General features: G+C 61.7%; 57 protein-coding genes and 2 pseudogenes (1 of these 59 cut by a window edge). 18 read left to right on the top strand and 41 right to left on the bottom strand.

The features are described from left to right. Positions 1-216: the end of an RNA polymerase sigma factor RpoH gene (gene rpoH, locus NCR38_RS01285; protein WP_061116953.1), read on the top strand. Its footprint begins 720 nt before the window's first position; only the last 216 of its 936 coding nucleotides appear in the window; its start codon lies beyond the left edge, outside the window; it ends in the stop codon at positions 214-216. Between the two features lie 130 nt (positions 217-346). Here rpoH and nagE read toward each other — a convergent pair whose 3' ends face one another. The 5 genes from nagE to NCR38_RS01260 all read right to left on the bottom strand — a co-directional run bounded on the left by nagE (position 347) and on the right by NCR38_RS01260 (position 7,879). Beyond that, on the bottom strand, positions 347-2,137 hold the full coding sequence (gene nagE, locus NCR38_RS01280) for an N-acetylglucosamine-specific PTS transporter subunit IIBC (protein ID WP_061116877.1): 1,791 nt from the start codon (positions 2,135-2,137) through the stop codon (positions 347-349). Positions 2,138-2,275: 138 nt separating this feature from the next. Further along, a complete protein-coding gene (gene ptsP, locus NCR38_RS01275) occupies positions 2,276-4,864 on the bottom strand; it encodes a phosphoenolpyruvate--protein phosphotransferase (RefSeq protein ID WP_250476237.1) in 2,589 nt (862 codons plus the stop codon). A gap of 12 nt (positions 4,865-4,876) precedes the next feature. After that, positions 4,877-5,884 (bottom strand): SIS domain-containing protein, encoded by a 1,008-nt coding sequence (locus NCR38_RS01270; RefSeq protein ID WP_250476346.1) that lies wholly within the window; start codon positions 5,882-5,884, stop codon positions 4,877-4,879. Beyond that, the gene (gene nagA / locus NCR38_RS01265; RefSeq protein WP_250476236.1) at positions 5,877-6,980 is read right to left on the bottom strand and encodes an N-acetylglucosamine-6-phosphate deacetylase; all 1,104 of its coding nucleotides are present in this window, start codon (positions 6,978-6,980) and stop codon (positions 5,877-5,879) included. The genes NCR38_RS01270 and nagA overlap by 8 nt, the downstream gene beginning before the upstream one ends. Before the next feature lie 164 nt (positions 6,981-7,144). Further along, the gene (locus NCR38_RS01260) at positions 7,145-7,879 is read right to left on the bottom strand and encodes a GntR family transcriptional regulator (protein ID WP_250476235.1); all 735 of its coding nucleotides are present in this window, start codon (positions 7,877-7,879) and stop codon (positions 7,145-7,147) included. A 317-nt stretch (positions 7,880-8,196) separates the two neighbouring features. Between NCR38_RS01260 and NCR38_RS01255 the strand changes: the two genes are divergently transcribed. Then, positions 8,197-9,123, top strand: coding sequence for a bifunctional helix-turn-helix transcriptional regulator/GNAT family N-acetyltransferase (locus NCR38_RS01255; protein WP_250476234.1), 927 nt, complete (start codon positions 8,197-8,199; stop codon positions 9,121-9,123). A 64-nt stretch (positions 9,124-9,187) separates the two neighbouring features. Here NCR38_RS01255 and NCR38_RS01250 read toward each other — a convergent pair whose 3' ends face one another. Continuing rightward, on the bottom strand, positions 9,188-10,000 hold the full coding sequence (locus NCR38_RS01250) for a MetQ/NlpA family ABC transporter substrate-binding protein (protein WP_250476233.1): 813 nt from the start codon (positions 9,998-10,000) through the stop codon (positions 9,188-9,190). Between the two features lie 197 nt (positions 10,001-10,197). On the opposite strand from NCR38_RS01250, the gene NCR38_RS01245 reads away from it, so the two are divergent. Then, the gene (locus NCR38_RS01245) at positions 10,198-10,497 is read left to right on the top strand and encodes a YciI family protein (RefSeq protein ID WP_061116951.1); all 300 of its coding nucleotides are present in this window, start codon (positions 10,198-10,200) and stop codon (positions 10,495-10,497) included. Between the two features lie 34 nt (positions 10,498-10,531). On the opposite strand, the gene NCR38_RS01240 is transcribed toward NCR38_RS01245, so the two are convergent. From NCR38_RS01240 to NCR38_RS01220, 5 genes are read right to left on the bottom strand one after another with little or no spacing between them, the layout of a single operon-like run. Then, on the bottom strand, positions 10,532-11,131 hold the full coding sequence (locus tag NCR38_RS01240; protein ID WP_061116872.1) for an SCO family protein: 600 nt from the start codon (positions 11,129-11,131) through the stop codon (positions 10,532-10,534). Next, positions 11,128-12,033 carry a heme o synthase gene (gene cyoE / locus NCR38_RS01235; RefSeq protein WP_061116871.1) on the bottom strand — a complete coding sequence of 302 codons (906 nt, stop codon included), beginning with the start codon at positions 12,031-12,033 and terminating at the stop codon, positions 11,128-11,130. Before cyoE ends, NCR38_RS01240 begins: the two co-directional genes overlap by 4 nt. Positions 12,034-12,042: 9 nt before the next feature. Continuing rightward, positions 12,043-13,152, bottom strand: coding sequence for a heme A synthase (locus NCR38_RS01230; protein ID WP_061116870.1), 1,110 nt, complete (start codon positions 13,150-13,152; stop codon positions 12,043-12,045). A gap of 24 nt (positions 13,153-13,176) precedes the next feature. Next, a complete protein-coding gene (locus NCR38_RS01225) occupies positions 13,177-13,830 on the bottom strand; it encodes a cytochrome C oxidase subunit I (RefSeq protein ID WP_250476232.1) in 654 nt (217 codons plus the stop codon). A 31-nt stretch (positions 13,831-13,861) separates the two neighbouring features. Beyond that, positions 13,862-14,605 carry an SURF1 family protein gene (locus NCR38_RS01220; RefSeq protein WP_250476231.1) on the bottom strand — a complete coding sequence of 248 codons (744 nt, stop codon included), beginning with the start codon at positions 14,603-14,605 and terminating at the stop codon, positions 13,862-13,864. Between the two features lie 125 nt (positions 14,606-14,730). Between NCR38_RS01220 and NCR38_RS01215 the strand changes: the two genes are divergently transcribed. After that, positions 14,731-14,940, top strand: coding sequence for a twin transmembrane helix small protein (locus tag NCR38_RS01215; protein ID WP_061116867.1), 210 nt, complete (start codon positions 14,731-14,733; stop codon positions 14,938-14,940). Positions 14,941-15,132: 192 nt separating this feature from the next. Here the strand turns inward: NCR38_RS01215 and NCR38_RS01210 are convergent, their stop codons facing one another. The 8 genes from NCR38_RS01210 to NCR38_RS01175 all read right to left on the bottom strand — a co-directional run bounded on the left by NCR38_RS01210 (position 15,133) and on the right by NCR38_RS01175 (position 22,128). Continuing rightward, positions 15,133-15,990: a cytochrome c oxidase subunit 3 gene (locus NCR38_RS01210; RefSeq protein WP_250476230.1), complete on the bottom strand. Its 858-nt coding sequence runs from the start codon at positions 15,988-15,990 to the stop codon at positions 15,133-15,135. A 93-nt stretch (positions 15,991-16,083) separates the two neighbouring features. Next, positions 16,084-16,287 carry a DUF2970 domain-containing protein gene (locus NCR38_RS01205; protein ID WP_061116865.1) on the bottom strand — a complete coding sequence of 68 codons (204 nt, stop codon included), beginning with the start codon at positions 16,285-16,287 and terminating at the stop codon, positions 16,084-16,086. A gap of 4 nt (positions 16,288-16,291) precedes the next feature. Beyond that, on the bottom strand, positions 16,292-16,864 hold the full coding sequence (locus NCR38_RS01200) for a cytochrome c oxidase assembly protein (RefSeq protein ID WP_061116864.1): 573 nt from the start codon (positions 16,862-16,864) through the stop codon (positions 16,292-16,294). A 9-nt stretch (positions 16,865-16,873) separates the two neighbouring features. Beyond that, a complete protein-coding gene (locus NCR38_RS01195) occupies positions 16,874-17,014 on the bottom strand; it encodes a cytochrome oxidase small assembly protein (RefSeq protein ID WP_008351762.1) in 141 nt (46 codons plus the stop codon). A gap of 63 nt (positions 17,015-17,077) precedes the next feature. Then, positions 17,078-18,688, bottom strand: a complete 1,611-nt coding sequence (gene ctaD, locus NCR38_RS01190; protein ID WP_061116950.1) for a cytochrome c oxidase subunit I — start codon at positions 18,686-18,688, stop codon at positions 17,078-17,080. Between the two features lie 95 nt (positions 18,689-18,783). After that, positions 18,784-20,397: a cytochrome c oxidase subunit II gene (coxB, locus tag NCR38_RS01185; protein ID WP_061116863.1), complete on the bottom strand. Its 1,614-nt coding sequence runs from the start codon at positions 20,395-20,397 to the stop codon at positions 18,784-18,786. Between the two features lie 44 nt (positions 20,398-20,441). Next, positions 20,442-20,915: a DUF2244 domain-containing protein gene (locus NCR38_RS01180; RefSeq protein WP_061116949.1), complete on the bottom strand. Its 474-nt coding sequence runs from the start codon at positions 20,913-20,915 to the stop codon at positions 20,442-20,444. A gap of 232 nt (positions 20,916-21,147) precedes the next feature. After that, a complete protein-coding gene (locus NCR38_RS01175) occupies positions 21,148-22,128 on the bottom strand; it encodes a methyltransferase domain-containing protein (RefSeq protein WP_250476229.1) in 981 nt (326 codons plus the stop codon). A gap of 175 nt (positions 22,129-22,303) precedes the next feature. Between NCR38_RS01175 and NCR38_RS01170 the strand changes: the two genes are divergently transcribed. Both NCR38_RS01170 and trmL read left to right on the top strand, forming a co-directional pair. After that, positions 22,304-23,062: a phosphoribosyltransferase family protein gene (locus NCR38_RS01170; RefSeq protein WP_409241417.1), complete on the top strand. Its 759-nt coding sequence runs from the start codon at positions 22,304-22,306 to the stop codon at positions 23,060-23,062. A gap of 22 nt (positions 23,063-23,084) precedes the next feature. Continuing rightward, on the top strand, positions 23,085-23,555 hold the full coding sequence (gene trmL, locus NCR38_RS01165; protein ID WP_061116861.1) for a tRNA (uridine(34)/cytosine(34)/5-carboxymethylaminomethyluridine(34)-2'-O)-methyltransferase TrmL: 471 nt from the start codon (positions 23,085-23,087) through the stop codon (positions 23,553-23,555). Here the strand turns inward: trmL and NCR38_RS01160 are convergent. From NCR38_RS01160 to NCR38_RS01140, 5 genes are all read right to left on the bottom strand, one after another. Then, the gene (locus tag NCR38_RS01160) at positions 23,528-24,058 is read right to left on the bottom strand and encodes an O-acetyl-ADP-ribose deacetylase (RefSeq protein WP_250476227.1); all 531 of its coding nucleotides are present in this window, start codon (positions 24,056-24,058) and stop codon (positions 23,528-23,530) included. The two genes, trmL and NCR38_RS01160, sit on opposite strands and share 28 nt — an antisense overlap. A gap of 29 nt (positions 24,059-24,087) precedes the next feature. Continuing rightward, complete coding sequence (locus NCR38_RS01155) at positions 24,088-25,086, bottom strand: NAD(P)H-dependent glycerol-3-phosphate dehydrogenase (RefSeq protein ID WP_061116859.1); 999 nt, start codon at positions 25,084-25,086, stop codon at positions 24,088-24,090. Between the two features lie 28 nt (positions 25,087-25,114). Then, on the bottom strand, positions 25,115-25,585 hold the full coding sequence (secB, locus tag NCR38_RS01150) for a protein-export chaperone SecB (protein WP_061116858.1): 471 nt from the start codon (positions 25,583-25,585) through the stop codon (positions 25,115-25,117). 64 nt (positions 25,586-25,649) lie between these two features. After that, a complete protein-coding gene (gene grxC, locus NCR38_RS01145) occupies positions 25,650-25,910 on the bottom strand; it encodes a glutaredoxin 3 (RefSeq protein ID WP_061116857.1) in 261 nt (86 codons plus the stop codon). After that, a complete protein-coding gene (locus NCR38_RS01140) occupies positions 25,907-26,332 on the bottom strand; it encodes a rhodanese-like domain-containing protein (RefSeq protein ID WP_061116856.1) in 426 nt (141 codons plus the stop codon). Before NCR38_RS01140 ends, grxC begins: the two co-directional genes overlap by 4 nt. A gap of 182 nt (positions 26,333-26,514) precedes the next feature. On the opposite strand from NCR38_RS01140, the gene gpmA reads away from it, so the two are divergent. The 4 genes and pseudogenes from gpmA (at position 26,515) to NCR38_RS34430 (ending at position 31,305) form a co-directional block, all read left to right on the top strand. Continuing rightward, positions 26,515-27,261 (top strand): 2,3-diphosphoglycerate-dependent phosphoglycerate mutase, encoded by a 747-nt coding sequence (gene gpmA, locus NCR38_RS01135; RefSeq protein WP_250476226.1) that lies wholly within the window; start codon positions 26,515-26,517, stop codon positions 27,259-27,261. Between the two features lie 266 nt (positions 27,262-27,527). After that, positions 27,528-29,111 (top strand): S41 family peptidase, encoded by a 1,584-nt coding sequence (locus NCR38_RS01130; RefSeq protein WP_061116854.1) that lies wholly within the window; start codon positions 27,528-27,530, stop codon positions 29,109-29,111. A gap of 103 nt (positions 29,112-29,214) precedes the next feature. Beyond that, positions 29,215-29,985 carry a molybdopterin-synthase adenylyltransferase MoeB gene (locus tag NCR38_RS01125; protein ID WP_061116947.1) on the top strand — a complete coding sequence of 257 codons (771 nt, stop codon included), beginning with the start codon at positions 29,215-29,217 and terminating at the stop codon, positions 29,983-29,985. A gap of 76 nt (positions 29,986-30,061) precedes the next feature. After that, positions 30,062-31,305, top strand: a pseudogene (locus tag NCR38_RS34430) (autotransporter strand-loop-strand O-heptosyltransferase). Here the strand turns inward: NCR38_RS34430 and ptsP (NCR38_RS01110) are convergent. The 7 genes from ptsP (NCR38_RS01110) to NCR38_RS01080 form a co-directional block, all read right to left on the bottom strand. After that, on the bottom strand, positions 31,302-33,062 hold the full coding sequence (gene ptsP / locus NCR38_RS01110) for a phosphoenolpyruvate--protein phosphotransferase (RefSeq protein ID WP_250476223.1): 1,761 nt from the start codon (positions 33,060-33,062) through the stop codon (positions 31,302-31,304). The pseudogene NCR38_RS34430 and the gene ptsP (NCR38_RS01110) overlap by 4 nt on opposite strands. A gap of 221 nt (positions 33,063-33,283) precedes the next feature. After that, the gene (locus NCR38_RS01105) at positions 33,284-33,553 is read right to left on the bottom strand and encodes an HPr family phosphocarrier protein (protein ID WP_061116851.1); all 270 of its coding nucleotides are present in this window, start codon (positions 33,551-33,553) and stop codon (positions 33,284-33,286) included. Positions 33,554-33,589: 36 nt separating this feature from the next. After that, positions 33,590-34,078: a PTS sugar transporter subunit IIA gene (locus NCR38_RS01100; RefSeq protein ID WP_061116850.1), complete on the bottom strand. Its 489-nt coding sequence runs from the start codon at positions 34,076-34,078 to the stop codon at positions 33,590-33,592. Between the two features lie 285 nt (positions 34,079-34,363). Further along, complete coding sequence (gshB, locus tag NCR38_RS01095) at positions 34,364-35,320, bottom strand: glutathione synthase (protein WP_061116849.1); 957 nt, start codon at positions 35,318-35,320, stop codon at positions 34,364-34,366. 52 nt (positions 35,321-35,372) lie between these two features. Then, positions 35,373-36,662, bottom strand: a complete 1,290-nt coding sequence (gene gshA, locus NCR38_RS01090) for a glutamate--cysteine ligase (RefSeq protein WP_250476222.1) — start codon at positions 36,660-36,662, stop codon at positions 35,373-35,375. Between the two features lie 276 nt (positions 36,663-36,938). Beyond that, on the bottom strand, positions 36,939-38,414 hold the full coding sequence (locus NCR38_RS01085; protein WP_061116847.1) for an ammonium transporter: 1,476 nt from the start codon (positions 38,412-38,414) through the stop codon (positions 36,939-36,941). A gap of 31 nt (positions 38,415-38,445) precedes the next feature. Then, positions 38,446-38,784: a P-II family nitrogen regulator gene (locus NCR38_RS01080; RefSeq protein WP_014190273.1), complete on the bottom strand. Its 339-nt coding sequence runs from the start codon at positions 38,782-38,784 to the stop codon at positions 38,446-38,448. Positions 38,785-39,229: 445 nt separating this feature from the next. Between NCR38_RS01080 and NCR38_RS01075 the strand changes: the two genes are divergently transcribed. From NCR38_RS01075 to NCR38_RS01045, 7 genes and pseudogenes are all read left to right on the top strand, one after another. Further along, positions 39,230-39,496: an accessory factor UbiK family protein gene (locus NCR38_RS01075; RefSeq protein WP_061116946.1), complete on the top strand. Its 267-nt coding sequence runs from the start codon at positions 39,230-39,232 to the stop codon at positions 39,494-39,496. 86 nt (positions 39,497-39,582) lie between these two features. Next, positions 39,583-39,690, top strand: a pseudogene (locus tag NCR38_RS01070) (ATP-binding protein); the annotation flags it as partial. Positions 39,691-39,793: 103 nt separating this feature from the next. After that, positions 39,794-40,282 carry a hypothetical protein gene (locus tag NCR38_RS01065; RefSeq protein WP_250476221.1) on the top strand — a complete coding sequence of 163 codons (489 nt, stop codon included), beginning with the start codon at positions 39,794-39,796 and terminating at the stop codon, positions 40,280-40,282. Between the two features lie 2 nt (positions 40,283-40,284). Further along, complete coding sequence (locus NCR38_RS01060) at positions 40,285-41,025, top strand: DUF1828 domain-containing protein (protein ID WP_250476220.1); 741 nt, start codon at positions 40,285-40,287, stop codon at positions 41,023-41,025. Positions 41,026-41,509: 484 nt separating this feature from the next. Next, positions 41,510-42,055 (top strand): hypothetical protein, encoded by a 546-nt coding sequence (locus tag NCR38_RS01055; RefSeq protein WP_250476219.1) that lies wholly within the window; start codon positions 41,510-41,512, stop codon positions 42,053-42,055. A 34-nt stretch (positions 42,056-42,089) separates the two neighbouring features. Beyond that, entirely contained in the window at positions 42,090-42,542 is a 453-nt protein-coding gene (locus tag NCR38_RS01050; RefSeq protein WP_250476218.1) for a hypothetical protein, read from the top strand. Positions 42,543-42,549: 7 nt separating this feature from the next. Then, positions 42,550-42,801, top strand: coding sequence for a hypothetical protein (locus NCR38_RS01045; protein WP_250476217.1), 252 nt, complete (start codon positions 42,550-42,552; stop codon positions 42,799-42,801). A 96-nt stretch (positions 42,802-42,897) separates the two neighbouring features. On the opposite strand, the gene NCR38_RS01040 is transcribed toward NCR38_RS01045, so the two are convergent. The 6 genes from NCR38_RS01040 to NCR38_RS01015 form a co-directional block, all read right to left on the bottom strand. Further along, positions 42,898-43,716 (bottom strand): hypothetical protein, encoded by an 819-nt coding sequence (locus NCR38_RS01040; RefSeq protein ID WP_250476216.1) that lies wholly within the window; start codon positions 43,714-43,716, stop codon positions 42,898-42,900. Positions 43,717-43,827: 111 nt separating this feature from the next. Then, positions 43,828-44,109 carry a hypothetical protein gene (locus tag NCR38_RS01035; protein ID WP_250476215.1) on the bottom strand — a complete coding sequence of 94 codons (282 nt, stop codon included), beginning with the start codon at positions 44,107-44,109 and terminating at the stop codon, positions 43,828-43,830. Positions 44,110-44,508: 399 nt separating this feature from the next. Beyond that, positions 44,509-47,661: a BPTD_3080 family restriction endonuclease gene (locus tag NCR38_RS01030; protein ID WP_250476214.1), complete on the bottom strand. Its 3,153-nt coding sequence runs from the start codon at positions 47,659-47,661 to the stop codon at positions 44,509-44,511. An 11-nt stretch (positions 47,662-47,672) separates the two neighbouring features. Then, a complete protein-coding gene (locus NCR38_RS01025; protein ID WP_284503643.1) occupies positions 47,673-49,811 on the bottom strand; it encodes a site-specific DNA-methyltransferase in 2,139 nt (712 codons plus the stop codon). A 710-nt stretch (positions 49,812-50,521) separates the two neighbouring features. After that, positions 50,522-50,680, bottom strand: a complete 159-nt coding sequence (locus tag NCR38_RS01020) for a peptidase (RefSeq protein ID WP_250476212.1) — start codon at positions 50,678-50,680, stop codon at positions 50,522-50,524. A 61-nt stretch (positions 50,681-50,741) separates the two neighbouring features. Beyond that, a complete protein-coding gene (locus tag NCR38_RS01015; protein WP_250476211.1) occupies positions 50,742-51,155 on the bottom strand; it encodes a DUF6573 family protein in 414 nt (137 codons plus the stop codon). A 906-nt stretch (positions 51,156-52,061) separates the two neighbouring features. Between NCR38_RS01015 and NCR38_RS01010 the strand changes: the two genes are divergently transcribed. Beyond that, positions 52,062-52,856: a hypothetical protein gene (locus NCR38_RS01010; protein ID WP_250476210.1), complete on the top strand. Its 795-nt coding sequence runs from the start codon at positions 52,062-52,064 to the stop codon at positions 52,854-52,856. Between the two features lie 792 nt (positions 52,857-53,648). Here NCR38_RS01010 and NCR38_RS01005 read toward each other — a convergent pair. From NCR38_RS01005 to NCR38_RS00990, 4 genes are all read right to left on the bottom strand, one after another. Beyond that, on the bottom strand, positions 53,649-54,737 hold the full coding sequence (locus NCR38_RS01005; RefSeq protein WP_250476209.1) for a helicase RepA family protein: 1,089 nt from the start codon (positions 54,735-54,737) through the stop codon (positions 53,649-53,651). After that, a complete protein-coding gene (locus NCR38_RS01000; RefSeq protein ID WP_250476208.1) occupies positions 54,734-54,952 on the bottom strand; it encodes a DNA-binding protein in 219 nt (72 codons plus the stop codon). The genes NCR38_RS01005 and NCR38_RS01000 overlap by 4 nt, the downstream gene beginning before the upstream one ends. A 303-nt stretch (positions 54,953-55,255) precedes the next feature. Further along, the gene (locus tag NCR38_RS00995; RefSeq protein ID WP_250476207.1) at positions 55,256-55,969 is read right to left on the bottom strand and encodes a hypothetical protein; all 714 of its coding nucleotides are present in this window, start codon (positions 55,967-55,969) and stop codon (positions 55,256-55,258) included. Positions 55,970-55,980: 11 nt separating this feature from the next. Beyond that, the gene (locus tag NCR38_RS00990; protein WP_250476206.1) at positions 55,981-56,283 is read right to left on the bottom strand and encodes a cyclic-phosphate processing receiver domain-containing protein; all 303 of its coding nucleotides are present in this window, start codon (positions 56,281-56,283) and stop codon (positions 55,981-55,983) included. Positions 56,284-56,503 lie beyond the last annotated feature (220 nt).

Genomic DNA, 56,503 nt, shown 5'->3' with positions numbered 1-56,503 from the left:
CTGCAAAGCGACGGCCTTGCCGAAGCGCTCGAATCGCTGGATGAGCGCAGCCGCCGCATCATCACGGCGCGCTGGCTCGACGTGCAGGACGACGGTTCGGGCGGCAAAACGCTGCATGAACTGGCGGACGAGTTCGGCGTATCGGCGGAGCGTATTCGCCAGATCGAGGCGAGCGCAATGAAGAAGATGCGCTCGGCGCTGCACGACTTCGCGTAACACCTGACTGTGTCGTAACAAAAATTGCAAAGCCCGCCGTCGATGAGACGGCGGGCTTTTTCTTTGACCTTGCGCGAAAAGCAAACGGCACCCAGAGGGTGCCGCCCGCTTTCAAGCATGGTCTATTGCATCACGCCGGCATCGGCGCTGCACCGCCGCCGCTACCCGACAAGCGCGAGGAAAGCTGCGTGGCATAACGCTGCGCCGCCGCGCCCACGACGATGTGGAACGTATCGGCCGACACCCACGCCACATCCAGCGACGACAAACGCTGACGATCCACCGACGACGGATCACGCACGACCACGCGCAGGCGCGTCTGGGCGACCGCATCGAGCGATGCGACATTGGTCGCGCCGCCGAACACGGCGAGCCAGCGGAACGGGTCCGGATCGAGCGGGCCGGGCGTCTGATCGACGCTCACCGCTGCCACGGCCGGTTGCGCCGGCGTCGACGATGCGGGCGTTGCGCCGCGCGTCGACGAGTGCTCGAGCTCGCTGCGGATTTCATCGGCGATCAGGTCCGCTTCCGGTCCGATGATCACCTGCACGTTGGTCGCGCCGCGCTTGAGCACGCCACGCGCGCCGATGGTCTTCAACTGCGGCTCCGACACTTTCTCCGAATCCACCACCGACAAACGAAGACGCGTCGTGCAGGCATCGACGAGCGTCAGGTTGGACGCGCCGCCGAGCGCCGCGACGTACTTTGCAGCGCGCGTGTTCGATGCCGCCACCGCCGCGCCCGGAACCGGCGGAATCAGGCCGCCTGCGACGGTCGTGTCGGCGTCGGTTTGCGCATCGGTCGTGGCCGGCTCGCGGCCCGGCGTCGCCATGTTGAACTTGCGGATGAAGAAGCGGAACAGACCGTAGTAGATGATGAAGTAAACGACGCCGACGACGAGCGCCATCCAGCCGCGCTGCGACAGGCCGTAGTTCAGCACGTAATCGATCGCGCCCGCCGAGAACGTGAAGCCCAGATGGATGCCGAGCGCCGAGCAGATAGCGAGCGACAGGCCCGTCAGCACCGCGTGGATCGCGTAGAGAACCGGCGCGAGGAACATGAAGCTGTACTCGATCGGCTCGGTCACGCCCGTCAGGAACGCGGTCAGTGCCATCGAGAACAGCAGGCCGCCGACGATCGCGCGGCGCTCCTTCGGCGCCTCATGGAACATCGCGAGGCAGGCTGCCGGGAGGCCGAACATCATGATCGGGAAGAAGCCGGTCATGAAGCCGCCCGCGGTCGGATCGCCCGCGAAGAAGCGATGCAGGTCGCCATGCACCACCGCGCCGCCGCCGGGCGGCGTGAACGAGCCGAACACGAACCACGCGAGCGAGTTGATGATGTGGTGAAGACCCGTCACGAGCAGGATCCGGTTCAGCACGCCGAACACGAAGGTGCCGAGCGCGCCGGCCGTCGTCAGCCAGTTGCCCGCGGCGTCGATGGCCGCCTGCACCGGCTGCCAGACGTAGCCGAACACGATGCCGAGTATCAGACACGCGACGCCCGTGACGATCGGCACGAAGCGCTTGCCGCCGAAGAACGCCAGATACTCGGGCAGCTTGATGTCCTTGTACCGGTTGTACAGATAGCCCGCCACCACACCGGCGATGATCCCCGACAGCACGCCCATGTTGAGCTTGTCGTTGATGTCCTTCATCACGGCCACTTCGATGAGGTAGCCGATCGCGCCGGCGAGACCCGCCGTGCCGTTGTTGTCCTTCGCGAAACCCACCGCCACGCCGATCGCGAACAGGAGCGGCAGGTTGGTGAAAATCGCATCGCCGGCGTCGGCGATCATCTTGATGTTGAAGACGTCGGGCTGGCCGAGACGCAGAAGCAGGCCGGCCACCGGTAACACGGCGATCGGCAGCATCAGCGCGCGACCTAGTCGCTGCATCTTTGCAAACGGGTTGGCGTCCATCGGGTTCTCCAAAAATATAAGTCTTGTCGTTACTGCTTCGGGGATTGCTGGGATTGAAGGATCCGCGAATCCGTCTATGGCTTCGAACGGGACCAGGGCGGGCGCCGAGGCGCCAGCTCTGGTCGACGAATCGGACGCTCAGTCCTGCGGCCAGATTTCGCGGCTTGCCGCTCTTACTGCCTGCGCCGATTCGAGCGCGAGGCAGTCCTCGGCGCGCTGGCGGCACAGTTGGTAATCGAGATTGCGCACGCGCGCCTTGATGCCGGGCACGGACCCCGGATCGACCGACAACTCGGTCACGCCGAGGCCGACGAGCAGGGGCGCCGCGACCGGATCGCCGCCGAGCGCGCCGCACACGCCGACCCATTTGCCGTGCTTTTCCGCGCCTTGCACCGTCGCCTTGATGAGGCGCAGCACAGCGGGATGCAGGCCATCGGACTGCGCGGCGAGATCGGGCTGGCAGCGGTCCATCGCGAGCGTGTACTGCGTGAGATCGTTGGTGCCGATCGAGAGGAAATCCGCGTGTTTCGCGAGTTGATCCGCGAGCAGCGCCGCCGACGGCACTTCGATCATCACGCCCACTTCGATCGGCTCGGTTCGGCCCGCTTCGCGCGCCAGTTCGTCGATGCGCGCACGCAAGCGCTGCAACTCGCCCGCATCCGTCACCATCGGCAAAAGGATGCGCACGGTGCCGAGCGGTTTCACGGCAAGCAGGCCGCGCAACTGGTCGTCGAGCAGATCGGGGCGCACCTGCGCGAGGCGGATGCCGCGCAGACCGAGCGCCGGATTTTCTTCGGGCGGCAGCGTCAGATAGTCGACTTCCTTGTCCGCGCCGACATCGAGCGTGCGGATGATCGCGGTGCGGCCCTGCAGCGCATCGACGATGCCCTGATAGCTCTGCGCGTGCTCCGCGACCGTCGGCGCCGACTGGCGATGGATGAACAGCAGTTCGGTGCGCAACAGGCCGACCGCATCCGCGCCGTTTTCGACGGCGGCCTTCGCGTCGTCGAGCGTCGCGATATTCGCGGCGATTTCGATATGCCTGCCATCCTTCGTCGATGCGGTTTGCCGCGAAAGCTTGCGATTCGCCTCGCGCACGCCCGCGAGCCGTTCGCGTTCGTTGCGCGCGCGTTCGACGTCGAGCGCGGTCGGCGCATGCTCGATCCGTCCCGCCGATGCATCCACGACCACTTGCGTGCCTTCGGGAATCGCGTGCAGCGCATCGCCGATGGCGACGAGCGCCGGAATGCCGATCTGCCGCGCGATGATCGCCGCGTGGGAGGTCGCGCCGCCGCGCGCCATGACGAGCGCGGTGACGCGCGTGCGGTCGATCGAAGACAGATCGGACGGCGTGAATTCCGCGGCCGCGAGCACGGTCTCTTCGGGCAGTTCGCGCGCCGCGGTGTTGTTCAGACCGAGCGCGCGCAACACGCGCTTTTCGATATCACGAAGATCGGCGGCACGCTCCGCGAGCAGGTCGTCCTGCACGTTCGAAAGCAGCGCGATTTGCGCGCGGATCGCCTCGCGCCACGCGAAGCCCGCGCTCTTGCCGAGGCTGATCAGATCGCGCGCGGCATCGACGAGCGTCGGATCTTCGAGCAGCACGCGATGCACCGCGAAAATGCCCGCTTCGCCGACTGCGCCGCGCTGCGACGCGGTGCGCACCGTTTCGCCGAGTTCGGCATCGACCTGGGCGATGGCTTTGTCCAGCGCACGGCTTTCCGCCGCCGACGAGCCGCCCGCCTGTTCGGGCGGCACGATTTCCTGATCGTCCCAGCGCACGAGCTTGCCGACCGCGATGCCCGGCGCCGCGCACACGCCGGCAAGCGTGTTCGGCGGCAGCGGCTCTCCTGCACCGGCTGCCCTGGCGACCGGCGCGGGCGACTTCGCGCGCGCGGGCGTCTCTTCGACTTCGCCTTGCGCCGCGCGCAGCAATTCGGCGGCAACCGCTTCGATCGCCTGCTGCGCCTGCCCGCCGATAGCAACCAGTTCGATGGTCGCGCCCTCGCCCGCTCCGAGACCGAGCAGACCGACGACGCTTTCAACCGGCGCCTTCCTGCCTTGGTAGCGCACTTCGACCTTCGCGTCGAAACCGCGCGCCGCTTCGCGCGCCCGGGCAGCCGGACGCGCATGCAGACCGCCCGCGTGCGCCAGCGTCACGCTGCGGCGCGCTTCCTCCAGCACGACCGCGCCCGCGCGTGCCGTTTCGGCTTTCTCGCCTTGCTTCGCGCGCAACACCAGCATGCGTGAGCCCGCCTTCAGCACGCCGCGGCCAGCGCGATCGATGACGTCGAAGGCATCGCCGTTTGCGACTGCAATCACGGAGACCAGGCTCGGCGCGTGCTGCGCGACGAAGTCCGCATCGAATTCGATGAGCGGATCGCCCGCGCGCACCGTCGCGCCTTGCTCGACCTTCGGCGCGAAGCCCTTGCCGCTCAGCTCGACCGTGTCGATGCCGATATGCACGAGAATCTCCGCGCCTTCTTGCGTGCGCACCGTCACCGCGTGATGCGTGCGCGCGAGATGCGTGATCGTGCCGTCGCAGGGCGAAACAAGCACGTTATCGAGCGGATCGATGCCGATGCCGTCGCCGAACATGCCCTCGGCGAATACGGGGTCCGGCACGTCGGCGAGCGGCACGACGGGACCGGTGAACGGCGCGAGCAGCACGACATCGTTCGGATTATTGACGGAATGGTTCAACAGTGACTCCTCGGCACGGCGCATCGGCTATCTCGCTCAATGGGTTTCGGTGACCTTGTTCAGGTGGCGCGGCGCGTCGGGATTGCGGCCGCGTGCGGCGGCCAGACCCGCGGCCATCACATAAAAAGAAAGGATCGCGGCGATCGGATCGAGCGCCGGGTGATCGGTGGCGACGAGCGGCAACTCCGCGTCCGCAACGTCCTCGGGTGCGGCGAGCAGCACGCGCGCGCCGCGAGCGCGCATATCCGCGGCAAGCTGGATGAGGCCCGCCTGCTCCGGCCCGCGCGGCGCGAACACGAGCAGCGGATAGTCGCGGTCGATGATTTCCATCGGACCGTGGCGCACTTCCGCGCTCGAAAACGCTTCGGCCTGGATGCCCGAGGTTTCCTTCAGCTTGAGCGCGGCTTCCTGCGCGATCGCGAGGCCGAGGCCACGGCCGATCACGATCATGCGATCGGCGTCCGTAAGCTCGGTCACGGCGCGCGTCCAGTCGAGCTTGCCCGCGGCACGCAGCGCGTCGGGCAGCGATTTCAGCGAATTGAGCAATTCGACGTCGCGCTGAACGTGCGCGATGACGATGGCCGACAGCGACAGCATCGCGATGTAGCTCTTGGTCGCTGCGACCGACAGCTCGGGACCGGCGAGCAGCGGCAGGAAATATTCGCACGCGCTTTCGAGCGGCGAACCGGTGACATTGACTGCCGCGACGGTGAACGCGCCCGCGTCGCGCAGCGCCTGCATCGTACCGACGAGATCGGGGCTCTTGCCGGATTGCGAGAACGCGACGGCGAGTTGCCCGGAGACACGCAGCGGCGCCTGCTGGAGCGTGGCGACCGACATCGGCAGCGATGCGACCGGCACGCCGACACGGCTCATTGTCAGGCTTGCGAAATAACTGGCGGCGTGATCGGAACTGCCGCGCGCCACCGTCAGCGCGACGTGGCGCGGCTGCTCGGCGAGCTTGACCGCGAGCTCTTCGATGCGCGAGGTATCGGCGAGCTGGGCCGCGACGACGTCGGCGGACTCCAGCGCCTCATTAAGCATATTCGACAATTGATTCTCCTTCGACATACGTGGCGGTCAGCGCGTGTTCCCGGTCGAGCACGACGAGATCGGCCCATGCGCCGCGCGCGATGCGGCCGCGGTCTTCGAGCCCGAGATAGTCGGCGGGGAAACGCGACAGGCGATTCGAGACGTCCGCGAGCGGAATGCCCAGCGAGACGAGATTGCGCAGCGCCTGATCCATGGTCAGGGTGCTGCCGGCGAGCGTGCCGTCCGCGAGACGCACACCGCCCATGCATTTGGTGACGTGCTGACTGCCGAGGCGATATTCGCCGTCGGGCATGCCGGCCGCCGAGGTGCTGTCGGTCACGACATAGAGACGCGGGATCGCGCGCATCGCGGCGCGGATGGCGCCCGGATGCACGTGCAGCAGATCGGGAATGAGCTCGGCGTATTCGGCATGCGCGAGCGCCGCGCCGACCATGCCGGGATCGCGGTGATGCAGCGGCGACATTGCATTGAACAAGTGCGTGAAGCCGCGCGCGCCATGCTTGAGCGCGTTGACGGCGTCGTCATACGTGCCGAGCGAATGGCCGAGTTGCACGCGCACGCCGCGCGCGGCCAGTTCCGAAATGATGTCCAGATGGCCCGAGATTTCCGGGGCGATCGTGACGACGCGGATCGGCGCGAGCTCGAGGTACTTCAGCACTTCGTCGCGCACCGCGACCGCAGCGGCGTCCGGCTGCGCGCCGAGCTTGCCCGGGTTGATGTACGGGCCTTCCAGATGCACGCCCAGCATGCGCGCGCCGCCGGCGGCGCGGTGTTTCGCCTGTTCGCCGAGACCCGCGACGACTTCCATCAACTCGTCGCGCGGCGCGGTCATCGTGGTTGCGAGCAGGCTCGTCGTGCCGTGTTGCGCGTGCTGCAGCGCCACGGTGTCCGCCGCATCGCCGCCTTCCATGATGTCGCGCCCGCCGCCCCCATGCACGTGCAGATCGATGAAGCCTGGCAGGATGTACGGCGCGTCGTTGGCGAGCGGATCGGCGATATGGCCTTCGAGCGCCGTCACGCGGCCGTTCTCGACGCGGATCGAACCGTGGATCCAGCCGTCGGTCGTGAGTATGTTTCCTTTCAGCATGAAGTTCTCTGGAAGTACGCGCTGCATGGATGAGGTTCAGTGCCGTCCGCGCCGTGCTGCGAGCAGGCTTTCGTCACGAAAAAAGCGAACGGCTTCCTTGGGTCCTCTCGTTCTCTTGTTTGCTCTCTCGATGCGTATCGGGTCATGCGCGTCTGTACCGACGCTTATCGATGCAGTTCGGCGACGAAGTCGTAGTAGTCGTCGCGACAGTAGGTGTCCGTCGATTCGATCGCACGTTGATCCGCCGAATAGCCGATCCGCGTGATCACGAGCAATGCGGCGCGCGGCGCCACGCCCATCAGCCGCGCGATTTCCGCGCCCGCGTTCACTGCACGGAAGTGCTGCAATGCACGCACCACCGACAACCCGCGCTCCTCGAGATGCCGATACAGCGACGCGCCGATCGCGAGCGGGTCCGGCACCACGGCGACGGGCAAGGCCGAGTGCTCGACCGCCATCACGATGCCGTCCGCGCGCCGCAGACGTCTTAGGCTCGCAACGGACGCGCCCGGCGACAGACCTAGCCGCACCGTTTCGTCGCGACTCGCTGTGCGCAGTCCGCGATCCAGCCAGATCGAATCCGGCGTAAAGCCGCGCTGTTCCATCTTTCGGGTGAAGCCGGTGAGCCGGGAGAGCGGGTCTTCGACACGCGGCGTGATGAAACTGCCCGCGCCGCGCACGCGCCTGATCAAGCCTTGCTCAACGAGCAGTGCGAGAGCCTTCCTCGCCGTGATACGCGATACGCCGACGCCTTCGGAGAGCGTGCGCTCCGAAGGCAGCGCCTCGCCGGCCGCCCAGTTTCCCGCATGAATCGCTTTGGCGAGACGCGACGCCAACTGTAAATAAAGTGGCGTATCGCTCTGCGCCTCCGGCGTCAAATCCTGCCAGCGATGCTTCATCGAACGCTCTCAGTGCCGAATTGGAGCCCATTATATAACCAACATAATACCAGTCAACGTTAAACCGGCATCGGAGGACGATCGTCAAATTTTCAAACAAATCAGATAGTTAAGTGCTTTTGCGAGGACGAATCGGAACAAACATGCCATCAGGACTTACCCCTACACGCAGCCCAGTGGATGAACTGGTCAATTAAACGGCCGATAGCCCTTTTTTCGGGCATTTTCGTATTCGCACGATCGTTCTTCTTTGGCACAATGCGCGCATTAATTCGGATTCCGATTAATTCCAACAATATCGATGAGAGACTGACGCGATGGGCTGTTCCGATCCGAGCCGGGCTGTCGAAGCGGTGCGCCGCTTTAACCGCTTTTATGCGCGCCACACAGGCGCACTCCACGAGCGGCTACATAAAAGCAGCTTTTCCCTGACGGAAGTACGCATCCTTCACGAGCTGGGACAAGCGCGGGCCACAACGGCCGCAGACTTGTCGCGCAACCTCGGGCTGGACACGGGCCATTTGAGCAGGTTGATCAACAACTTTCACAAGCTCGGCCTCGTCGTGCGGCGAAAGAACGAGCTGGATGGCCGCGCGCACCTGCTGCGCATCACGCCCGAGGCAAAAGCAAAGGTCGACGAGATCGACCTGCATGTTTCCGCGGAAACCGCCATGCTGCTCAAACGGCTGACTACCGCCGAAATCGATCAGCTATGCACTGCAATGGCAGACGTCGAACGGCTTCTTTCACCGGGGTGCGCCGAAGGAGAAGCCCGGCTTCGCGTCCCCCGCGCCGGAGACTTCGGCTGGATGATCGAGCGTCAGGCTCATCTGTATTCGGGCGAGCGGCCGAAGTTTTCCAGCGAGGCGCGCACGGCGAGGGCGGTGGCGCACTTTCTCGCCGAGATGCAGGCGAGCACACCGCGCATCGCCTGCTGGGTGGCCGAACAAGGCGAGGCCATGCGCGTCGGCGCGGCGCTGCTTACTGCGGAGTCCGAAAGTCAGGCGCGAATCGAACTATTGTTCGTCGAACCGGGCGCGCGGCGGCGCGGGCTCGGCGAGCGGCTCGTCGCGGCATGCACGAACTTCGCGCACGGCGCTCGCTATGATCGGGTCATCTGCCGCCTGGATGAACCGCATGAAGAGCTTTGCGCCCTGTTCGTGCGATCCGGCTTCACGCCCGTTATGGAAGGATCCAAGGGAATGGTGTGGCAACGAGAACTGCAGCCGATCTTCGTAGACTGAACGGCCGCGCAAGTAAAAAACGGCGTCCCGTGGGACGCCGCTGCATATTCGTGCGCAATCGCTCTCAGAACGACGGCACGACCGAACCTTTGAACTCGCTCTTGAGGAACTGGCGCACGTCTTCGGACTGATAGGCCGAGACCAGCTTCTTCACCCACGGCTGGTCCTTGTCTTTTGCGCGCACCGCGATCAGGTTCGCGTACGGGCTATGCACGTCCTCGAGCGCGATCGCGTCCTTCGTCGGTTGCAGACCCGCCGCGAGCGCGAAGTTCGTGTTGATCGCGGCCGCATCGACATCGGCGAGCGTGCGCGGCAGTTGCGCCGCATCGAGCTCCACGAGCTTGACCTTCTTCGGATTTTCCGCCACGTCGAGCGCCGTCGCATTATTGCCGTTCGTGCCTGCGCCCGCCTTCAGCTTGATCACGCCTTGCGATTGCAGCAGCAGAAGTGCGCGATTCTCGTTCGACGGATCATTCGGCACCGCGACCTTCGCGCCCTGCGGCAGATCCTTTAGCGACTTCAGCTTCTTCGAATAGACGCCGAGCGGCGAAATATACGTGAGCCCCGCGTTCACGATCTTGTAGCCACGCTGCTTGATCTGGCTGTCGAGATACGGCTGATGCTGAAAGCTGTTGGCATCGAGATCGCCGGCGTCGAGCGCTGCGTTTGGCTGAACGTAATCGTTGAACTCGATCACCTTCACGTTGAGCCCCTCGCGCTTCGCGACCTTCTGCACGACTTGCCAGATCTGCGCGTCCGGGCCGCTGATGGTGCCCACCTTGATCACCTTGTCATCGGCGTGAGCGGCGAGGCTCGTGAACAACGCGGCGGACGCCGCGACGGCGGTTATGGCTTTGAGCAAATTTCTGCGCTGCATGGTGTTCCTGTTTCGATGATGCGTTCTTGCTGGAATTGCCTGAGTCGTGCCCGGCGAACGATTCAAACCGGGTGACGGATGTTCGCACAGCAACGGTGCGGGACGAAATACAGATTGCTCATGTGAATATCACCTGCGCAAGGTGCGGCTAGAATTGCCATGGAACGTCACGAACTCTCATGCCGGAGGCAAGCATCATGTACGTAATCAATCTGCGATATACCGGCGCGCTTGCCGAGATCGACGATGCCCTCGACGCGCATCGCGTCTATCTCGAACGTTATTTTGCGGCGGGCGTCTTCGTGATCGCAGGGCCGAAGGTGCCGCGCGAAGGCGGCATCATTCTGGCGTCGGGCATCGAGCGCGATCGCCTCGATGCGATCATCGCGGAAGATCCGTTCGCGCAACAGGGACTCGCGCATTACGACATCACCGAGTTCAAGGCGACGCGGCTTGCGCGCGGCTTGAATCTGCCCGAGCCATCGTTGGATAGCTGAAAAACAAAGTGGCCCGCGCGGGCCACTTTCACCATCAGTCGACCAGCAGCTTCAAGTCGTGAACCCACGGCTCGACGCCCTGCCCGTCGCGCGCGAAGAGACGCAGCTTCCCGTCCTTGTCGAACACGTAGCTCGCGGCGGTGTGATCCATCGTGTAATCGTCGGGCGTCTTTCCCTGCGACTTGGCGTAATACACCCGGAAGTCCTTCGCGACCTGTGCGAGCTGCGCATCGTTCGCCGGACGCAGACCGATATACGACGAGTTGAACGCTGCCACGTATTGGCCAAGCAGATCGGGCGTGTCGCGCGCCGGATCGACGGTGACCATCAGTACCTGCACGTCCTTCGATTTGTCGCCGAGTTGCTGCATGGCTTGCGAGAGTTCGGCGAGCGTCGTCGGGCACACGTCCGGACAATGCGTGTAGCCGAAGAACAGCACGACAGCCTTGCCTTTGAAGTCAGCAAGCGTGCGCGTCTTGCCGTGTGTGTCGGGCAGGGAGAAATCGCTGCCGAACTGCTTGTTGCCGGTGATATCGAGATTCTTGAAATCGGGCGCTTTCTCACAAGCCGAAAGCAGCGCCGCGCAGGAGAACACGAGCGCCAGCAGCGCAAATACGCGACGAAGAGCCATCATGCGCCGATCACCGTACGCACGTAATGATCGACGAGCAACGCGCCGAACAGCAACGACAGATACACGATTGAATATCGGAAGGTCTTGCGCGCGAGTGCATCCGAATAGTCGCGATACATCTTCCACGCGTAGCCGATGAAGCCCGCGCCGAGCGCAATCGCGCTCGCCAGGTACACGACGCCGCTCATGCCGGAAATATAGGGCATCAGCGTGACCGCGAACAGCACGAGCGTGTACAGGAAGATGTTGAGCAGCGTGTATTTCTCGCCGTGCGTGATCGGGAGCATCGGCAGGCCGGCGTTTTCGTAGTCCTTGCGGCGATACAGCGCGAGCGCCCAGAAATGCGGCGGCGTCCACACGAAGATGATCAGCACGAGAATCCACGCGTCGCCGGGCACCGTGCCGGTTACCGCGGCCCATCCGAGCGCGGGCGGCATCGCGCCGGACGCGCCGCCGATCACGATGTTCTGCGGCGTATAAGGCTTGAGCAGCAGCGTATAGATGACCGCATAGCCGACGAACGTGGCGATGGTGAGCCACATCGTGAGCGGATTGGTGAACGTGTAGAGCGTCCACATGCCGATGCCGCCGAGCACCGCCGAGAACGTCAGAATCTGCGTCGGCGTGATTTGCCCGCGTGCCGACGGACGCCACGCGGTGCGGCGCATCTTCGCATCGACTTTTTGCTCGACGAGACAATTGATTGCAAATGCCGCACCGGCCAGCAACCAGATGCCGACGACGCCGCCGATCAGCTTGTCCCACGGCACCATGCCGGGCGTGGACAGGAACATGCCGATGACGGCACAAAACACGGCGAGCTGCGTGACGCGCGGCTTTGTCAGCGCGAGGTATTGCGACGCGCGATTGCCGAGTGGGGAATTGAGTGTCGTGCTATCCATGATGTGGAGTCACGCTGAAACGACGTCGCGCGCGGGAACTGCGGCGCGGCCGGGACGGCTGGAAGAGATTCGAAAGTTTAGCATAACGAGTAGCAGCAACAGGATCGCGGCCCCGCCGTTGTGCGCGACCGCGACCGCCAACGGCCATTGCAGCACGACGTTCGACATGCCCGTCAGGAACTGGACGACGATCATCAACAATACGCCGTTTGCGGGCTTTCGCAGAGATTCGAAACGTCGCAGTCTCAGTGCAAGCCAGAGCAGATACAGCACGACGACCACCGCGAACGTGCGATGCGTCCAGTGAATTGCGACGAGCGCGTCCTGCGAGATCACGTCGCCGTCGCCGGTCATGCCGAGGGCGCGCCACAGATGGAAGCCATGCTCGAAGTTCATCGGGGGAACCCATTGGCCATTGCACAGCGGGAAGTCCGTGCACGCCAGCACCGCGTAGTTCGTGCTGACCCAGCCGCCGAGCGCGATCTGCGCGACGAGCAGCAGCAGCCCGAATGCCGCGGCGGGCATCCAGCGCGCGGCGCCCGAATCGAGCGATGGAATCGGCGTCATGCGCGCCGCGAGCCAGCCGAGCACGCCGAGCAGCGCGAGGCCGAGCAGCAGGTGCGTCGTGACGATCACCGGTTGCAGCTTGAGCGTGACGGTCCACGCGCCGAACGCACCTTGCAGCAGGATGAGCGCCAGGATGCCGGTCGGCCACCACGGCGACACATGCAGCGGACGCTTCTTGATGCGCGCGGTCCACGCGATGATCACCTGCGCGATGATCAGCACGCCGATCGCCATCGCGAAGTAACGATGCAGCATCTCGATCCACGCCTTCACCATGCTGACGGGGCCGGTCGGCATTGCCTGATACGCGGCGGAAATTTGCGCGTGCGCGATGAAGGGCGACGACGTGCCGTAGCAGCCCGGCCAGTCGGGGCAGCCGAGGCCGGAATCGGTGAGGCGGGTGAAGCCGCCGAACATGATGAGATCGAGCGTCAGGAACGTCGTCAGCCAGACGAGCTTCCTGAACTTGTTGTCATCGGCCTTGACCCAGACATACGAAAGCGGCAGCAGCGCGATGCAGATGCCGATCAGACCCAGTTGCAGTAAAAACATGCTCTCTTACCTTCAGCCCGCGTTTTAACCGATGCGCGACCACTTCAGAAGCTTCGCCAGATCCGCGTTGATCTTCTTCGGATCGGGGTTCTTCGGAAAGCGCATCATCAGATTGCCATTCGGATCGACGAGAAAAATGTGATCCGTGAGTTTCGTGCCGTCGTCGACGGGCAGCCACGCCGCGATCGACTTGTCGTCCGCGACGAGCATGCGCGTATCCGGCTGCGGGTATGCGGTCTTGATGACGTCGGACACTGGTTTGTCATCGGTTCGTAGCCAGACGTTCACGACGCGATCGCGCTCGCCCGATTGCAGCGCGCGCACCTGGCGCATGAAATAGAGGCGCGTCGCGCATTGTTCGTCGCAGTCGCTGCCGTTGACCGTGATCATCAGCCATTTGCCTTCGAGCGACTTGAACGGCAGGCTCTGCCCTTTCTCGTCGATGACGACGAGTTGCGCCGGGATCGGGCGCTGCGGGTCGATCAGCGCACCGTAGCTCGACGTGCCGCCTGCCGGCTTGAACACGTAGTACATCAGGTACGACGCGATCACCGGCGCGGCGCACACCAGCGCGAGCAGCAGGAGCATCCAGCGGCCGCTGATCCAGGAGCCTTTTCTGGCGGTTCGTTGTGGCGTGCGCGCCTTGTCGTCGGCGGCGGTGGGGCGTTGTGATTGCATCGGTGGAGACTTGTCTCTGTTCGGTCGATTGTCAGGCGTGGTGCTCGGCTTCGTCGTCGCGCTCGTCGGGCTCGTCGCCCTTCTTCGCGGCGCGGCGCGCGGCATACAGGCCAAACCCGATAGCCGCGGCCGCCATGCCCCACCACTGGAGCATGTATCCGTAATTGCGCTCGACGCCGAGCGTCGGCGCGGGCCAGTTGCGCACGAGCTTGTCGCCGGTGTCGTTCGTCTGCTGAATCACGAACGGCTGGAAGGCGAGCCCGGTTTCGGCCGCATACGACCTGATATCGAGGTTCTGCCGAATTTCCTTGTGCGCGGCCGATCCGCCGCTGCCCAGCTCGAACGCCTGCGACGCATTCGCGCGCGCGATGCCTTGCACCTCGACGACGCCCTTCGGCGTTTCATACGACTCGATGCCCGTGCGGTCCGCCATGTTGCGCGGCAGCCATCCGCGATTCACGAGCACATAGCCGCCGCCCTCGAGTTTAAGCGGCATCACGACATAAAAGCCCGGCTGGTCGTTATACGGACGATTGTCCAGATACACGACGCGTTCCGGCAGGAACTCGCCGCGCGCCTCCACGCGGTGGAATTCGATCGACTTGAGCGGTATCGGCTCGACGCCGACTTCTCGCACCGGTGCGTTCTCGAACGCGACGATCTGTGCGTTGAGCGCTTCTTTCTGATGCGCGCGATCGCGTTGCCAGAAGCCGAGCCGCACGGTCACCGCAACGACGATCAGAATCAGCAGCGCGGGCCAGAACCGGATCTTCATGCTGCCAGCCTTACTGCCGGGATCCGGTCGGGCGCCGCACGGCGCGATCTGTCGAGTGAGATAATGAGATGATCCAAATTCATACTGCTCGCTGTGGTTCCTGAGCAAAAACGCTGGCTGGTTTCATGCACATCATCGTTGCTATTGCATTCATCCTTATCATCGGCAGCCTGGGTTCGGCGCTCTACTTCATGATGACCGACCGGGGCAGGACGAAGCGGATGGTCTGGTCGCTCGCGGCACGCGTGGGGCTGTCCATCTCGCTCTTCCTCTTCATCCTGTTCGCGCACTGGATGGGCTGGATTCAGTCGTCGGGCATTCCCATCGGACGATAACCCACCGCCCGGCTACGGCCCTACGAGACGTATTGTCGCGCCGCGGCACCTTTCGACGTCCTCGAAACGACAACGCCGCCCCTTGAGACGTCGAGGGCGGCGTGTTGGTCACTGCTTCTTTGCTCTCGGACCGGCGTCGCCGCCAGCCTTGCATCGCGGACGGCGCACCGCGCGCGCCCGCTTCGATATTCATTACAGCCAGTAGACGACGACGTACAGACCCAGCCACACGACGTCGACGAAGTGCCAGTACCACGCCGCGCCTTCGAACGCGAAGTGGTGCTCCGCCGAGAAGTGGCCGCGGATCAAACGGAACATCACCACGGCCAACATCGTACCGCCCAGGAACACGTGGAAGCCGTGGAAGCCGGTCAGCAGGAAGAACGTCGAGCCGTACACGCCCGAATTGAGCGTCAGGTTGAGTTCGTTATACGCGTGAAAATACTCGTAGCCCTGGCAGAACAGGAAGATCAGACCGAGCAGCACGGTCGCACCCAGCCAGATGATCGCCTTCTTGCGATGATCTTCACGCAGCGCGTGGTGCGCCACCGTCAGCGTTGCGCCGGAGGACAGCAGCAGCGCCGTGTTGATGGTCGGCAGGGGCCACGGCACCATCGCGCGGAAATGCGGCACGAGCGCGGCAGGGCCGTTGTTCGGCCACACGGCGGTGAAGTCAGGCCAAATGAGCTTGTAGTCGAGGCTGCCGAGCTCATGCATCGCGATTGCGCGGGCATAGAAGAGCGCGCCGAAGAACGCCGCGAAGAACATGACTTCGGAGAAGATGAACCAGCTCATGCTCCAGCGGTACGACACATCGACGCGCTTGCCGTACATGCCGCCTTCGGATTCGGAGATCGCGTCGCCGAACCAGTGCCACAGCACGAACAACACGAACAGCAGGCCGATGAACGTGCCGGCCGGCCCGAAGCTATGGCCGTTCACCCACGACGCCAGCGAGGCCAGCATGATCAGCAAGCCAGTTGCAGCCATCACCGGATGCCGCGACGGATGCGGCACGAAATAGTACGGGCTCTCGTTTTGACCGCTCATTGTTGATTCTCCACTTCGATCCAGTTGCTTGAATTTTCTTTTGCCGCCGGTTGCCCGACTGCACGTGCGTCGGCCATGCCCTGCGTTTTCCGTCTATCCCACTACCGCGCGCACGACGAGCAGCAACACGACGATGAACAGCACCGCTCCGATGACGCCCGCCGCAATCAGATGCAGCGGGTTCAACTGCGCGGCATCGCGTTCCAGGTCGGCCCGGCGGCGCACCCCGAAGAACGACCAGAACACCGCCTTCACGAGCTTGAGAAAACCGCCCTTGTTCGGCGTGTCCGCGCGCATGGCGTCATGAACCTTTCGCGACCGACTTCGGCGCGTTCAACTCGAAGAACGTGTACGACAGCGTGATCGTCTTCACATCCTTCGGCAGCTTCGGATCGACGACGAACACGACCGGCATGCGCTTGGTCTCGTTCGGCGCGAGCGTCTGCTGCGTAAAACAGAAGCATTCGATCTTCTTGAAGTACTCGGTGGCCTGCTTCGGCGCATAGCTCGGGATCGCCTGCGCGTTCACCGTGCGATTCTGCTCGTTGGTCACGTCGTACATCACCGTCATCACTTCGCCCGGGTGAATATCCAGCGTGTTCTGCTCGGGCTTGAACCTCAGCGGCCCGCGCGCGTTCGCGTCGAACTCGATCGAGATCGTGCGGGTCATGTCGACCTGCGTATTCTTCGCCTCACGCGCACCGACATCGCGCTGCACGAGATTGTTGATGCCCGTGATCTGGCAGATCGCCCTGTACATCGGCACGAGCGCGAAGCCAAAGCCGAACATCAGCGCCGCCACGACGAAGAGCTTAACCAGCATCGACCGGTTGAAGGACCGGTCGACATGCGAATTTTCCTGCTGAGTGGACACGTTGCTTTCCTACCCTCGCGACAACAGATATTGCCTGACGACGATACCCAGAAAGAAGACGGCGGCAACCAACACCATGATGATTCCGAGCCGCTTGTTGCCCGCGCGAATTTCCTCGGGCGTGCGTCTTTTTTGTGGATTCGGGGCCATGCTTTCCTGACTTTTTCGTTCGCGGGGCACGTTCAACGAAGCCCCGCGAACCAGACTGACTACTTATTCGACCGTCGGCGGATGCTCGAACGTATGGAACGGCGCCGGGCTCGGCACGGTCCATTCGAGGCCTTCCGCGCCATCCCACGGCTTGTCGCCCGCCTTCTCGAGTTCACCGCCGCCACGATAAGTAGGCAGCGCGACCGCGAACAGGAAGTACACCTGCGCGAGGCCGAAGCCGAATGCGCCGATCGTCGCGACCTGGTTGAAGTCCGTGAACTGCGCCGGATAGTCCGCATAGCGGCGCGGCATGCCGGCGAGACCCAGGAAGTGCATCGGGAAGAACGTGATGTTGAAGAAGATCATCGACGCCCAGAAGTGGATCTTTCCGCGCATTTCGTTGTACATCCAGCCGGTCCACTTCGGCGCCCAGTAGTACCAGCCCGCGAACAGCGCGAAGAGCGAACCCGCCACGAGCACGTAGTGGAAGTGCGCCACCACGTAATACGTGCCGTGCATCTGGATGTCGAGCGGCGCCATCGACAGGATCAGGCCCGTGAAGCCGCCCATCGTGAACACGAACAGGAAGCCGATCGCGAAGAGCATCGGGGTCTCGAAGGAGAGCGCGCCGCGCCACATCGTCGCCACCCAGTTGAACACCTTCACGCCCGTCGGGACCGCGATCAGCATCGTCGCGTACATGAAGAACAACTGGCCCGTCACCGGCATGCCGGTCGCGAACATGTGGTGCGCCCACACCATGAACGACAGAATCGCGATCGACGCGGTCGCGTACACCATCGAGCTATAGCCGAACAGCGGCTTGCGCGAGAACGCCGGGATCACCTGCGACACGATCCCGAACGCCGGCAAGATCATGATGTACACCTCGGGGTGACCGAAGAACCAGAAGATGTGCTGGTACATGACCGGATCGCCGCCGCCCGCCGCGTTGAAGAACGACGTGCCGAAGTGACGGTCGAAGAGCACCATCGTGATCGCCCCGGCGAGAACCGGCATCACGGCGATCAGCAGGTACGCGGTGATGAGCCACGTCCACGCGAACATCGGCATCTTCATGAGCGTCATGCCGGGCGCGCGCATGTTCAGGATCGTCACGACGATGTTGATCCCGCCCATGATCGACGACGCACCCATGATGTGGACCGCGAAAATCGCGAAGTCCATGCCCGGGCCCATCTGCGTGGAGAGCGGCGCGTAGAGCGTCCAGCCCGCGGCGGTTGCGCCGCCCGGCACGAAGAACGAGCCGACGAGCAGCACCGCAGCGGCCGGCAGCAGCCAGAAGCTGAAGTTGTTCATCCGCGCGAACGCCATATCCGATGCGCCGATCTGCAGCGGCACCATCCAGTTCGCGAAACCGACGAACGCCGGCATGATCGCGCCGAACACCATGATGAGGCCGTGCATGGTGGTCAGCTGATTGAAGAACTCGGGACGCATGATCTGCAGGCCCGGCTCGAACAGCTCGGCACGGATGCCGAGCGCCATCACGCCCCCCGAGAGGAACATGATGAAAGAGAACAACAGGTACAGCGTACCGATGTCCTTGTGGTTGGTGGCGAAGAGCCACCGGCGCCAGCCATGCGGCGTCTCGTGCGCATGGTCGTGCGCGTGGTCGTGACCTGCGCCTACATCGTGTCCGATGCTAGACATGACAATCATCTCCTAAAGCGAATACTCGGGGCACTTGGCAATGACGCGTGGCTTTCCGTTGCTGTCGGGCGAAGGAAAGCGACACGCTCGGCACGTCAAGCAGCCGGACTGATTTCCACGCGGCGGGCTTCCTTGTTATCGGCGCCGCCCGTGATGGTTTCCGGTTTCTTCAGCACGATACGGTCTTCCGACACGCCCGCGGCCTTCAACGCGTCGCGCACGGCTTGCGCGCGGCGCTTCGCGAGATCGGCGTTCAGATCGGCGCCGCCGGTCGCATCGGTGAAGCCGGACAGCGCAATCTTCGCGTCCGGATGCGCCTTTGCGTAGGCGGCGGCGGCCTCCACCGCGCTTTTCGCGTCGGCGGGCAGCGTGTCCTTGCCCGTCTCGAAGTAGATGCTCGCGGGCAGCCCGGCGGCTTGCGACGCTTCGGCGCCCGATGCCGCAGGCGCGCCTGCTTCGGCTGCCGCGGGCGCGGCGCTCGCAGCCTCAGGCGCCGATGCCGCCGCCGCAGTGCCGCCGCCTGCCGGCATCTTGCCCGCTTTGGCGTCGATCACCTGCTTCGGCTGGAGGAGGTCGCCCGTGTGGTTGCCCCAGTTGTTGCGCTCGAACGTGACGACCGATGCAATCTCGACGTCGTTCAGCACGCCTTGCCACGGCGGCATCGCACCCTTGCCGTGCAGCACGATATTCAGATGGTCGGCGATCGAGCCGTTCGCGATCTTGGAGCCGTCGAGCGCCGGGAACTGGCCCGCACCCTTGCCGGTCGGCTGGTGGCAGACCGCGCAGTTCGACGTGTAGACCTGCTGGCCGCGCGCCTTCAGCTCTTCCATCGTGTAGGTCTTGAGGGGATCGTCGGCGCCGGCGGCCATCTTCTTCTTTTGCGCGTCGACCCACTTCGCGTAGTCGTCAGCCGACAGCACTTCGACCACCACCGGCATGTACGCGTGCTCCTTGCCGCACAGTTCCGTACAGAAGCCGCGATAGGTGCCCACCTTCTCGGCCTTGAACCAGGTATCGCGCACGAAGCCCGGAATCGCATCCTGCTTCACACCGAACGCCGGGATGTACCACGAGTGCACGACATCGTTCGCCGTGGTGATGATGCGGATCTTCTTGTCGACCGGCACCACGAGCGGGTTGTCGACTTCCTGCAGATACAGCGTCGAAATCGGCTTCTGGCCGTTCACTTCGCTGCGCGGCGTGGAGAGCGTCGAGAGGAAACTGATGCCCTCGCCCGGACCCTTCACGTAGTCGTAGCCCCACTTCCACTGGTAGCCGGTGACCTTCACCGTGAGGTCGGCGTTGGAGGTGTCCTTCATCGCGACGACGGCCTTCGTTGCCGGCAGCGCCATCAGAATGACGATGATGAACGGCACGATCGTCCAGATGATTTCGACCGTAGTGCTTTCGTGGAAGTTGGCCGGCTTGAAGCCTTTCGACTTGCGATGCTTGAAGAGCGAATAGAACATCACCCCGAACACGCCAATGAAAATGACGGTACAGATGATGAGCATGAAGATATGGAGGCCGTAGAGCTCCTCGGCGATCTTCGTCACAGGCTGCTGGAAGTTGATCTCGTTGACAGCGGGACCGCCTGGACTGTTTTCGACCGCCAGGGCCGCGCCGGCGGTGAGCAGTGCGCCTGCCGCCAGCACGCCCGAGAGGGCTCGCTTGATTGTTTTCATAGCATCCTTACCCAAATTTTCCATTCAAACCCTCGACCCCCGTTGCATCATGCGCCTGCCGGCTCCTCTCAAAGGCGTCTCAGCGACGCCTGCAACTCGGCAGCAAATTGTTTGCGACGATGCTGTGCAAGGTGTTGTCCGATTTTCACCGATTGACCGCGCGATACGATCGTGAGCGGTTCTCTCGGCGTCGCGCCCGCTTCCACCCGCACCCAGCGCGGGTTGAACTCGAACTGCGTCAGCACTTCGGCGTTCATCTGTTCGATCAACAACCGGTTTTGATACAGCCGGATTCGTTCGTAGTCGACGGCATGGCGCGCGTAAATCACGAACGCGATGCCCACGACCGCCAACTCGACCCCGGTGAACGGCAGCACCAGCCAGGCGCCATTCAGGAACAGCGGCGTTGCGATTGCCAGCGAAAACAACGCAAGCGACAGATAGAAGCCCACGAACTGACGCGGCGACACCGAGCAGTTTCGCTTCATCAGCCAGTCTTTGATGACCGGCTCGGACTCCGTCAGCGTCTGGCTGGCTTGCATCGCTGCCTCCATCAATCCGCACGTAATCACATACTTTCGCTCGGATTTCGCCCAAATTTGTGTCAACCCAGGCGACAAACTGACGCATTATAGGCGTGTTAAGTGGCATCCACAAGCAAGGGTCGTAACGTCGCAGAGCCAAGCGCCACAAGCCTCTGCGCCCTTTTGACGCACCTTTTTGCGCGCATTTTTCGCGCAAATTTCAGACATAACGAACGCCCTATTTACCGATTCAGCGTTTCGGTTTCGAGCCTCGGCCGATATCTTGCAGACGCACGATGCCGTGTCCTTCGGCCGTCGTGCGCGGCACCGCTTTCCAGGCGTGGCCGTAGATCACTTCGAAGGTCAGCGGGATCGTGCCGTCGTCGCGACGAAGGGCGTCGAGCGCCTGATGCACCGCGCTGCGCACGTTTTTCGGATCCGCGCGCCCTGCGCCGAACGCGCGCTCGAACGGATACGCGCCCCAGCGCGTCACGTCGGCGAAAAGCGATTCGGGCGACTTGTATGTGATGGTCAGGACTTCCTGATCCATCACCGGGATTTCGAAGCCGCTTTCCACGAGCATGTCGCCGAGATCGTGCATGTCGACGAAATCGATCGTGTGCGGTTGGGGATCGAGCCCGAGCGTGCGCTCTGCTTCCCGATACGCGGCTCTGAGCTCGCGCAACGTATCCGGGCCGAACGTGCTGAACATCAGCAGGCCGTTCACCTTGAGCACGCGCTGCCATTCGGGAAAAACGACGTCCGGACGCGGATGCCAATGCAATGCGAGGTTCGACCACAGCAACTCGAACGCACTTGGTGCGAACGGCAGCTCGGAGAAATCGGCCTGTGCGAGTTGCGGGCCGCGTGCGCCGAACGCCTTCGCGAGGGTCGACGGAAGAAAGCGACGCCAGCCCGCGCCATTGTCGGCGTCCGCCGCTTCGGCGGCACGGGCGCGCGCGAGCATCGCGGACGACATATCGATGCCGGTCACCGACGCCTCTGCAAACCTTTCCCGCAGACCGCCCAAGTCCGCCCCGACGCCGCACGCCGCATCGAGGACGCGCACCGGCGCGACCTTGATGTATTCGAGACGCTCGCGCATGCGCTGCGCGATTTCGCGCGGCAAAAACGCGACCTCGTCGAAGGCGGCGGCGCGATCGTCGAAGATCGCGCGCAAGCGGCGCGGATCATAGGCCGAACGGCCGGTTTCAGGGGATGTCGGGGACATGTCGATCTTTTTGCGGAGAGTGCGAAGTATACTCGGTCGTCTCGAAAACAACCCGTGCGAAGTGCTGATACGAGGCATAAACGCTTCCTGAGGCGCAACGAATGGGCGTGTTAGCGCTTCGAGCCGTGATTTTCCCGATCTCGCCGTCATGAAAGCCGACAGCAACCGTCCTCCAATTCAAACGCCCATGGCAGCGCGCCTTCGCGAATTCGCGTCGGCCGCGAAACGGTTCGCCGCCTACGCGCTGCCGAGCCAGTGCGCGTTGTGCGGCAATTTGTCGCAAAGACTGCTGTGCGACGGTTGCGACGCGCAGTACTGGAACGAGCCGCGTCTGCGCTGCGCGACATGCGCGCTGCCGCTGTCCGCGTCTTTACTCCGACGGGAACGCGACGACACGCGTGCGCACTGCGCCGCGTGCCTCGAATCGCCGCCCGCGTTCAACGACACGCTCGCGCTCGCAGACTATCGCGCGCCGCTCGATACGCTCGTCGTCGAATTGAAGTTTCGTGCGCGGCTTGCAGCGGGCGAAACAATTGCGCGGCATTTGCTTGCTGTCTTCGAGGACAGCGATCTGCCCGCGCCGGACCTGATCGTGCCCGTGCCGCTGTCCCATGCCCGGCTCGTCGCACGCGGCTATAACCAGGCGTGGGCGATGGCGCGTCCGCTTGCGCGCATGATGAACGTGCGAAGCGACGCGTCTGTCGTGACGCGTGTGCGGCACACATCGGCACAATCGCGGCTGGATCAGGAAACGCGCCGCCGCAATGTCGCGAGCGCGTTCGCCGTTTCGGGCGATGTGCGCGGGAGACACGTGGGCGTGGTCGATGATGTGATGACATCCGGCGCGACGCTCGACGCCCTCGCCCGCACGCTCAAGCATGCCGGTGCGCGCCGCGTGACCAATTTCGTGGCGCTCCGTACGCCGAAAGATTAACCACCTTCATTCACAGCAATCCATGTTCAACGTCGTACTCGTCGAACCCGAAATTCCGCCGAACACCGGCAACGTGATCCGCCTCTGCGCGAACACGGGCGCGCGCCTGCATCTGATCGAGCCGCTCGGCTTCCCGCTCGACGATGCGAAGATGCGCCGCGCTGGCCTCGACTATCACGAGTACGCCGAAATGAACGTGCATGCGAATTGGGATGCCTTCATTGCCAAAGAAGCACCCGATGCCACGCGCATGTTCGCGTTTACCACGCGCGGCTCGACGCCGTTCTTCGATCACGCGTTCAAGACAGGCGACTGGTTCGTGTTCGGGGCCGAGACGCGCGGCCTCGCGCCCGCATTGCTGGAGCGCTTTCCGACGGAACAGCGCGTGCGCCTGCCGATGCGGCCCGGCAATCGCAGCCTGAATCTGTCGAATACGGTGGCGATCGTGACGTTCGAGGCGTGGCGTCAGGCGGGCTTCGAAGGCGGCGCCTGAGCATCGAACTCGGCCTGATAGAGCGCGAGCATGTCGTCCTGAAAACACGCAAAGACGACGTGTCGCACAGCAGGCGTGGAGGGCAAGGTGTCGATGACGGTCCGCACCGCGATCCGCACGGCCTGGTCCGATGGAAAGCGGTAGATGCCGCAACTGATCGCGGGAAACGCGAGCGACTCGCAGCCGGCTTCCTGAGCGAGTTCGAGCGAGCGGCGGTAGCAGTTTGCGAGCAGCTCAGGCTCTTTTCTGTGGCCGCCGCTCCAGCGCGGACCGACCGCGTGAATGACGTGCTTCGCGGGAAGATCGTGGCCGCCGGTGATTTTCGCATCGCCGGTTTCACAGCCGCCGAGCGTCTCACATTCGCGCAGCAAACCCTTGCCCGCCTTTCGATGAATCGCGCCGTCGACGCCACCACCGCCGAGCAGCGATTTGTTCGCCGCATTGACGATAGCGTCGACGTCGAGCGTGGTGATGTCAACGACCTGCGCTTCCAGTTTGACCATCGCACACCTCCTTGCGGATGAACGCGATGCTATTCGGCCTTCGCGTCCCGGCTCAGCAACGCCTGCACCGCATCGCGCGGAGCCACGTTTTCGAAGAGCACGCGGCATACCGCCTGTGTGATCGGCATCTCGATGCCACGCGATTGCGCGAGTCCAAGCACCGCGCGCGCGCATCGCACGCCTTCCGCGACGTGGCCGAGCGCCGCGAGGATTTCGTCGAGCGTACGTCCGCTCGCGAGTTGCTTGCCGACCGTCCGATTGCGCGACAGATCGCCCGTCGCGGTGAGAATGAGATCGCCCAGGCCGGTCAAACCGTTGAATGTCTCCGCGCGGCCGCCGAGCGCGACGCCCAGCCGCGACATCTCCGCGAGCCCGCGCGTAATCAGCGCCGCGCGCGCGTTCAGACCGAGGCCGAGGCCGTCCGAAATGCCCGTGGCGATCGCCAGCACGTTCTTGACGGCACCGCCCACTTCGACGCCGATGACGTCATCGCCGGTATATATGCGCATCGCGCCGTGGTGGAACGCCGCGACCGTGCGCGCGCCCAGTTGCGCGGACGTGCTCGCGACCGTCAGCGCGACCGGCAAGCCCTGCCCCACTTCGCGCGCGAAGCTCGGGCCGGAGAGCGTGCCGTTGCTGCGATGCGCCGGCAGTTCGGCGGCGACGACTTCGTTGGGGAGACATTGCGTATCCGCCTCGAAGCCTTTGCAAAGCCAGACGATATGCGCCGGCACGACGCCGGCCTGCCGCATCGCGCGGCACAGTGCACGCAAGCCGGCGACAGGCGTCGCGACGACACACAACGCTTCGTCGGCCGATGCGTGTGTGAGCGCCGCCGTGAAATCCGCCTCGAATGCGAGCGTGTGCGGCAACGCGACGCCTTCGAGATAGCGCGTGTTTTCGTGCGTGCGGGAGAGGGATTCGATGAGCGCGGCGTCGCGCGCCCAGAGCTTCGTGTCGTGCCGGGTCGCAAGGTGGCCCGCAAGTGCGGTGCCCCACGCGCCGGCGCCGAGAACGGCTACTTTCATGCTCGGCTCCGGTTCGGCAGAGTCAAGGTTAATGCGTCGCGCCGTTGGCCGCGCCTTCCTGCGCGTTCGCGAGCTGGGCGATGCGTTGCTCGTACAGCGCCTGGAAGTTGATTTCCGCGAGGTGAATCGGCGGGAAACCGGCGCGCGTGATCGCATCGGCGATGTTCGAGCGCAAGTACGGGAACAGGATGGTCGGGCACGCGATGCCGACGAGCGGATCGATCTGCTCGGCCGGAATGTTGCGGATATCGAAGATGCCTGCCTGCTTCGCTTCGATCAGAAACGCGACCTTGCCCGCGACCTTCGCCGTCACGGTGCCCGTGACCAGCACTTCGAAGACACTTTCGGCGAGCCGGTCGGCCTTCACGTCGACTTCGACTTCGACCGACGGCATTTCCTGCTCGAGAAAGATGGCCGGCGAATTCGGCTGCTCGAGCGACATGTCCTTCAGATAGATGCGCTGGATATTGAAAAACGGCTGATTGTTCTCGTCGGACATAGTAATTCCCTAGGTAATTCGGTATGCGGCGCGTCTATTCATTGAACGCGCCGCTAGTGTGCCTTCAGGCGGATTCGAGCAGCGGCACGAGACCGCCTTTGCGATCGAGCGCGGACAGATCGTCGTATCCGCCGACATGCGTTTCGCCGATATAAACCTGCGGCACGGTGCGCCGGCCGGTGCGCGTCATCATTTCCTCACGCCGGCCCGGTTCACGGTCGATCAGGATCTTCTCGATTGTCTCGACCCCGCGGGACTTTAAAAGACGTTCGGCCATCTGGCAATACGGGCACACGACCGTGCTGTACATCATCACTTTCTTCACTTGACTGCTCCTTGTTTCACCACCGGCATGCCGGCTTTTTGCCAGGCGTCGACTCCACCTTGCAAAACGTGGACCTCGGCGTAACCCGCTTCGGACACGGCGCGGCTCGCACGCTGCGATTCTTGACCGGTTTGGCAAACGAGCACGACCGGATTGCTCTTATTCTTTGCGATCTGGCCGATTTTTGCTTGAAGCTCCGTCAATTCGACGTTTCGTGCCTGCGGCAGATGCCCTTTCGCGAATTCGGCAGCCGGCCGCAGATCGACGATCACGGCATTGCGCCGGTTGATGAGCGTGGTGGCTTCGGCAGCGGAAATGCCGCCTCGCCCGCGCCGCGAGATGGCGGGCCAGAGGAGCAGCGCGCCGGAAACGAGCGCGATGACAATGAGTGCGATATTCGTGTAATTGGTGAAAAACGTCACGTCAGGGCCGCCAGAATTTAGTAGGAAAGGAAGAAAGGGGAATTGGGGCAATCGGAGCATTATAAAATAACCGTTTCCCGCGATGGCCTCCGCCGTCCGGCCGATGGCGACGCCCCGCCTGCACGCGCAGGATGACGGGGTGCGATCGGCGCACCCGCTTTTTCAACTGACCGACCGAAATCATGTACAAGCTAGTGCTCATCCGCCACGGCGAATCGACGTGGAACAAGGAAAACCGCTTCACCGGCTGGGTCGACGTCGACCTGACCGAGCAGGGCAACCGGGAGGCGCGTCAGGCCGGCGTGCTGTTGAGGGAAGCTGGCTACACGTTCGATATCGCCTATACCTCGGTGCTCAAGCGCGCGATCCGCACGCTGTGGCACGTGCAGGACGAGATGGACCAGATGTACATCCCGGTCGTGCATTCGTGGCGTCTGAACGAGCGGCACTACGGCGCGCTCGCGGGTCTGAACAAAGCCGAGACGGCCAAGAAGTACGGCGACGATCAGGTGCTCGTATGGCGCCGCAGCTACGACACGCCGCCGCCCGCGCTTGAACCGGGCGACGAGCGCGCGTCGTACAACGATCCGCGCTACGCCAAGGTGCCGCGCGAGCAGTTGCCGCTCACCGAGTGTCTGAAGGACACGGTCGCACGCGTGCTGCCGATCTGGAACGAGTCGATCGCGCCGGCCATCAAGTCGGGCAAGCAGGTCGTCATTTCGGCGCACGGCAACTCGATCCGCGCGCTCGTCAAGTATCTGGACAATATCTCCGATGACGACATCGTCGGGCTGAACATCCCGAACGGCGTGCCGCTCGTCTACGAGCTCGACGAAAACCTGAAGCCCATCAAGCACTACTATCTGGGCGATCCGGAAGCCATCGCGGCTGCGCAGGCCGCTGTCGCCAAGCAGGGCAAGGCGGGCTGAGGCCGTATCGCAGGCCGCGCGATGACTTGGTCGCGCGGTGCGATTCGCATGCGAGGGCGTCGTAAAAAGCGCCCTCGCCGCATATGACGCGCGGCTGACGGCGTGCCGGCGGCATCGACATATTGGCGTTGAAACGTGCGCAACCCTACGCTGCGAGGCGTCAAAGCCTCTGGCATTTAAGTTGCGTTTAAGTCGTCGATCAAGACGAGCGGGTATACTGGCCCGTCACCTACGTTGCTGCTCATTCGATTCCGACCGCACCCCCTATGCGAAAGAACCTGAAAAATTTCGGCCTGATCGCCGCAGGCGTTGCTGCCGGCGCACTCGCAACATTGCAGATTTCCGCATCCGCACAGCAATCCGCCTCCTCGCCGCTGCCGCTCGAACAATTGCGGCTGTTCGCCGAAGTTTTCGGGCAAATCAAGCACGAGTACGTCGAACCTGTCGACGATAAGAAGCTCCTCACCGCCGCCATCAAGGGCATGGTGTCGAGCCTCGACCCGCACTCGTCGTATCTCGACAAGACCGATTACGAAGAACTGCAGGAGCAGACCAAGGGCCGCTTCGCGGGCCTCGGCATCGAGATTTCTTCGGAAGACGGGCTCATCAAGGTGATCTCGCCGATCGAGGACACGCCCGCGTTCCGCGCCGGCATTCGTCCGGGCGACCTCATCACCCGCATTAACGACAAGCCGGTGCGCGGCATGACGCTGGATAAAGCCGTGAAGCAGATGCGCGGCGAACCGGGCACGAAGGTCACGCTCACGATCTTCCGCAAGAGCGACGACCGCACCTTCCCGCTCACCGTGACGCGCGCCGTGATCCGCGTGCAGTCGGTGAAGATGAAAGTGCCGGAACCGGGCTATGGCTATATCCGCATCACGAGCTTCCAGGAGCGCACGGTGCCGGATCTCGCCGCGAAGCTGCAGGATCTGGCGCGTCAGCAGCCGAATCTGAAGGGGCTCGTGCTCGACCTGCGCAACAACGGCGGCGGCCTGTTGCAAAGCGCGGTCGGCGTCGCGGGCGCATTCCTGCCGGACAACGCCGTGGTCGTGTCGACCAATGGACAAATCGCGGACGCGAAGCAGACCTTCCGCGACACCTACGACAACTACCGCCTGCCCTCCTTCGATTCCGATCCGCTCAAGAGCGTGCCGGAGATCTTCAAGAAGGTGCCGATGGTCGTGCTGACCAACGCCTACTCGGCGTCGGCTTCGGAAATCGTCGCGGGCGCGCTGCAGGATCATCACCGCGCGCTCATCGTGGGCAAGACGACGTTCGGCAAGGGCTCCGTCCAGACGGTTCGCCCGATGACCGCCGACTCCGCGCTGCGCCTGACGACTGCCTACTACTACACGCCGAGCGGCAAGTCGATTCAGAACCAGGGCGTGCGCCCGGACGTTCCGGTCGATCAGTACGCGGACGGCGATCCGGATGACGCGCTCGTCACGCGCGAAGTGGACTACTCGAACCACCTCGCCAACACGCAGGATCCGAACGAGAAGAAGGAGCAGGAACAGCGCGAGGCCGATCGCCTGGAGCAACTGCGCATTCTCGAAGAGCAAAACGACAAGAAGACGCCCGAGCAGCGCCGCAAGGATCGCGAGCGCAAGCCGGTCGAGTTCGGCAGTTCGGACGACTTCATGCTCCAGCAAGGGCTGAACAAGCTCGAAGGCAAGCAGGTCGTGGAGTCGAAGTCGTACAGCGAACGCAAGCTCGCGCAGAACAAGCCGCCGCGTTCGGCATCGGCGCCGGTCGTGGCGCCTCCGGCGCTGCCGGCCACGCCGGGCTCCGCGCCGGCGTCGGGCGCGCAGCCGGCCTCGTCGCCGACCGCGCAGCAATCGAAGTAAGTTTCCCGTAGTCCGGCAAAAGGCTTCGCAGCATGACGTTGCGAAGCCTTTTCTCTTTTGCGCGCTTAGAATGCTTCGTTCGAGCAAGCCGATTCTTTCCGCGATGAACGACGATCAACTCCTTCGCTACTCCCGCCATATCCTCGTCGATGAAATCGGCATCGAGGCGCAGGAGCGCTTTCTCGACGCGCACGCGATCATCATAGGCGCAGGCGGCCTCGGCGCGCCCGCGGCGATGTATCTCGCGGCGGCGGGTGTCGGAAAGATCACGCTGGTCGATGCCGATACCGTCGATCTCACGAATCTGCAGCGGCAGATCGTGCACATGACGCGATCGGTCGGCACGCTGAAAGTGGAATCGGCTCGCGAGACATTGAACGCATTGAATCCCGGTGTCGAAGTCATCGCGGTGAGCACGCGCGCGGACGCCGCATGGCTCGATGCCAACGTGCCCGGCAGCTCGGTCGTGCTCGATTGCAGCGACAACTTCGCAACGCGCCACGCGATCAACGCGGCTTGCGTTGCGCATCGCGTGCCGCTCGTGTCGGGCGCGGCGTTGCGTTTCGACGGGCAGATCAGCACCTTCGATTTCCGCTCGCCGGACTCGCCCTGCTACGCGTGCGTGTTTCCGCCGGATCAGCCGTTCGAGGAAGTCGCGTGCTCGACGATGGGCGTGTTCGCGCCGACGGTCGGCATCATCGGTGCGATGCAGGCGGCCGAGGCGCTGCGCGCGATCGGCGGCTTCGGCGAGACGCTTGCGGGCCGGCTGATGATGCTCGACTCGCTGCGCATGGAATGGAACACGATGAAGATCGCGCGACAGCCGGATTGCCCGGTCTGCGCAAACGCGGCGATTCGTGAAGCGGCGCGCTAATTGGGTCACGTCCTAGGCGGCGTTCGGGTCAATCCACTTAAGCTGTCCGATCCTTCAATCGACCGCCCGGCAGCGGGTGCGCCGTCAAAGACCGGATCGTCACTTGAGCATCGTCACTTCATCGGCAAGCACGCAGCGCGGCCTTACACAAAGCGCGTTCGTCCGGCCATCGCTTCCGAAATTCGTCGGACCGGAAGGCATTCTCTATGATTTCAATTACGGGTGCCGCGTGCGGGTGCCGGTCGACGGCTGGCGAGTCCGCATGGTCGACCTGGACACGTTCAGCCTGGTTTTCGACGAGGCCGTCGAAGCCGATTCGATCGTCACGAGCAGGCGTAAATATTTCGTGCGCTTCGAACTGCAGGTGTTCGACGGCGAGCGCCTCGTTTTTCGTCACGCGTACGACGCGCGCGGCCGTCACGTCCTGATTCGTCCGTCCGGCACGGCGCTCGGCGACACGCTCGCGTGGATGCCTGCCGTGGAAGCCTTCCGGCTGCAGGAGCAGTGCGAAGTTCACGTCGCGCTGCCCGCGCATCTGCAAGCGCTATTCGTGAAGGGCTACCCGGAGATGCGCTTCGTGTCGCCCGAATCCGCCGATTCGCTCGATGAACCGTTCTACGCCACGTACCTTCTCGGCTTCTTCTCGCCGTACACCGATCGCGATCACCAGCCAACCGATCCGCGGATGAGCAGCCTGCAGGATGCGGCCGCGTATCTGCTTGGCGTGCCATGCAAAGAGCGACGGCCGAACATCGTGGTTGCGGATTCGGCGCGGCCTCTCGCTCAGCGCTACGTGTGCATCGCGACGCAATCGACGGCGCAGTGCAAGTACTGGAACAACCCGCGTGGCTGGCCGGCACTGATCGCCATCTGAAATCGCGGGGATACCGTGTCCTTTGCATCGATCGGCATCGCGAATACGGCGCCGATGGCGCCCTCAACACGATGCCGGAAGGCTGCGAGGACTTCACCGGCGATCGTCCGCTCGAAGAGCGGGCGGCCCTGCTCAGGCACGCGGATTTTTTTGTGGGACTCAGCAGCGGACTGTCCTGGCTCGCGTGGGCGGCGGGCACGCCCGTGGTGATGATCAGCGGCTTCACCCATCCGCATACCGAGTTCCGCACGCCGTATCGCGTGATCAATTTCCACGCATGCAACAGTTGCTTCAACGACACGACTTGCGACTTCGATGACAGAGACTTTCAGTGGTGTCCGCGCCGCCGCGACAAACCCGGGCGCTTTCAATGCAGTTCGGCGATCTCACCCGAGCAGGTCATCGCTCAGGTGGAACGACTGATCGCCGATCACGGTCTGGCCTAGACCTTCTGGAGCTGCGCGAGCGCGGCCTGCAGCTCCGCAGGCTCGTAAGCCGCGAGCACGTCCGCGACCGGTTTGTCGAACGCCTTCAGATTCGAGCGCAAGATTTCCTGCTTCACGACGAGCAACTGGCTCGGGTGCATCGAGAATTCGGTGAGTCCAAGCCCGAGCAGCAGACGCGTGACGGAGGGGTCTCCCGCCATTTCCCCGCACACCGACACCGGCACGCCCGCGCGCTTCGCCTCGCGCAGCGTGAATGCGATCAGGTTCAGCACCGCCGGATGCAGCGGGTCGTAGAGATGCGCGACGGAGTTGTCCGCGCGATCGATCGCGAGCGTGTACTGGATCAGATCGTTCGTGCCGATCGACAGAAAATCGAGCCGGCTCAAGAACAGCCTCACCGCGATGGCCGCAGCGGGAATCTCGATCATCGCGCCGACCTGAATCTGCCGGTCATACGCGATGCCTTCCTCGTCCAGCTGACGCTTCGCCTCGCGGATCAGATCGAGCGTCTGGTCGATCTCCTGTGCGTGCGCGAGCATCGGAATCAGGATCTTCGTCGGGCCGAACGCCGACGCGCGCAGGATCGCCCGTAACTGCGTAATGAACATCTGCGGCTCGGACAGGCTCCAGCGGATCGCGCGCAGGCCGAGCGCGGGATTGGGCGCGGTCTCGTAGCCGTCGCCGCCGCTCATCGAATCGAGCGGCTTGTCGGCGCCGACGTCGATCGTGCGGATCGTCACCGGCTTGCCGTTCATCAGTTCGACCGCGCGCTTGTACGCCTCGAACTGCTCCTCTTCCTCCGGCAACTGATCCTTGTGATTCATGAAGAGGAATTCCGTGCGGAACAGGCCCACGCCCATCGCGCCCGCCTCGACCGCGACTTGGGCGTCGTCCGGCAGTTCGATGTTCGCGCACAGCTCGATCTTGGTGCCACAGAGCGTTTGCGTCGGCGAGAACTTGAGGCGTTGCAGCTTGCGCTGCTCCAGCACCTTCTCGCTTTGCCGGTACGAATACTCTTCGAGGACGATCGGCGCCGGATCGACGATGACGATGCCGTGATCTCCATCGACGATGATGAGATCGTTCTGGCGAATCAGCACGCTCGCCTGCTGCACGCCGACGGACGCCGGAATGCCGAGACTGCGCGCGACGATCGCCGTGTGCGACGTGCGGCCGCCGAGATCGGTCACGAAGCCCTTGAACGCCTGCGTCTTGAACTGAAGCATGTCCGCCGGCGCGATATCGTGCGCGACGACGATCATCTCGTTGTGACCGTTGCTCGCGGCCGTATGCACGACGAGCGACGCGGCCGTCGGCGCGCCGGCGAGCGCCTTCAAGAGACGCTCGACCACCTGCTCGACGTCGGCCTTGCGTTCGCGCAGGTATTCATCCTCGATTTCGTCGAAATAGCCGCCGAGAATTTCCAGTTGCTCGGTAAGCGCCCACTCGACGTTGTAGCGGCGGGTGCGGATGAGATCGATGGTTTCCTGCACGAGCATGGCGTCGTTCAGGATCATCGTATGAACGTTGATGAACGCGCTCATTTCGCTGGGCGCGTCGGCGGAAAGATCGTCGCGCAGTGCTTCGAGCTCGGCGAGCACGCCCGCCTGCGCCGCGTGAAAACGAGCGATTTCGGCGTCGATCTGATCGGGTTCGATCAGATAATGATCTACGTCGAGCGCTGCCGGCGCGATCAGGTACGCGCGCCCAATGGCGATGCCGCGCGAGACGGGAATTCCATGCAGCGTGAAGGACACGCGCACCTCCTCTAATTTTGATTGTCGCGGTCTGCCGGGAGCCCCCTCGGCGGGCGCAAACCGCGCGTCCATTATAAGTTCGATTGACGCGGTAAGTCCCTGAACACACTGCGGCGTCAGGGCCGGAACGGTTGCGCGAAGTTACGCGAGCGCGTGACGCAGATACGAAAAAGCCGCGTCGATGCGCGGCTCTTCATTGAATCTCCAGGGCGGCGAAGCGCTTACTGCCCTTCCCCGAATTTGTCGGCGATCAGCGCGAGCATTGCCTGCATCGCTTCGGCTTCGTCGGCGCCTTCGGTTTCGATAGTCACCGTGCTGCCGATGCCCGCCGCCAGCATCATCACGCCCATGATGCTCTTCGCGTTGATCCGGCGGCCGTTGCGGCTCATCCAGATTTCGCATTGAAAGTTGCCCGCCAGTTGCGTGAGCTTCGCCGAAGCGCGTGCGTGGAGCCCCAGCTTGTTCACGATTGTTGTTTCTTGTTGCAGCATGATGCTCCGAACGCTAGATAGATGAATTGAGCGGCGTCAGTGGCTGGCGGCCTTCGTGCTGACGAGATCCGCGCTCGCCGAGCACGCCGGATCGGGCGAGCCGGCAGCTTTCGTCGCGAGGGCGCAGGGGTTGAGCGGCGTGGACGAATCCAGTTCCTGAATGCCCTTCGAGCCGCCCTGCAGGATTTTTTCGGTCAGCGTGTCGAGCGGCGTCGCGCGGTAGCACACGGCGCGCACCAGCATCGGCAGGTTGCAGCCGGCGAGCACGCGCACGTCGGTATCGTGGAGGCTCGCCGCGATATTCGCAGGCGTCGCGCCGAACACGTCGGTGAGCACGATTGCGCCGTTTTCTTCCTTCAGACGATCGATCTCGGCGCGTGCGAACGCGCGAACTTCGACCGGATCGCAGTCCGGCATCACATCGATGACGCCGATGCGCGCCGGCAGACCGCCGTAGATATGAGCCACGCACTCGCGTAGCGCGGTGGCGAAAGGTGCATGCGCGATGATCAGGATGCCAGCCATGTCAGGATATTGCCCCAGCGACGATTTATCGGCAAAAGTCAGACGATAACGTACAAAGTTCGCTCGAAAGCGCGCGAGCGGCGCGGAACACAACTCCTACGTGGGCGCGGATCAGGCGGAAATCAACCGCTTCCACTCGATGATCTCCAGCCTGCGCCTCGATGCTTAACCGAGCTTTAAGACGCGATTGCGCCCCAAAACCGCAGCCAGCGGGAAGTCAATTGTAACAGTGCCGCCGAGTTGAGTTTGACGCGCTGTCCGCGCGCGCTCCGTGCGCCGGCGGACTCAGTCGGCCGCGCGCTCGAGCGCGTCGATGAACATGCCGGCGACGTCGAAGCCGGTCTGATCCATGATCTCGCGGAAGCACGTCGGGCTCGTCACGTTGACTTCGGTCAGGTAGTCGCCGATCGCGTCCAGCCCGGCGAGCAGCAAGCCGCGCGCTTGCAGCACCGGCCCGAGCGTTTCGGCGATTTCACGATCGCGCGCCGACAGCGGCTGCGCGCGGCCAAGACCGCCCGCCGCGAGATTGCCGCGCACTTCGCTGCCCTGCGGAATGCGCGCGAGCGAGTACGGCACGGGCTGCCCGCCGATCACGAGGATGCGCTTGTCGCCGTCCTTGATTTCGGGGATGAACCGTTGCGCCATGACCGTGCGCGCGCCGTCCTCCGACAGCATCTCGACGATGGAACCGAGATTCATGCCGTCCGCCTTCACGCGGAACACGCCCATGCCGCCCATGCCGTCGAGCGGCTTGAGGATCACGTCGCCATGTTCGGCGTGGAAGGCACGCAAACGCGCTGCGTCGCGCGTGACGAGCGTGGGTGTGACGAACTGCGGCCATTCCGCGATGGCGAGCTTCTCCGAATGATCGCGAATCGCCTGCGGTTTGTTGAAGACGCGCGCGCCGTTGCGCTCGGCGATCTCCAGCAGCCATGTGGCGTTGACGTACTCGAGATCGAAGGGCGGGTCCTTGCGCATCAGCACGGCATCGAAATGCGTGAGCGGCAGATGCTCCGCCTGCTCGGCCGCATACCAGGGCCAGCGGTCGCTGTTCGCCTCGTCGCCGACGATCGCAATGCGTCGCACACTCGCCTCGACCCGGCTTCCCGTCCACGCGAGATGCTGCGGCTCGCACGCAAAGAGCACGTGGCCGCGGCGCGCGGCTTCGGCCATCATCGCGTAGGTCGTGTCCTTGTAGATCTTGAAGCGATCGAGCGGGTCGGCGATAAAGAGGATGTTCATGACAATTCGCTAGTTCGGTGCGCGGCCTGCGAGCTTACCGCAAGCCGCCGTATCACACCTGAATGGCTTCCGGATCGGTCTTCTCGAGCTCGAGCGATGCCGCCAGTAACGCGAGCCGCGCGACGACGCCATACATGTAGAAGCGGTTCGGCGGCGCGGCGCCGGGTTTGGCGTGCGTGTCGGGAAGCGCGGTGTGCTCGAAACCGAGCGGCACGAAATGCATGCCCGGCGCGTTGAGGTTCTGGTCGCGCTCACGCGACTCGTGCACGCGATAGAAACCGCCGACGACATACCGGTCGATCATGTACACCACCGGCTCGGCAACCGCATTCTCCACGCGCTCGAAGGTATGCACGCCTTCCTGCACGATCACGTCGTGGACTTGCAGTCCTTCCTTCGCGTCGTTCATCTTCGTGCGCTCGCGCTTGGTCAATGCGGCGACCTCGCTCGCGTCGTGAACGGTCATCACGCCTTTTCCGTAGGTGCCGGCATCCGCCTTGATCACGACATACGGCCGCTCGCTGATCCCGTATTCGCGATACTTCTTCGCAATCTTCTTGAGCACGCCGTCGATGGCCTCGGCGAGCGCTTGCTCGCCGGTGCGCGCTTCGTAATCGACGCCTTCCACGTGCGCGAAATACGGATTCACCATCCACGGATCGATCTCGACGAGCTTCGAAAACTTCTTCGCGACGTCGTCATAGCAGGAGAAATGCGTCGACTTGCGGCGCACGGCCCAGCCGGCGTGCAAGGGCGGCAGCAGATACTGCTCATGCAGATTCTCCAGCACGGGCGGGATGCCCGCGGAGAGATCGTTGTTGAGCAGGATCGAACAGGGATCGAAGTTCTTCAGGCCCAGACGCCGCGGCGTGCGTTCGAGCGGCTCCAGCACGATCTTCTGGCCATCCGCGAGCGCGATGGTCACCGGACCGTGAATGTTCTCGTCAAGCGTCCCGAAGCGGATATTGAGTCCGGCCTGCCGCATGATCAGCGCGAGGCGCGCGACGTTCTCGAGATAGAACGCGTTGCGCGTGTGGCGCTCGGGAATCACGAGCAGATTCTTCGCGTCCGGGCAGATTTTCTCGATGGACGCCATCGCCGCCTGCACCGCAAGCGGCAGCACTTCCTGCGGCAGATTGTTGAAACGGCCGGGAAATAAATTGGTGTCGACGGGCGCGAGCTTGAACCCCGCGTTGCGCAGATCGACCGAACAGTAAAACGGCGGCGTGTGCTCTTGCCATTCGAGCCGGAACCAGCGCTCGATAGCGGGCATGGCCTCGAGGATCTTCCGCTCGAGGTCGAGCAGCGGGCCACTTAACGCCGTAACTAGGTGCGGAACCATTGATCACTCGCGAACTGGGGACGAAAGATTGTAGAGCAATTGCTTTGCCTAACTGGGTATGAACCACCAGTCGACAAGGTCTCCCGGCCATTGACACCCGAGTACGAACGCCCGGTTCGCCCTTTCACACGATCCGTTGCGCGCGAGTGGTTCGACGAAAGCCCGACGAAAACCGTTCAGCGAAAAAAAGCCCGCCGTGAAGGCGGGCGAAGTCGCTGCGCTCGTTCCTTACGTGGCAACCGACGCCCTCCCCGGACGTCCGGTTGCGACGAATCCTTATTCGACGTGCTCGCCGTGCAGCGTGACGTCGAGACCTTCGCGTTCCTGTTCTTCCGTGACACGCAGGCCCATCGTCATGTCGATGACCTTGAGCAGGATGAAGCTGACGACCCCGCTGTAGACCAGCGTGACGAGCACGCCCTTTGCCTGCACGAGCACGCTGCCGTCGAAGCCGCCGATGTCCTTCACGGCGAACACGCCCGTCAGCAACGCCCCGATGATCCCGCCCACGCCGTGCACGCCGAACGCGTCGAGCGAGTCGTCGTAGTTGAACTTGTGCTTGAGCCACGTCGCCGACCAGAAGCAGACCACGCCCGCGACGATGCCGATCACGATCGCGCCCGTCACGCCGACGAAGCCCGACGCCGGCGTCACCGCGACCAGACCCGCGACGGCGCCCGAAATGATGCCGAGCACCGACGGCTTGCCCTTCGTGATCCACTCCGCGAACATCCAGCCGAATGCGGCGAACGCCGTGGCGATCTGCGTCGTGAGCATCGCGAAGCCGGCACGGCCGTCAGCCGCCACCGCCGAACCCGCGTTGAAGCCGAACCAGCCCACCCACAGCATCGACGCGCCGATCAGCGAGAGCACGAGATTGTGCGGAGCCATCACTTCGCGGCCGTAGCCGACGCGCTTGCCGAGCACCAGACAGCACATCAGGCCCGCGATACCGGCGTTGATGTGAACCACCGTGCCGCCCGCGAAGTCGAGCACGCCAGCCGACGCGAGCCAGCCGGTCGGTTCCCAGACCATGTGCGCGACCGGCGAGTAGACGATCAGCGACCACAGCGTCATGAACACGAGCATCGCGGAGAACTTCATGCGGTCGGCGAATGCGCCGGTGATGAGCGCCGGAGTGATGATCGCGAACGTCAGCTGGAACGCGAAGTAGACCGACTCCGGTATGGTCGTGGCGAGGTGGCTCACGGTGAGCGTGGTCGCCTTGTCGCCCTTGATGTAGGCCATGCCGTGCAGGAACACGCGCGAGAAGCCGCCGATGAACGAGCCGCCCGGTGTGAACGCGATGCTGTAGCCGACGACGGTCCAGAGAATCGTCACGAGACAGCAGATCGCGAAGCTCTGCATCGCCGTGGCGAGCACGTTCTTCTTGCGCACCATGCCCGCATAGAAGAGCGCGAGACCCGGAATCGTCATGAAGAGCACGAGGGCGACCGAGGTCAGCATCCAGGCGGTGTCGCCCGAGCTGATCTTGGACGAATCGATCATGACCGGTTCCGTCGGCGCGGCGGGCGCTGCATCCGACGCGCCCGACGCTGCTGCCGCCGCCGATGCGGCTTCCGCCGACGACGCCATCGCCGTGTTGGCGGAGGCCGGTGCACTTGCGGCGGTATCGGACGACGCGGGTGCCGAGGCAGCGGCCGGAGCGGACGCATCCTGGGCGAGAGCGGTGCCGACATTCGCGCCGACCAGCGCGCCCGCCACCAGCAGTGACATCAAAAAGTTACGCATTCTTCTGGTTCCTCTTATCGCCAATTTCTTGTTAGAGCGCGTCGGCGCCGGTCTCGCCGGTGCGGATGCGAATGACCTGTTCAATCGCGGTGACGAAAATCTTTCCGTCGCCGATCTTTCCCGTGCGCGCGGCGCGCTCGACGGCCTCGATCGCCTGATCGACGATGTCGTCCGATACGGCCGCCTCGATCTTCACTTTCGGCAGAAAGTCGACGACGTACTCCGCGCCCCGATAAAGCTCGGTGTGCCCTTTCTGTCGGCCGAAGCCTTTCACCTCGGTCACCGTGATGCCCGAGACGCCGATGGCCGACAACGCTTCGCGCGCTTCGTCCAGCTTGAACGGCTTGATGATTGCGGTAATGAGCTTCATGAGTCCCTCGCTGTGGTGTGCTGATCCTTCGATGCCTTCTAAAGCGGGATGCGCTGGGTGTTACCGCGACGTCTGCCCTGCCGGGGCCGCTCAAAGAAGCGTGCAGAAAAGGTCCGCGCCAGTTATGCAACTCGTATGCCATGCGAGCACTCATGCGGGTTTCGGCGGTTTACGGAAACCTTCGTTCGAAGGGTCGGCCGAACGGCCAACGCGCGCCGCGCATGCTGGCGCCGGGGTAGGTTCGTTGCTAGAGTGGTCTGGAGGTCCCGCAAAAAGGGGCATGGGCGGACAACGCGAGCGCGCGGCAGCGCTAAAATCGCGGCGCCTCGACGGTGCCCCGGGCATGCCGGCGCAGTGAGTCGCGCGCACCAATTTCGAACATTCGAAAAAACGGGGCACTGACCTAACAATGAATGCACTTTTTTTGTGCAAGAAGGGAGAAACGATGAAGCAGCCCAACGACGTTTTCAACGATTTGCAGCAGAAGATGAGCGATCTCTTCAAGAATTCGCCCGCGAAAGACGTCGAAAAAAATATGAAGGCGATGCTCTCGCAGGGGTTCTCGAAGCTGGATCTCGTGACGCGCGAGGAATTCGACACGCAGACGCAGGTGCTGGTGCGCACACGCGCACGTCTGGAGGAACTCGAGAAGCGCGTCGCGCAACTGGAGCAGCGTCTCGCGGGCGCAGGCTCCAGCACCACGCAGGACTGAGCGCCGGTCCTGCATACCTCGGCTAGCGAGCCGTGAGTTTCTAGTTTTTTTGCCGGCGCGGTCGAAGCGCCGTTTCAGGTGAAATCATGTCGCTTGCCGTGGTACGCAGCCGCGCGCCCGCTCCTGGGCGCGCGCCCGAAGTCGTCGTCGAAGTCCATCTCGCCAACGGGTTGCCGTCGTTTTCCATAGAGGGGTGTTAATTGCACCGCTCGGTCCAAACCCCGTCGCCATCCACAAGGTTGCGCACGCGCGAATTTTAGGTCAGCATCGCAGCTTCACCTTCGTGTATGAAGATAAGTGGCAACTTCCCAAACGCCAGCGCTTTCCGATGCGCAAATTGCGGCAATCATCGACCAGCCCAAGCTCGTCGCTGAAAACGTCCGCTGGGACCATCAACCGAACAACTCCAACTTCCGATGGTGGCGGGCCCCAGTGTTTTCCGAGGAAGGCGTAGCACTCGCGGGGATGTCGTGTGAAATGGGGTTCCGCCTGGGCGTTGCCCCAGAAGACTGCCGGTACTCTTTTACGCTTTACGTGCGCCGCCTGACCAATAAAAGCCGCATTTACCAAATTGAAGTCTGCCGTCCAGACCGCATAAGCCATCGCGAACCGGGTAAGCTGCTAATGGGGCCCCATCAACACTTGGGCGACCGAGCCGAGGAAATCGAACCGGCGCCTAACCTATGTTGCGCTGACCACGAGCAATGGTTTCACCTCTTCCTGCGAAACGCTAACATTGGCTTCGGAGCGGAATATCGCTCACCAACAGAGGGTTCTTTGTTTTAGCTATGAATTGCGCCAACCTTCTCGGAGCACTGGGGTTCTCCTGCCACCGGTTCCCTACTGGGACGCTGGCGGTCAGCACGCCTTTTTGTTTTGCAGACGGCGACGTCATCCACTTCTATCTCGACGACTTCGACTCCACCGTCAAGATTAGCGATAACTCGGACACCCTTTTCCATTTGTCGACTGTCGGGCTCGATATTTCGGACCGAAAGAAATGGCGTTTCCTCCGACAACTGGCCGAAGCGCATGGCTTGCAGCTTGAAGATACGGGTGAACTCACTGGGCGGTCGCAGTCGACCGAATTGCCAGACTTAGTCAGGCGCTACGTAGGAACGCTGCTCAAAGTGGTCGACTACGAGCGCGAGCAACGAGGTATATCCGACGAAACGGAGCAGTACCTCGCCGAGGTCGAGTTTTATTTGCGAGCGTGGCACGTTGACCGCAACGTTGTGCCACACCCTCAAATCGTCGGGATGTCGGGCCGTCTGCATATATTCGATTTCGAATATGGGGACCAGCTTGTTGATGCCGTCCGGCCAAACTCCAATAGCACCGGCTCCATACTTCGTAAAGCAATGGACCTCGCGGACGATGAAAACGCGAGTCGCATCCTAGTCGTCATGGACGACCGAGATGACACCGAGCGTGCGCAAGCGGAGACCGCGATTCTGTCGCGCATGGTATCCGTTCTGGGCATGCAGCAGTTGCGGCGTGTAGCCGGCATCCCTTCGAGCGAGCACTAACGGCGCGCTCATCCACGGCACCAGTCAGTCCGGTCATACTGAGGACCTCACGGTGAGTCGTACTGGCTCCTTGGGTGGCTGCCTAAGTCAAAGGTGGGCAACTCAACTAATTGCACCAACCGAAGTCATCTCATGTTTTGACCAGACTGACCAGCTCGACCGGGTAATTGCTCAAGTTAGACGGCCACGCGTTCTTGCGCCGCCCGCTGCAACGGCAGCTCATTCTCCAAGATTCTTCGCAAAAGCCGGTCCGTCTGGCCACGCGCCGTCACGCGCGCCTCTCCCGGTAGTGGCGCGCAAAATACCCCACCACCCCACTCTTGCGCCCCCACTGGCACCCCACCTGATTCTGTCGGTGCTGTGAGCGACGCCACACAACGCGAACAGCTCAAGCGCACGTTGAAGCAGTTTTTGCAGGTCAACAACGTCCGTTCGAGCCCGCCGGGTGTGGCGGCACCTGGTTGCCATTCAGACGGCCCGTGCCATGTCGCACACGAGCTTAACCAACACGACCGATGGAGAAATTATTATGCTGCCGCAAGAAAAACTGAACGACCCGAGCGCATCCTTCATGCAAACCATGATGAGCCTCTTTTTCACTGACGAGGTCACGCCGTACTCCGGTCGAAAAGAAGTCGAAGCGCTCCCGCCGATGGAGACTATGGTGCTCGGGTTGATGTGCCTGGAACGGACGTACAACAGCCAACATTTTAATAGTCATCTTCGCTTTACGTACCGCTCGTTCAACAAACGGGAATGCGACATCCTCACGGAAGTCGGCATCCTCGGACTGGTGAAACGGGGATACCTGCGCCCTGCTTCGAAACGAGCTGAACGGGCCATCAATGAACGGGACGACAGAGTCTGGAGCCTCGGGAACGTGCCGTTCGTCGTGACGGCAAAGGGTGCTCGCCGTATCGGCTACCTAGTGGCCAACCTCCGTGGCGGGCTCTACAAGGATGTCGTGAAGGAATTGCAGGCGGAGTCGCGAGCAGCCGCGAAAGGCTGGCGAGCTGATGTCCGCGCCTAAGCGGTCAATTTCAAACGACTCCACGGACCTTATCATGATGGCTTGGCACTACACGACCAGACAGAAATACGAGCTCGCCCGAGAAACCGGCATCCTCCTGCCCGCCGACATCGGCGTTCAGCCTCCGGAACAGCCGACTCTCTGGTTCTCGCCCCATCCTCGGTATGAACCCTCGGTCATGAAACCTCTGGCTGGCGCGAATGGCAGAATCATTCGCAGGCTCTCGCTCGATGAAATGCATGAGATGGCCGACGGTCTATATTGGTTCGGTCACACGAGTAGCCGGCTTAAACGCGGCGAGAGTTTGCGCAAAGCAGGAAAGATGTGGTCTATTTGGTGGCGGCGCCATGCGAAGAAGAGGGCTTCCAATCTCAAGGCGGACCCGGCCGACTGGTGGGAACATGTTGGCTCATTTTCTCTAAGCGAAGTCACCGTCGAAAAAATGGACACCGATAAGCGTTGGATTCCCGTCGGCGACCGGGGCTAGGAGCACCATGATGTTGGAATTCGAAACTCTGGAAGAATTCTCAGTCGCGGCGGAGGTCAGCGACGCCACGGTCACCGTGACGCTGCGTCGTATCCTTAACCACAAGCCGACCCGATTCAGTCCCGCGCCTTACTGCCTCGACTTGGCGGTCGGCAGCATCGTTCAGGGGCATTACGGCATTGACGAGTTTCGCGCCCGCGAAACTGCGACTCGGTTCTTGCTCAAGCACGCCAAGGGGATTGCGCCCCCGCTGCATTGAACCCGACTTGCATTTTAGCTTGAGCTACCGCAGTTGGTGACCATCGGCAGCGGATGCGATTGGAAGGCCCAGCGCGTCGCCAGGCGAATCGCGCAATCACCTAGCATCGATTCGCTGTGACGGGATAGCGTTGAGAATCCAGCACTCCTGATGGACGTAGAGCAACTCTAAATGCTTTTTGTAGAGAGTATGCGCAGCGTCCAAGTTCGCCTTCGTCGTCGGCGATGAGTTCTTCTCGTCTATATCCTTCGCATCCGACCACTTCTTTTGAAGGTCAAGCGTCTGCGGAAAGGCTTGAGCTTTTATTTGTTTATTCGTTGCGTTGGAGTACACGCCAGCGAATTTATATGAGTCTATTATTGTGACCCTGCCGTCGCCATCTACGTCAATGGGATTGGAAAACCACTTAAATGCAAACAGCAAGAAGAGGTTCGCAGGCCATTGCTGCGGCCCTGTCACAAGGTGCTCAGACGTGTAAGAACTTAGGCTTTCGTGAAGATTGGTCGCGCCGATGAAGACAACTTCCGGGTCGTTTTCGCCATTCTGGTTGGGCTTACTTCCCGCACCAATGTAGTTGAAAATGCCGGCGTAGCATTGCCCAAGATACACGACTGCCCGTTTCAAATTGGGCGACGACTTGATGCTATCTAACAATCTGTGCGGTGTAATCGGTGGCGCCGCGTCAAGCCCATCAGGACCGCCGTGCCCCGTCACAAACATGACCAAACTTTCGTGGGTATTTTTTTCTTGGTCGACGAAAAAATCCTTCGACTCTTTCACTACAAAAGCCGACGTTGTTCCGCTTTTAATAAAGTTTTCGATAGAGACTCTATCTGTCCCGTCTACGTAAAGCGCAATGTCATCAATCTTTACACCTGCGCGTTCCAAGCACATAAGTCCAAACGCGAGGTCCATCACGTGACGCGGTTCGGCATCCGCGCTCGCTGACAGAAAAAGCGCCCACTTGGTATTACCCCCGATTAGACTCATTATCTATCTAGTGTTTCGATGCGTCCGCTGATACGTTCAAAGGCGCATGTTGCTTAAAGAAGTCGGCTTGCGGACGTCCGAAAAATAGAAGAGCTCATCAATCTCAAGTTTTTCGGCACCATCGTCCACTTCGTGGAGCACCTTTCCGCTATCGCTCAGCTCGAACACGCTAGTAGCTGTTTTAAGGTAGAAAGCAACCCCTCGCCCATCTACCGATGCATCGGTTTTGAACAGGAGCCACTCTCCTAAATTGACGCATTCCTTTACGGAATCGTCTATTTCTGGAAGGCGGTCAGACTGAATATCATGCAGCTTCATTTTGCTCTCCGAGGCTGGGCGGACTGCGATTGTGCAAAACCTATTAATATATTCATTGAATAGATTTAAACTAATGCAACGCACGCAATCGGGCGCCATTGTGGCACAAAAGAAATGTAGTGCATTTTTTCACCGCCGTCAGTGGTAGTTACCACATAAAGAGCTTTGCAAATTTCGTTCCACTCTGCCGTCGCCGAGTGGCCGGCCGATAGCATGCAGCTCTCACCATACGAGTTAACGGCGGGTTTGCGCCAGTCTTGAGTATAGTGAAAACCGTGTCGGTCAAATCAAGAGGCCACGGAACTCCGTTTCCGTGGCCTCTTGCCATGCGGCCAAGCTACCGAATCTGCGCCTGCGTCAGTAGGGCGAAAAACTCACCGGCTCGGCCGCGAGCATAGCTCAATTTCGGTGGTCGAGCAGTTGCATCAAGTCTGCCGGGTGCTTCATCAGGTGATAGCTCCAGCAACCGTATCTGCTGTCGCGGTTGACAGCCTCGCACCACCGCTTGGCAGCCGCTTCTTTCACGAGAGCGTCGTCAATCACCTGCCCCTTGATTTCGACCACCAGCTTTTCACCGGACACCAGTTCGACGATAAAATCGGGCAAGTAGCTCCGTTTATTGCCGTCCTTCCGATACGGCACGACAAAGCCGAGATGGTCGTTTTTGACCCAAGCTCGGACCTTCTGGTGCGTATCTAGGCAATAGGCCGCGCTTTGCTCCCATTTCTTAGTATCCGCCACCATCGCGTTCAGGTGGCTGCGGGTCACTGGCCACAAGTCGCGGCCAGTCGCGAACTCAACGAAGCGTGTCGAACGCATACCCGCTGCGCCTGCCGGGATATTAGGCTGCTCTTGAGCCTGTCCGCTCTCATCGACGGCCTGCACGTTGTCAATGATGCAGCCGACCGCTTTGCTGAAATACGGGTTCAACGCTACGTCCTGAGGCGCGCGGTTTCCCTTACAAACGAGCTTGGTTGCCAGAAACTGCCGAGCGTAAGCGAGTAGCTGGGGGAAAAGGCGGTGCGTGGGAATACTATCGCCTTTCTCTTTCTGCCACTGTTGAACGAGTGTGCTTGCAAGGGTGAAGGCGACTTGCTGTACGCGAACGCGCGCGCGCCAAGCTTCCAACGTCACCAGTTCGGCTGCACCCGGACCATACGCGGCAAGGCGACCATCAGCCCCTGCTAGCCCCATCATGAGCGTTGTGTCCGGCACCTCAAGCGGGTCCAGCGTAAGCGTGGGAACCTTGGTCCAATCCAACGAAATTCGGGTGATGCCGGGGTCTATGTAGCCTTCAACCACGGGGAACGTGATTTCAAATTCCGCCTTGGCTGGGTCAGCGTATATCTGATTCGAAGGCGGCGTCGGCGGTGGTGCCCCGTCGCCTTCCACCTTGAATGGAATCAGCTCGAATGGGACGCCGAAGACCTTGGCAGTCTCCTCCCGGAAGAAACCCGTGGCCTCATCAATGGCGTATGACGTGCGGCGCAGCGCACGGCCCACGACTTGTTCGCAAAGCAACTGGGAGCCAAACGGTCGCAGGCCAACCACGTGGGTCACTGTGTTGCAGTCCCAGCCTTCCGACAACATCGCAACACTGATGATGCAACGCACGTCGCGTCCAGGCGGAATGCTGGCATCAATCGTCACCAACCCGCTGTCCTCGTCGTCCAAAGCCTTGCGGTTATGTTTCTCGACCAGTGCTTCGTATTCCTCGGGGATATGGCCACCAGGCCAGGCAGTCTTGCCGACGGTGTCCAGCACAAATCTCAAGCGCCGAGCTTCGTCACTACCGCTCGCACCAGAGGCAATGTCCTCCGCAATCTTGCTGTCCACGCGGATGGTATTTTCCTGGCCGGGTTTGTTGCGAAACTCAATCGGCGACTGGCCGTAGTCCGGCTTGCCATCGGCCAGCCATTCATACAGCTCCTTAGCCAGCGCGGTATCGCGACATACAACAATAAAGACAGGCGGCACATCGGTTTTGCGGAATCCATCTTTGAATTGCGCTTTCCATGTATGCAGTGTCTTGCGCCACTCGTCGGCAAGCTGCGTAATCGGCGTCGTGGCGTAGCGCATAACCATGTCCGGACTGAGCTTCGTCTTGCCACCGCCATCCTGCTCGATACGCTCTTGGACCCACCGCCACACATTGAAGTACGCGGGCGTTTCGCTACCAGTAATGTCTTGGGTTGGCAGTTGGGGAATTTTCACCAGCCCCGCTTCAATCCCTTCAAGCAGGCTGAAGTCGGACACTACCCACGGGAAGGGCTTGCCCACTTCATTGCCTGAACCTTGGATGTAGAAGGGAGTGGCAGACAGGTCTATGCAGAGACGTACGCCGTTCTTCGCCCCATTCAATGCCTTATTGATGCGGTCCAGACCTTCAATCCAGACCGTGGCCTCGCGTGCATCTGCATCGGCTGTTTCCTCGTCAAGCGAGTATTCATCATCAACCTCAGCCTTTCCGCGTCGGTAGGCATGGTGGGCCTCGTCATTCATCACCATGATGGCGGAACTGCGACCCTTGCGGTTGCCAAGCACCCGGCGCAGGAACGCTGTGTCGCTCTCATAGTATTTGGTCTCCTTAACCTCAAACGCACTCAGAACACCGTGGCGGTCCTTGACTTCGCCCACGATTTCGAAAGCGCCCGTCAGCGCCTGTTGGCGGATGTCAGCCTCAGTTAGTTGGTCTTTGCCACCCAGCTTGACCGAGCGCCGCTTCTCCATCGGCATGCCGCGTTTTACCACCTTTGCCGACGTTCCGTTTACATCGGAAAGCTCACGACGCTCCAGGTTGTGCCAGTTGGTGACAAATACCTCGCCCCGACGCAGGTCGGGCATGCGATGCAGCGGCACAAGCTCACGGGTGCGATACAGGCTGATTTCGTCCAGATTTGGGTCAAGTTCGTGTAACCGGTCGCGGACGGTGACGTTTGGACAGACGACGAGCACAGTATCCGAGTAATTCGGGTTGGTCGAATCTGCCACTTTGTTCAGAATCGACCACGCCGCTAACATGCCCATAACTGTGCTTTTACCTGACCCTGTGCACATCTTTACCGCGTATCGGACAAATGCCTTATATCCGGCGGCCTTTGCATCGTCGCCGGGCTCGTCAACGGGGATGCGAATGCCTTGCTTGAGGTCTTCCGGCCCCTCTACAAGAAGCAGTATCGTTTCGACCGCCTCAATCTGTGCGAAAAAAAGTCGCTGCTTGCGGTCATTAGAGCGCCACAGCGCTATCAACTCCCTGGTGACCTTCGTTGCCCCGCTGTATTCGCGAGCACGCCATTCCTTCAGTCGGTGACGTATAAGATTCGCGGCGTCCAGCAGGTACTCATTGCCTTTTGCGTCTTGGTCGAACAGTACGTTCTGTTTCTTGGCTTTCTTTCCGCGACCAGCGTGTTCCGGCACACGGAAGAAGTAGCTGGCGAGACGACGTCCTTCGCGCTTTTGTGGTTGCTTACCTTCCTCGATATGCCAATGGAACCTTGGTTCTTCGAACGGGGAATTGATGATGGGCGCTTCGACTGCGTTAATTTGTGACATTGCTCGCTCCCTTATGCAATGTTCTCAATAACGCGCATTAGCTCGTTACCTCGCTCATCAATGACCTTCACCGCGACGCGACGACGGTCGCCTAACACGAACGGTTCGCTCGTGGTACCTGCTAGATGCCCCCACACCGATTCATCGAAGCTGGCTTTCAGAGACTTTTGCAAATTGTCCCATGCGCCGGTCTTCGGGAAGAACACTTGGGTAGCATAGAAGGAACCCGAGGGGTCATAGTCGGTGTCGAGCATCCAGCAGGGCAGGTTTTCTCCCTCGACCGACTCCTGCTCCATGTTGGCCGGATTGAAGATTTCCAAGCCTCTCACTTCGACTTGGTAAAGGGTTTCGCCAGCGTTGTTCTTCTGTTGATGCTTGCTCAAAGTCACGTCCGGTAGCCCGGTAACGGAGAATATTTCTGATGCGCGGGTCGTCTTGAGCAGGTCGCTCATTGCAACATCAGGGGTCACGGCCACGTAGGCACACTGAATACGCAGTTTTGGGGCGCCATCCTTGTTGCGGTCTTCAATAAGTTCGCGCGCCTTGGCTTGAATGGCGAAGGCGAAAAAGTACAACTGGTCGTATCGGAGGAAGTGGGCCTCACGTGCTGCGTTGAAAACCATGTCAGCCGAGATGGCACCGGATTCAGGACCGAAGACGATGGCGATGCGCTTGCCTTCTGCGTCGGATGCTTCAGCATGCAAAATGTCGCCGTCACTGGTGCGCCGAATTTGCTCCAGCACCAGCTCCCGGTTTCCAGGTAGATGTAGCGTCTTGGACTGCCTCAGAACTTGGGTCATGCGCTCGATGTGGGTCGCTGCATCACCTCCGTGAGTTGGTGTTTTTTCGTTCCCAGATGGCGCTGCCTGAACATCACCGGCAGCAGAATCACCGGCGAATGCGCCCAAAGACTGTGCTGCTGCAATGGTGGCTTCAACAACAAACGGTCCGGCGACTCGGACCACATCCTTGTGCTCTTCTGGTCTATCGACGAGGACCTCAGTCGCTGGCTGCTCGTCGTTTGCTAAGCAACGCAACGTGATGTGCGGCACGAGACCGCCCACCTCTTCTCCCTTGCGGTTCTGCTTCCGCTTGTAGACGAATCCACCAGCAGGCCCTAGCTTCTGGTCCTTTAGTTCGTAGTACGGAAAGGTTGCCGTCAGCAGTCGCTGGCGCGCTAACGCCAATGGAACGCGAGACGTATCAACGGTAATCCAGCGACGGCCCCATTGCTCTGAAACGTACGCGGTAGTGCCCGAGCCGCATGTCGGGTCGAATACAAGGTCGCCGGGGTCCGTGGTCATTAGCATGCAGCGTTGGACGATTTTTGTATTCGTCTGAACCACGTAGCTTTTTTGCATCCCCACGCCGGACGCTCCGTCCGGCCAGAAATTGTTCAAAGGCTGAAATCCGAAGTCGTCTGCAAATCGGACATAGTTCACCGTATTTCCATTTTTCGTTAGTCGATTTTGCTCGATAAGACGTTGTGCGCCTGCTGCATTAGTGGACCAACTACGCCCCGCAGTCGGCTTGTAGGTCGCACCGTTTAGCGGTAGGTCATAGACGCAACTTTCGGTGCGGCCTGCTGCGAGAAAAATTTGGTGGCGAAACAAGCGCCACCCTGAACCGATAACTCCGGAGCCCGCTTCCTCAGCCGTGAGCCGCCGCTTCTCACCTTTGTCGTTCATAACCCAAACATAGTTTGGGTCTTCGCTGAAATCTTGTCGTTGATAAAGAGGCCGCTCCTTTAGGCGGCTAATATCCCGTGCATACCAGAGGAGATAATCGGCTACAGAAGCCAAACCCTCGGTACCAAGTCCAGCAGTCTTTTTGAACGTTATAACCGCTCGAAAGTTTGAAGCACCGAAGACTTCGTCTAACACCTCTCTGACGTGATGAAGATTTTCGTCGGATATTTGAACGAAGATGGAGCCAGACTCGTGCAGCAGCTCTCGAAATACGAATAGCCGGTCGCGAATGTAAGTTAAGTACGAGTGCAACCCCAGCTCCCACGTATCGCGATAAGCCTTAACCATCTCCGGCTCGCGAGTCATTTCATTATCTTTACCGTGCCCGACCTTATTGTTTCGAACAAACGGTTGAAAGTTGGACCCGAACCGAACCCCGTAGGGGGGGTCAAAATAAACCATCTGAACTTGACCGCCAATGCCTTCAAACTCCAACAAAGAGTTGGCGACCTGGAGGCTGTCCCCTAAAATCATTCTGTTCTGCCAGGGCCCCTTGTGCTCATAGGCGTCCAACCGGTCGGTTACGTCCAGTTGCGGGTCGCCGAATAGGTCAAGGTTGGTACCTTTGGCCTTGCGGCTTTCGATGCCGTCCAGAATTGCTTTGGTCGAATGCCGTTCATGCACGAAAAGCGGCGTGGTCGGCACGCTAAGCTGGTGCCTTTCTGCTTTACCAGCCCAGTTTAGGAAGGGACGTGAGAGGGTTTGTAGTAGGTCCGCAGCCGCCTTGAGTGACTGCACTTGGACGCCACCTCCCTTCCAGATTTGCGGCGACTGAAAGACCGCCGCTTCACTTTCCTGTGCGCAGCGGGAAACTAGACCAATCAGCCACTCGCCGAGTTCGCGTCCCCTGTTCTCATCCCACGACAGGGTCGGGTCAAGGCTTGAATCGAATCTGTAGACGCGGTTTGGCTTTTTGCTGCTGAATTGGTCCTGAACACCCACGTCCGGGCGCTGCACCGCTTCTTGTTTATGTTCGTATTGGGCTGACGTGTCGCTCACCGTGGCTCCTTTATCCCGTTGCTGGTCATCTGACTAACCTCGGATGATAACGCCTCGGCTTGGAGCGGTCATTGATTCGCCGAGGCGATGTGCAGCGGTGTGGCTAGACAGGACTAAAAGCCGTTGCCTGTCCAGTCAAAATCTGCGGATAACCACGGGTTATGGCGCGCGTGAATGTCGGTGCCATAAGGGCTGCCGCCGACATCGACGCCGCCGTAACCGCCACCGGTCATCGGCAGGCCGGTGGTGGGGTTAATCGGGGTATGTGACATGGTCGCTCTCCTATATTGAGCAGTGGTTGAATGCCCCGCGAAACCAACGGGGCGGAAAAAATCAGTCGTCGCTCGGAAGCATGAAAGTCACGACCGGCTCGGCGTTATCTCCCGGTCCAATGACCATCACGAGCGTTATCGGTGTGCGACGGACCTCATCCCGACCGCGCGGCACGCGATGATGCTGAAAGGGCATGCGGTTGCCCGTGTGATGGCGAGCCAAGGTGGCGGCGGCCCACAGCAGCTCATTCAGGCGCTCATGTTCGTCCTGGCGGATTTGTCGAGCGCTGTCCTCGGCTGACCATGCAACCACCTCCGCCCAGGCCGCTGCGGTGATTCCGACCGGGACTTTGAAGCCCGCTTCGTTTGCGTCTGCCGTGACATCAATCAACACGCCATCCGCGATTGCCTGCGCGCGTGTGTACACCGAAATGACTTCGCCGAAGATGTCTTGTAGGCCGTCTCGTTTTTCCAAAATGCTTTCTCCAAAGCTGACCGGGTTCCAAGATTCCGAGCCCCCTCACTTTCCCGGATGCGGCGTGGGGGTGGTGCTGCCGTTTTGCTACCGTTCTTCCTGAGTTCGTCGCCCTGGCGTGCCGCGACACCGGGCGAGAAGGCTGCATGGCAAGGGCACGCCCGCAAGCCGCAGCTCCGCAGGGGACCGGGTGAGGACGTGCGCGGAGCGCCGCAGGCTCTTGCCATGCGGACCGCCCGGTGTACGGTCGCCAGTGGGTGGCGGCGAAATCAGGAAGGACCGTGCAAGCACCAACTTCACGACGCAGACGCTGTCGCGGCCACAGGCCGCGACCTATGCGCGCTTGCCGCGCGTGGCCTGCAAGCCAGAGGCGCGCAGTCGGAGCGCGAAAGCGCGCAGACGGAGAGGAGCCGCGACAGCCCGAAGGGTTGGCGGGGGACAAGGGCGTCCAGCCCGCTGTCCGCGCAGCCGCGGTCGCGCCCACGCGAGCCGGATGTGCGCTTGGGGGGAGCCGTCGCTCGCTCGTGTCCCCAGACACGAGAGGTCGGCCTACCGACCGGCAGAGCGATGGGGGGCAGCAATGCCCCGCGCCCCGAGCAGCGCGCGGGCAAGTTGGTCAGTCAAGCGCCGCGCCGACCAAGGCGGAGCCGATGCCTGGAACGCGTCCAGCGGGCCAGAGTGAGCAGCTTGCCCGCGCGCAGAGCGGGGCGCCTGCTTTTAAGACATGAGCCACGTCCAGTGGCGAAAATGCCCGGCAAAACGTCCAGTTTTGCGCAGAGGGCATGGTGGCTCGCCGCGTTAGCGGCTACGCCTTCCGTGTTCGTCCTCCGCCGTCCAGGAGGGCGAACACGTGATGCTGCGTCTTTCGCGCTATACGAAATATCGACACGTTTTTGGAGATACTTCGTGAAGGCGCGTGACGGACGCATCATCGCCAGAGAGCGAGAGGACCGACTACTAAAGTCGCTCGCCAGATTTGGGTTTTTGAGGACCAGGGATTGCGCCGCTTTGCGCCCGGTCTGGTCCAGCGGCGCGACCGGCGAGCCAAGGCTGGAAGCGCCGGTCGCCACGGCGTCCGACCTACGCATGGCACAACGCACGCTGCGGCGGCTCGCCGATGCGCGGCAGGTACTGCGCGGGCAGGGACCGGACGGCAGCGTTGTTTACGCGCTTTCAGAAGCGGGCGCGCGTCGGTTGCAACACGCGGGGATTACGGCATCAACGGGAAAGGACCTGGTGCGAGCGTTTAGCTCAGCGTACTTTCGGCATCGCACGATTGCAAATATGGTGGCCATTCGAGCGCTTTTGGCTGGCTACAAGGTAACTACCGAGAGGGAACTCTCGCAAGGCAAAGGCCTTGGAGTCGAGGGCATTGCGGGCAAAAAGCCTGACGTTCTGCTGCGCGGCGATGATGGCAAGGTATGGCTCGTTGAAATCGAGAGAAGCCGGAAGAACGCGAAAGAATATGCCAGGCTGCTGAAATGGCTCGACGCTGTTGCAGCCGACGCCGCGAGTACCTCGGGCTCAAAGCTGCTGGGCAATGGCATGAAATGGGGCAAAGTCATCTTCGTCTGCACGCGTGCATTTCGTGCGAAGCTCACGCGTGACCTGGTCGCGGCGGGTTGGAAAAAGAGTGCGCTTGATGCGTTCATCACGTTCTCGACCGAGCTATACCGATTTGAGGACATCGTGTTTTCGTGACGAGGGGCCAGCGAACCTGGTCCACGCGTCAATCAGGCCATGAACGGTGATGTACCTGCGGAGCAGACCGTACCGCTTGTACTCGTGAACTCCTTGACCACGGCTTCTTAACTGGAAGCGGTAGTCGTGCGGAATGCAGGATGCTGAAAGCATCGCGGTCGCCGCATGAAAAAGAGGATTGGGCAATGCCCCTGCCGAAGGCATTCGGTGGGGGCATTGTTTTTTTGCGCGCCAGCTTCGGCTGAAACCCGGTCAGGCTGGTCATCTCGGTCAGGATAGCTTTCGCCTGGTCGTCGCTCTGAAACCTTGGCTTACCCGGGCCTAGTCTGCGTCATCACGCGCGTCCGCAACCAGAGGCCACACGCCACCGGTGGGGCGTGTGACCAGCCCGCTGATTGGCTGGCGCGGTAAGAAGAATCGGTGAGCCTCACGGGCTGCGCCCGTGGTTGCGCGCTCAGGATGCGGCAACGCTATAGCTTGCCGTCGCTCACTGCTCTTCCTGGCTGCCACCGCCCGCGCGAAGCGGGCGAAAGAAATCGCTGTCGTGAACGTGGCTATGCGTTGCGCTAGGATGGAAAGGCGGGCAGCCAGGAAGCAGCGCTGATGGCGTGGAGCCGTCCACCGCCTTCCTGGTCAGCCGGCCTTTTACAACGCTTCACGTGGCCTCTCGTTGCGCACACCGCGTTTAGGTACGTACATACACATCTATATATAGATGTGTATGTACGTACCTAGATGTACGCCGGGTACGTGCTCGGCTTTGGTACCTGCACGTACCTTCGCGTACATGTTTCACGTCGCACTATCCGTGACAGACAAAACATCATCAACCTCGCGAAGATGCCCTGCTGCCACCAGACCCTTTAGGTCGCGATACACTGACGACTCAGCACCGCCACATTTGATGACGTGAGCGACGACATCGGCTTTCTGCACTCCGACTTTCTGCTCACGCAGGAACGCCATGACCCTGTCCTTAATTGTGCCGGGCTTAGGGCCGCTGCCGCGTTTCGAGCTGCTGGGACGCTCGGACACATCGGCAGGAACAACAACGCAGCTTGTTGCCGCTGCGCCCCACTTCGTCGTCCCGGCCTCGACCACCTCCAGCGTAAAGCCGATAAGCTCCCCTTTTGAGCCGAGGTCGCGATTCTTCGTCACTTTGGCGCATCGCCACGAAGCCTGCTCAGTCACCTCGATTTCTGTATCGACAGCAGCGCGCATGCCAGTCCATCCGCGCGCACCAGCGGCAGCATTTCTGCCGCTGTGGTGAATGAGCATGAAATGCGCTTTGCTGCACGCGCTGCGGATTTCGTCGATGCGCGCGATGACTCGCCCCATATCCTGGCCCATATTCTCGTTCGCGCCTGCGCTCAGACGTGCGAGCGTATCTCCCACAATCAGCCGCACCGGCTGCCCGTGTTCAGCCTCCAGCGCCTGGACTTCTGCGATGATGGCCTCCGTATCGACATTGTCTGCAAACAGGTTTATCGCTTTCTGTGCGATGAAGAAGTTGGGCACGCGAACGCCGTGATGCTTCTGATATGCCTGAAGGCGACAACGCACGGATTCCGGGGACTCGGCAGCCAGATAAAGCACCAGCCCCTGTTCGACACGTCGCCCCATCCAGTCGCATCCCCTGGCGATAGAGGCAGCAAGGTCGATGGCAAAGAACGTTTTGCCGCAGTGCGAGTCCCCATACAGCATGCTGCTTCCGCCGGTAGTGAGTAATCCCTGCACCAGTTCATCTGGGGCGGCATAGGTGGTGGGCAAGTCTGCCGCAGACACGACGTTAAGCGAGCGTCTTACAGCTTTCGTCACGGGTGCAAGTTCCGGCTTGGTAGTGCGTGCGGCCTGCTCCTTCACGTTGGTTTTCGCGCTCATGCTGCCACCCCACCCAGCAGAGCCTGAAAATCGGCAACGCGCCACGCAAGACGACCGTTGATGCGGACCGGACGAATGGGGCCGTTTTCCAGACAGGTCCAATTGCGCAGAGTCTGCGGGCGGCGATTCAGTGCAGCGGCGGCGACGTCGGTCGGGATGACAGCCTGGATGGCGTCGCGGTTGAAGCTAAACGAATTACGGTTGGTAGTATTCATGTCAACGACTGCATCTTGCCGTGCGCAGCGGGGCTCGAACGAACGTTGATAACGCGCCGAAATCGCTTCAACGTGCATCCGAGCATTCCGCCGTGTGCGGCTTTGTTCTTCGGCGTTGACGAACTATCGGGTGGGGTGATGGAGGGGTAGCAAGACTGGGGTGGTGGGGTATTTGCACGCCACCACCAGGGGGACCATGCTCGTTGTCGCGCCGCGTGACCGTCATGACCAGACTGACCGGGGTTTCGGGAGAACTTCTACGGGAGCGCTGCCGTCGCGACGGGAAGCGCATAGGCGAGCGGGTCAAATACCTCCCCCGCCCCCATCAGAAGTTGGCGCCGCGCCGACGTAGTCTCCGAACTGGACAGCGAGATTCTCGTGTATCACGCCTCCCCACCGCTTCCAGCTGAAAAACTCGCTGGGATGCCGGATAAAGAGCAGCTTGATTTGTGAGTCGCCCGTGTCAATCAGACCTCGCCGCGCACTACAGCGTCCGACCTTCTCCCCTTTCTCAATCCGGCACGAGACATTTTTGCTCAGGGCAACCTCTCGTAGCGCGGACGCCGAGCCAACTCCGTAGACCAAGAGTTGCTGGACAGAAAGCAAGCCGCAGAGGTCGAGGACCTCCGCCCACCCTTTGAGGAACTGGCCTTGCGAAGGACGGTGTTCGATGTCGCGAAGTGGTTCGAGCACGAGATTGTGGTAAGCAACCGAAGTCCAAAGGCTGCGCTTCTGCTCGTCCTTTGGATTGGATGCCAAAAAAATAGCACGCTCGATGTTGCGCACGTAAGGCGAATTACGCTTGAATCTTAGGGCATGACGCTCGTGCGTTTCCCGAAGGCCGGTTGTGCGCGCATAGCGCTCCTGGAAATTTTTATCGCTCCATTCATAGATGCTTTCACCTAAAACCATCGTCTTTGTGGTCGATGCCGCATATTGACTGCCCACCCACGGCCACCAAGGCAGCGACTTTCTGGCTTCAAAAATGTGGTCGTACGAGAGGTCGAGGAAGCTCACGTTGGGCAGCTTTAGCAGTTGTTGCACTTGGCGAGGCGTTCGATAGCAAGCACGCCAGCACGCATTTTAGAGACGGCAGAGGAATTGGCCGAGTGCACAGTGATTTTCGGCGGGCAGAACCCGCGTAGTGCAACGGCCTCCTCTATCCACAGAATGACGTCGTATCCGGTTCCGCGCGTGTCGTCGCCGAGGTCATGGTCCAGGCTGATTTCCTCGACTGTCCCGCTCGCCAGCAATTGAATGGCCTCGTCGGGCCAGTAGACCCGCTCCCAGCCGTCGGGAGTTGCCCGCTCATCATCAAGGAACACCTTCATTCCAGCCTCTTCATCTTTAGCTGAGCAGCTACCTATTTTCGTGGCGCGCTCAGAGAGTTTTAGGCACATGAATTCACGCGTTGTCCGTCGCGCCGGATGTCTCCGAATCGTAGCAGAGCGTCAGCCGGTACCGCCGCTCAAAGGTAAGCGACTCGGCTGGGCCAGTTCCTGATTCGCGCGCGCGTGGGGCATGATGGTGCTGTCGCAGTGGAATTCTTAT

It is taken from the genome of Caballeronia sp. INML1 (assembly GCF_023631085.1).
In the GTDB taxonomy this organism is placed as follows: Bacteria; Pseudomonadota; Gammaproteobacteria; order Burkholderiales; family Burkholderiaceae; genus Caballeronia; species Caballeronia turbans.
This window is presented reverse-complemented; position numbering and strand designations above follow the sequence as displayed.

Coding starts and splice junctions, on each gene's coding strand:
- NCR38_RS01250 (WP_250476233.1), bottom strand. CDS start 10,000: ATGCAGCGCAGAAATTTGCTCAAAGCCATAACCGCCGTCGCGGCGTCC.
- NCR38_RS01240 (WP_061116872.1), bottom strand. CDS start 11,131: ATGATGGCTCTTCGTCGCGTATTTGCGCTGCTGGCGCTCGTGTTCTCC.
- gshA (WP_250476222.1), bottom strand. CDS start 36,662: ATGGTTCCGCACCTAGTTACGGCGTTAAGTGGCCCGCTGCTCGACCTC.
- NCR38_RS01210 (WP_250476230.1), bottom strand. CDS start 15,990: ATGAGCGGTCAAAACGAGAGCCCGTACTATTTCGTGCCGCATCCGTCG.
- NCR38_RS01105 (WP_061116851.1), bottom strand. CDS start 33,553: ATGCTGCAACAAGAAACAACAATCGTGAACAAGCTGGGGCTCCACGCA.
- NCR38_RS01085 (WP_061116847.1), bottom strand. CDS start 38,414: ATGCGTAACTTTTTGATGTCACTGCTGGTGGCGGGCGCGCTGGTCGGC.
- NCR38_RS01100 (WP_061116850.1), bottom strand. CDS start 34,078: ATGGCTGGCATCCTGATCATCGCGCATGCACCTTTCGCCACCGCGCTA.
- NCR38_RS01260 (WP_250476235.1), bottom strand. CDS start 7,879: ATGAAGCATCGCTGGCAGGATTTGACGCCGGAGGCGCAGAGCGATACG.
- coxB (WP_061116863.1), bottom strand. CDS start 20,397: ATGGAAAATTTGGGTAAGGATGCTATGAAAACAATCAAGCGAGCCCTC.
- NCR38_RS01155 (WP_061116859.1), bottom strand. CDS start 25,086: ATGAAAGTAGCCGTTCTCGGCGCCGGCGCGTGGGGCACCGCACTTGCG.
- NCR38_RS01230 (WP_061116870.1), bottom strand. CDS start 13,152: ATGTTTTTACTGCAACTGGGTCTGATCGGCATCTGCATCGCGCTGCTG.
- NCR38_RS01060 (WP_250476220.1), top strand. CDS start 40,285: ATGAATTGCGCCAACCTTCTCGGAGCACTGGGGTTCTCCTGCCACCGG.
- NCR38_RS01160 (WP_250476227.1), bottom strand. CDS start 24,058: ATGGTCAAACTGGAAGCGCAGGTCGTTGACATCACCACGCTCGACGTC.
- NCR38_RS01080 (WP_014190273.1), bottom strand. CDS start 38,784: ATGAAGCTCATTACCGCAATCATCAAGCCGTTCAAGCTGGACGAAGCG.
- gshB (WP_061116849.1), bottom strand. CDS start 35,320: ATGAACATCCTCTTTATCGCCGACCCGCTCGATCGCTTCAAGATCTAC.
- NCR38_RS01245 (WP_061116951.1), top strand. CDS start 10,198: ATGTACGTAATCAATCTGCGATATACCGGCGCGCTTGCCGAGATCGAC.
- ctaD (WP_061116950.1), bottom strand. CDS start 18,688: ATGTCTAGCATCGGACACGATGTAGGCGCAGGTCACGACCACGCGCAC.
- nagE (WP_061116877.1), bottom strand. CDS start 2,137: ATGGACGCCAACCCGTTTGCAAAGATGCAGCGACTAGGTCGCGCGCTG.
- NCR38_RS01045 (WP_250476217.1), top strand. CDS start 42,550: ATGATGTTGGAATTCGAAACTCTGGAAGAATTCTCAGTCGCGGCGGAG.
- NCR38_RS01020 (WP_250476212.1), bottom strand. CDS start 50,680: ATGTCACATACCCCGATTAACCCCACCACCGGCCTGCCGATGACCGGT.
- cyoE (WP_061116871.1), bottom strand. CDS start 12,033: ATGGATAGCACGACACTCAATTCCCCACTCGGCAATCGCGCGTCGCAA.
- secB (WP_061116858.1), bottom strand. CDS start 25,585: ATGTCCGACGAGAACAATCAGCCGTTTTTCAATATCCAGCGCATCTAT.
- NCR38_RS01255 (WP_250476234.1), top strand. CDS start 8,197: ATGGGCTGTTCCGATCCGAGCCGGGCTGTCGAAGCGGTGCGCCGCTTT.
- trmL (WP_061116861.1), top strand. CDS start 23,085: ATGTTCAACGTCGTACTCGTCGAACCCGAAATTCCGCCGAACACCGGC.
- NCR38_RS01025 (WP_284503643.1), bottom strand. CDS start 49,811: ATGGTTTATTTTGACCCCCCCTACGGGGTTCGGTTCGGGTCCAACTTT.
- gpmA (WP_250476226.1), top strand. CDS start 26,515: ATGTACAAGCTAGTGCTCATCCGCCACGGCGAATCGACGTGGAACAAG.
- NCR38_RS01195 (WP_008351762.1), bottom strand. CDS start 17,014: ATGGCCCCGAATCCACAAAAAAGACGCACGCCCGAGGAAATTCGCGCG.
- NCR38_RS01205 (WP_061116865.1), bottom strand. CDS start 16,287: ATGCGCGCGGACACGCCGAACAAGGGCGGTTTTCTCAAGCTCGTGAAG.
- NCR38_RS01180 (WP_061116949.1), bottom strand. CDS start 20,915: ATGCAAGCCAGCCAGACGCTGACGGAGTCCGAGCCGGTCATCAAAGAC.
- NCR38_RS01175 (WP_250476229.1), bottom strand. CDS start 22,128: ATGTCCCCGACATCCCCTGAAACCGGCCGTTCGGCCTATGATCCGCGC.
- NCR38_RS01005 (WP_250476209.1), bottom strand. CDS start 54,737: ATGAGCGCGAAAACCAACGTGAAGGAGCAGGCCGCACGCACTACCAAG.
- NCR38_RS01000 (WP_250476208.1), bottom strand. CDS start 54,952: ATGAATACTACCAACCGTAATTCGTTTAGCTTCAACCGCGACGCCATC.
- NCR38_RS01035 (WP_250476215.1), bottom strand. CDS start 44,109: ATGAAGCTGCATGATATTCAGTCTGACCGCCTTCCAGAAATAGACGAT.
- NCR38_RS01225 (WP_250476232.1), bottom strand. CDS start 13,830: ATGCAATCACAACGCCCCACCGCCGCCGACGACAAGGCGCGCACGCCA.
- NCR38_RS01040 (WP_250476216.1), bottom strand. CDS start 43,716: ATGGACCTCGCGTTTGGACTTATGTGCTTGGAACGCGCAGGTGTAAAG.
- NCR38_RS01030 (WP_250476214.1), bottom strand. CDS start 47,661: ATGTCACAAATTAACGCAGTCGAAGCGCCCATCATCAATTCCCCGTTC.
- NCR38_RS01215 (WP_061116867.1), top strand. CDS start 14,731: ATGCACATCATCGTTGCTATTGCATTCATCCTTATCATCGGCAGCCTG.
- nagA (WP_250476236.1), bottom strand. CDS start 6,980: ATGCTGAAAGGAAACATACTCACGACCGACGGCTGGATCCACGGTTCG.
- ptsP (WP_250476237.1), bottom strand. CDS start 4,864: ATGCGCCGTGCCGAGGAGTCACTGTTGAACCATTCCGTCAATAATCCG.
- NCR38_RS01075 (WP_061116946.1), top strand. CDS start 39,230: ATGAAGCAGCCCAACGACGTTTTCAACGATTTGCAGCAGAAGATGAGC.
- NCR38_RS01050 (WP_250476218.1), top strand. CDS start 42,090: ATGATGGCTTGGCACTACACGACCAGACAGAAATACGAGCTCGCCCGA.
- NCR38_RS01130 (WP_061116854.1), top strand. CDS start 27,528: ATGCGAAAGAACCTGAAAAATTTCGGCCTGATCGCCGCAGGCGTTGCT.
- NCR38_RS01055 (WP_250476219.1), top strand. CDS start 41,510: ATGTCGCACACGAGCTTAACCAACACGACCGATGGAGAAATTATTATG.
- NCR38_RS01125 (WP_061116947.1), top strand. CDS start 29,215: ATGAACGACGATCAACTCCTTCGCTACTCCCGCCATATCCTCGTCGAT.
- NCR38_RS01220 (WP_250476231.1), bottom strand. CDS start 14,605: ATGAAGATCCGGTTCTGGCCCGCGCTGCTGATTCTGATCGTCGTTGCG.
- NCR38_RS00990 (WP_250476206.1), bottom strand. CDS start 56,283: ATGAAGGTGTTCCTTGATGATGAGCGGGCAACTCCCGACGGCTGGGAG.
- NCR38_RS01270 (WP_250476346.1), bottom strand. CDS start 5,884: ATGCTTAATGAGGCGCTGGAGTCCGCCGACGTCGTCGCGGCCCAGCTC.